The sequence below is a fragment of the Marinisporobacter balticus genome (genome assembly GCF_004345705.1).
Classification (GTDB): domain Bacteria; phylum Bacillota; class Clostridia; order Peptostreptococcales; family Thermotaleaceae; genus Marinisporobacter; species Marinisporobacter balticus.
This window is the reverse complement of sequence record NZ_SLWV01000004.1, coordinates 173014-226185: the sequence shown is the minus strand read 5'-3', so window position 1 is coordinate 226185 and position 53172 is coordinate 173014. Positions and strand designations below refer to the sequence as shown.

At 32.8% G+C, this 53172-nt stretch carries 56 protein-coding genes (1 of these 56 only partly in view); 2 read left to right on the top strand and 54 right to left on the bottom strand.

Annotated elements, in window-relative coordinates:
• On the top strand, positions 1-88 hold an 88-nt coding region (locus EV214_RS19630; RefSeq protein WP_132243472.1), incomplete at its 5' end, for an IS3 family transposase.
• A gap of 20 nt (positions 89-108) precedes the next feature.
• Here EV214_RS19630 and EV214_RS05300 read toward each other — a convergent pair.
• The 22 genes from EV214_RS05300 to mreB all read right to left on the bottom strand — a co-directional run bounded on the left by EV214_RS05300 (position 109) and on the right by mreB (position 25719).
• Positions 109-501, bottom strand: a complete 393-nt coding sequence (locus tag EV214_RS05300) for a transposase (protein WP_132243442.1) — start codon at positions 499-501, stop codon at positions 109-111.
• Positions 502-566: 65 nt separating this feature from the next.
• Entirely contained in the window at positions 567-1133 is a 567-nt protein-coding gene (locus tag EV214_RS05295) for a transposase (protein WP_132243440.1), read from the bottom strand.
• 221 nt (positions 1134-1354) lie between these two features.
• The gene (asnB, locus tag EV214_RS05290) at positions 1355-3220 is read right to left on the bottom strand and encodes an asparagine synthase (glutamine-hydrolyzing) (protein ID WP_132243438.1); all 1866 of its coding nucleotides are present in this window, start codon (positions 3218-3220) and stop codon (positions 1355-1357) included.
• Between the two features lie 128 nt (positions 3221-3348).
• The gene (locus EV214_RS05285) at positions 3349-4611 is read right to left on the bottom strand and encodes a lipopolysaccharide biosynthesis protein (RefSeq protein WP_132243436.1); all 1263 of its coding nucleotides are present in this window, start codon (positions 4609-4611) and stop codon (positions 3349-3351) included.
• Positions 4612-4685: 74 nt separating this feature from the next.
• Complete coding sequence (locus EV214_RS05280; RefSeq protein ID WP_132243434.1) at positions 4686-5918, bottom strand: hypothetical protein; 1233 nt, start codon at positions 5916-5918, stop codon at positions 4686-4688.
• Between the two features lie 274 nt (positions 5919-6192).
• Entirely contained in the window at positions 6193-7377 is a 1185-nt protein-coding gene (locus EV214_RS05275) for a glycosyltransferase (protein ID WP_132243432.1), read from the bottom strand.
• A 42-nt stretch (positions 7378-7419) separates the two neighbouring features.
• Positions 7420-9264 carry an asparagine synthase (glutamine-hydrolyzing) gene (gene asnB / locus EV214_RS05270; protein ID WP_132243430.1) on the bottom strand — a complete coding sequence of 615 codons (1845 nt, stop codon included), beginning with the start codon at positions 9262-9264 and terminating at the stop codon, positions 7420-7422.
• Positions 9265-9296: 32 nt separating this feature from the next.
• Complete coding sequence (locus tag EV214_RS05265; protein WP_132243428.1) at positions 9297-10409, bottom strand: glycosyltransferase; 1113 nt, start codon at positions 10407-10409, stop codon at positions 9297-9299.
• A gap of 19 nt (positions 10410-10428) precedes the next feature.
• A complete protein-coding gene (locus EV214_RS05260; RefSeq protein ID WP_132243426.1) occupies positions 10429-11403 on the bottom strand; it encodes an SDR family oxidoreductase in 975 nt (324 codons plus the stop codon).
• A 2-nt stretch (positions 11404-11405) separates the two neighbouring features.
• On the bottom strand, positions 11406-12716 hold the full coding sequence (locus EV214_RS05255) for a nucleotide sugar dehydrogenase (protein ID WP_132243424.1): 1311 nt from the start codon (positions 12714-12716) through the stop codon (positions 11406-11408).
• 1 nt (position 12717) lies between these two features.
• Positions 12718-13812, bottom strand: a complete 1095-nt coding sequence (locus tag EV214_RS05250) for a glycosyltransferase family 4 protein (RefSeq protein ID WP_243116558.1) — start codon at positions 13810-13812, stop codon at positions 12718-12720.
• A 186-nt stretch (positions 13813-13998) separates the two neighbouring features.
• Positions 13999-14763, bottom strand: coding sequence for a formyltransferase family protein (locus EV214_RS05245; protein WP_207669627.1), 765 nt, complete (start codon positions 14761-14763; stop codon positions 13999-14001).
• On the bottom strand, positions 14764-15432 hold the full coding sequence (locus EV214_RS05240; RefSeq protein ID WP_279233104.1) for a sugar transferase: 669 nt from the start codon (positions 15430-15432) through the stop codon (positions 14764-14766). It abuts the gene before it with no gap.
• 13 nt (positions 15433-15445) lie between these two features.
• Positions 15446-16591: a DegT/DnrJ/EryC1/StrS family aminotransferase gene (locus EV214_RS05235; protein ID WP_132243420.1), complete on the bottom strand. Its 1146-nt coding sequence runs from the start codon at positions 16589-16591 to the stop codon at positions 15446-15448.
• Between the two features lie 59 nt (positions 16592-16650).
• Positions 16651-19575, bottom strand: coding sequence for an O-antigen ligase family protein (locus tag EV214_RS05230; RefSeq protein ID WP_132243418.1), 2925 nt, complete (start codon positions 19573-19575; stop codon positions 16651-16653).
• A gap of 38 nt (positions 19576-19613) precedes the next feature.
• The gene (locus EV214_RS05225) at positions 19614-20912 is read right to left on the bottom strand and encodes a GumC family protein (protein ID WP_132243416.1); all 1299 of its coding nucleotides are present in this window, start codon (positions 20910-20912) and stop codon (positions 19614-19616) included.
• A 40-nt stretch (positions 20913-20952) separates the two neighbouring features.
• A complete protein-coding gene (gene fabZ / locus EV214_RS05220) occupies positions 20953-21384 on the bottom strand; it encodes a 3-hydroxyacyl-ACP dehydratase FabZ (RefSeq protein ID WP_132243414.1) in 432 nt (143 codons plus the stop codon).
• A 191-nt stretch (positions 21385-21575) separates the two neighbouring features.
• Positions 21576-21875 carry a coiled-coil domain-containing protein gene (locus EV214_RS18665; protein ID WP_165916249.1) on the bottom strand — a complete coding sequence of 100 codons (300 nt, stop codon included), beginning with the start codon at positions 21873-21875 and terminating at the stop codon, positions 21576-21578.
• 153 nt (positions 21876-22028) lie between these two features.
• Complete coding sequence (locus tag EV214_RS05210; RefSeq protein ID WP_132243412.1) at positions 22029-22370, bottom strand: rod-binding protein; 342 nt, start codon at positions 22368-22370, stop codon at positions 22029-22031.
• A gap of 226 nt (positions 22371-22596) precedes the next feature.
• Positions 22597-23388, bottom strand: a complete 792-nt coding sequence (flgG, locus tag EV214_RS05205; RefSeq protein WP_132243410.1) for a flagellar basal-body rod protein FlgG — start codon at positions 23386-23388, stop codon at positions 22597-22599.
• A 97-nt stretch (positions 23389-23485) separates the two neighbouring features.
• Positions 23486-24559, bottom strand: a complete 1074-nt coding sequence (locus EV214_RS05200; RefSeq protein WP_132243408.1) for a flagellar hook-basal body protein — start codon at positions 24557-24559, stop codon at positions 23486-23488.
• 128 nt (positions 24560-24687) lie between these two features.
• On the bottom strand, positions 24688-25719 hold the full coding sequence (mreB, locus tag EV214_RS05195) for a rod shape-determining protein (protein ID WP_132243406.1): 1032 nt from the start codon (positions 25717-25719) through the stop codon (positions 24688-24690).
• Between the two features lie 249 nt (positions 25720-25968).
• Here mreB and spoIIID point away from each other — a divergent pair, with 249 nt between their 5' ends.
• On the top strand, positions 25969-26223 hold the full coding sequence (gene spoIIID, locus EV214_RS05190) for a sporulation transcriptional regulator SpoIIID (RefSeq protein ID WP_132243404.1): 255 nt from the start codon (positions 25969-25971) through the stop codon (positions 26221-26223).
• Positions 26224-26261: 38 nt separating this feature from the next.
• On the opposite strand, the gene EV214_RS05185 is transcribed toward spoIIID, so the two are convergent.
• The 32 genes from EV214_RS05185 to rho form a co-directional block, all read right to left on the bottom strand.
• Positions 26262-27041 (bottom strand): M23 family metallopeptidase, encoded by a 780-nt coding sequence (locus EV214_RS05185; protein WP_165916248.1) that lies wholly within the window; start codon positions 27039-27041, stop codon positions 26262-26264.
• A 77-nt stretch (positions 27042-27118) separates the two neighbouring features.
• Positions 27119-28102 (bottom strand): stage II sporulation protein D, encoded by a 984-nt coding sequence (gene spoIID / locus EV214_RS05180; RefSeq protein ID WP_132243400.1) that lies wholly within the window; start codon positions 28100-28102, stop codon positions 27119-27121.
• Between the two features lie 101 nt (positions 28103-28203).
• Positions 28204-29460: a UDP-N-acetylglucosamine 1-carboxyvinyltransferase gene (gene murA, locus EV214_RS05175; RefSeq protein ID WP_207669626.1), complete on the bottom strand. Its 1257-nt coding sequence runs from the start codon at positions 29458-29460 to the stop codon at positions 28204-28206.
• 64 nt (positions 29461-29524) lie between these two features.
• Positions 29525-30256: a YwmB family TATA-box binding protein gene (locus EV214_RS05170; protein WP_165916247.1), complete on the bottom strand. Its 732-nt coding sequence runs from the start codon at positions 30254-30256 to the stop codon at positions 29525-29527.
• 160 nt (positions 30257-30416) lie between these two features.
• Positions 30417-30962 (bottom strand): YueI family protein, encoded by a 546-nt coding sequence (locus tag EV214_RS05165; RefSeq protein ID WP_132243394.1) that lies wholly within the window; start codon positions 30960-30962, stop codon positions 30417-30419.
• A 229-nt stretch (positions 30963-31191) separates the two neighbouring features.
• Complete coding sequence (locus EV214_RS05160; protein ID WP_132243392.1) at positions 31192-31590, bottom strand: F0F1 ATP synthase subunit epsilon; 399 nt, start codon at positions 31588-31590, stop codon at positions 31192-31194.
• Between the two features lie 17 nt (positions 31591-31607).
• Positions 31608-33002 (bottom strand): F0F1 ATP synthase subunit beta, encoded by a 1395-nt coding sequence (gene atpD / locus EV214_RS05155; protein WP_132243390.1) that lies wholly within the window; start codon positions 33000-33002, stop codon positions 31608-31610.
• Positions 33003-33032: 30 nt separating this feature from the next.
• A complete protein-coding gene (atpG, locus tag EV214_RS05150; protein ID WP_132243388.1) occupies positions 33033-33905 on the bottom strand; it encodes an ATP synthase F1 subunit gamma in 873 nt (290 codons plus the stop codon).
• A 24-nt stretch (positions 33906-33929) separates the two neighbouring features.
• Positions 33930-35441, bottom strand: a complete 1512-nt coding sequence (gene atpA, locus EV214_RS05145) for a F0F1 ATP synthase subunit alpha (protein WP_132243386.1) — start codon at positions 35439-35441, stop codon at positions 33930-33932.
• An 18-nt stretch (positions 35442-35459) separates the two neighbouring features.
• The gene (locus EV214_RS05140) at positions 35460-36002 is read right to left on the bottom strand and encodes a F0F1 ATP synthase subunit delta (RefSeq protein WP_132243384.1); all 543 of its coding nucleotides are present in this window, start codon (positions 36000-36002) and stop codon (positions 35460-35462) included.
• Complete coding sequence (gene atpF, locus EV214_RS05135; RefSeq protein WP_132243382.1) at positions 35996-36496, bottom strand: F0F1 ATP synthase subunit B; 501 nt, start codon at positions 36494-36496, stop codon at positions 35996-35998. Before atpF ends, EV214_RS05140 begins: the two co-directional genes overlap by 7 nt.
• Before the next feature lie 51 nt (positions 36497-36547).
• Positions 36548-36814 (bottom strand): ATP synthase F0 subunit C, encoded by a 267-nt coding sequence (atpE, locus tag EV214_RS05130; RefSeq protein ID WP_132243380.1) that lies wholly within the window; start codon positions 36812-36814, stop codon positions 36548-36550.
• Positions 36815-36845: 31 nt separating this feature from the next.
• Complete coding sequence (gene atpE, locus EV214_RS05125) at positions 36846-37400, bottom strand: ATP synthase F0 subunit C (RefSeq protein WP_132243378.1); 555 nt, start codon at positions 37398-37400, stop codon at positions 36846-36848.
• 30 nt (positions 37401-37430) lie between these two features.
• Positions 37431-38132 (bottom strand): F0F1 ATP synthase subunit A, encoded by a 702-nt coding sequence (gene atpB, locus EV214_RS05120; protein ID WP_132243376.1) that lies wholly within the window; start codon positions 38130-38132, stop codon positions 37431-37433.
• Positions 38132-38521, bottom strand: coding sequence for an ATP synthase subunit I (locus EV214_RS05115; RefSeq protein ID WP_243116557.1), 390 nt, complete (start codon positions 38519-38521; stop codon positions 38132-38134). The genes atpB and EV214_RS05115 overlap by 1 nt, the downstream gene beginning before the upstream one ends.
• 134 nt (positions 38522-38655) lie before the next feature.
• Positions 38656-38880 carry an AtpZ/AtpI family protein gene (locus EV214_RS05110; RefSeq protein WP_132243372.1) on the bottom strand — a complete coding sequence of 75 codons (225 nt, stop codon included), beginning with the start codon at positions 38878-38880 and terminating at the stop codon, positions 38656-38658.
• 139 nt (positions 38881-39019) lie between these two features.
• Positions 39020-39670 carry a 3-oxoacid CoA-transferase subunit B gene (locus tag EV214_RS05105; protein WP_132243370.1) on the bottom strand — a complete coding sequence of 217 codons (651 nt, stop codon included), beginning with the start codon at positions 39668-39670 and terminating at the stop codon, positions 39020-39022.
• Positions 39671-39673: 3 nt separating this feature from the next.
• Positions 39674-40321 carry a CoA transferase subunit A gene (locus tag EV214_RS05100; RefSeq protein ID WP_279233103.1) on the bottom strand — a complete coding sequence of 216 codons (648 nt, stop codon included), beginning with the start codon at positions 40319-40321 and terminating at the stop codon, positions 39674-39676.
• Between the two features lie 97 nt (positions 40322-40418).
• Positions 40419-41546 (bottom strand): non-hydrolyzing UDP-N-acetylglucosamine 2-epimerase, encoded by a 1128-nt coding sequence (gene wecB, locus EV214_RS05095; protein WP_132243366.1) that lies wholly within the window; start codon positions 41544-41546, stop codon positions 40419-40421.
• A gap of 84 nt (positions 41547-41630) precedes the next feature.
• Positions 41631-42713, bottom strand: coding sequence for an MraY family glycosyltransferase (locus EV214_RS05090; RefSeq protein ID WP_243116556.1), 1083 nt, complete (start codon positions 42711-42713; stop codon positions 41631-41633).
• Between the two features lie 106 nt (positions 42714-42819).
• Entirely contained in the window at positions 42820-43308 is a 489-nt protein-coding gene (locus EV214_RS05085) for a deoxycytidylate deaminase (RefSeq protein WP_132243364.1), read from the bottom strand.
• Positions 43309-43520: 212 nt separating this feature from the next.
• Positions 43521-44150, bottom strand: a complete 630-nt coding sequence (upp, locus tag EV214_RS05080) for a uracil phosphoribosyltransferase (protein WP_132243362.1) — start codon at positions 44148-44150, stop codon at positions 43521-43523.
• Between the two features lie 78 nt (positions 44151-44228).
• The gene (gene rpiB / locus EV214_RS05075; protein ID WP_132243360.1) at positions 44229-44678 is read right to left on the bottom strand and encodes a ribose 5-phosphate isomerase B; all 450 of its coding nucleotides are present in this window, start codon (positions 44676-44678) and stop codon (positions 44229-44231) included.
• Between the two features lie 92 nt (positions 44679-44770).
• A complete protein-coding gene (locus tag EV214_RS05070; protein WP_132243358.1) occupies positions 44771-45226 on the bottom strand; it encodes a low molecular weight protein arginine phosphatase in 456 nt (151 codons plus the stop codon).
• Between the two features lie 5 nt (positions 45227-45231).
• Positions 45232-46287, bottom strand: coding sequence for an L-threonylcarbamoyladenylate synthase (locus EV214_RS05065; protein WP_132243356.1), 1056 nt, complete (start codon positions 46285-46287; stop codon positions 45232-45234).
• Between the two features lie 153 nt (positions 46288-46440).
• Positions 46441-47157 (bottom strand): ZIP family metal transporter, encoded by a 717-nt coding sequence (locus EV214_RS05060; RefSeq protein ID WP_132243354.1) that lies wholly within the window; start codon positions 47155-47157, stop codon positions 46441-46443.
• A gap of 136 nt (positions 47158-47293) precedes the next feature.
• A complete protein-coding gene (locus EV214_RS05055) occupies positions 47294-48460 on the bottom strand; it encodes a cation:proton antiporter (RefSeq protein WP_243116555.1) in 1167 nt (388 codons plus the stop codon).
• A 174-nt stretch (positions 48461-48634) separates the two neighbouring features.
• Positions 48635-49702: a peptide chain release factor 1 gene (prfA, locus tag EV214_RS05050; RefSeq protein WP_132243352.1), complete on the bottom strand. Its 1068-nt coding sequence runs from the start codon at positions 49700-49702 to the stop codon at positions 48635-48637.
• Positions 49703-49759: 57 nt separating this feature from the next.
• Positions 49760-50626, bottom strand: a complete 867-nt coding sequence (gene prmC, locus EV214_RS05045; RefSeq protein ID WP_132243350.1) for a peptide chain release factor N(5)-glutamine methyltransferase — start codon at positions 50624-50626, stop codon at positions 49760-49762.
• Complete coding sequence (locus EV214_RS05040) at positions 50617-51573, bottom strand: DUF1385 domain-containing protein (RefSeq protein WP_330571261.1); 957 nt, start codon at positions 51571-51573, stop codon at positions 50617-50619. The genes prmC and EV214_RS05040 overlap by 10 nt, the downstream gene beginning before the upstream one ends.
• A 101-nt stretch (positions 51574-51674) precedes the next feature.
• On the bottom strand, positions 51675-51875 hold the full coding sequence (rpmE, locus tag EV214_RS05035; RefSeq protein WP_132243348.1) for a 50S ribosomal protein L31: 201 nt from the start codon (positions 51873-51875) through the stop codon (positions 51675-51677).
• A 106-nt stretch (positions 51876-51981) separates the two neighbouring features.
• Positions 51982-53172: the 3' portion of a transcription termination factor Rho gene (rho, locus tag EV214_RS05030; RefSeq protein WP_132243346.1), read on the bottom strand. It continues 162 nt past the right edge of the window; 1191 of the gene's 1353 nt are visible here — the last part of the coding sequence; its start codon lies beyond the right edge, outside the window — the gene reads right to left on this strand; the stop codon is at positions 51982-51984.

Genomic DNA, 53172 nt, shown 5'->3' with positions numbered 1-53172 from the left:
CTGGTTCAACAATTATAGGATTCATTCATCACTAGGATATTTAACACCGTATCAATATAGGATTACTAACCTTAAAAAAGTTGTTTGATTTACTGGTTCTTTCCATAGTTAGTTGATTCTACGTATTTCTTCCAGCCTTAATACCTTTTTACGTAACATATCAAAGTTATTACGACCATACATTATTCGCTTTATTACTTTTAATTTATTTACACTACCTTCTGCTAAACCGTTACTGTATTCATATGTAATTGCATTTTTCACTGCTGCTATATCTCTGGAAATTCCAGTTATAAAACTATTAAGATCATCTATTCCTAATGATTTTGCCTCAATAATCCATCGATCTAGTAGGGTAGCATTTTTGCTAAGTACAAGTTGTTTAAAAGATTTGATTATATCATAGACGTCTTGAAGCTTTGGATAAATTATTAGTACTTTGTTAAGTTGCTCTGAGGTCAATTTTTTAACTTTCTCAATAGGTTTATATAATAATTTCACTAGATGGTTCTTTCCATACTTAGTTGAAACTGTTGGATTTATAGCATATTTTTGAGTAACAATTACTATTTAAATATAATATAAATTACACTTTTCAACAAACATTGGAAAGAACCTTTAAATGATTGACAATATGCAGCATTACTATATGGAAAAGAAACCGTTAGATTATAGGCTTTCATCCCATTGTTTGAATTATCGTAATACATGAACTCCCCAAAATCAACTTGTGCTTCACCAGGTGGATGTTCCAAAGGCATATATCCTTTCACCTTCTCTTCATAGAGCTGTTTCTTCTTTGCTGCTACATAATACTGTACGGTTCTTAATTTCACTTCTAACTGTTCTGGATACTCTTCCTGCAATCTATCATAAATTCGTCTTACGGTATGACGTTGTTTTCTTGGCGCTTGCAAATCTGTAATGAGCCATTGGTCAATAATTGGCTTCAAAGGATCTAATAATGAGGGGTTATCTTTTGGTTCTTTATAATGCTCATTGAAATCCTCTTTATCAATATATTTTTTTACTGTATCAAAGTGTTTACCAGTGCGTCTTGATATTTCTCTTAAAGAAACATATTCAAATTCATGCATCTTTCTGATATAATTAGCTTCATCCATTGTTAACATCCTTTCATACCTCCTTCAGTCTTCAACAACTAAAGGATACTTTATTTTGAAGGGTGTTACAATGGATATTTTTTTGCATTTACTGCTACACTTTTGCATTGCACTTTGCTACATTTCTATTATGCACTATACATAAGTTAATATGTTAAGTGCCAGGCATTAGGGCTCGGCAAGTTAAAGAACAGCACCCACATTCATTCCTAGCTTGGCGAATTAGGATCTTACATATATTCATCATACCACATCTGAAAAACAATCAAGGTCCACATTAATTTGTCAACATTTGGATTCTGTTTGTTATTAAACTGGTTTACAATTTTATCAATTTCTTGATAATTAAATATACCTTGTTCTTTTATAAAATCTCTATCGAAATAATTTTTACCATATCTCTTAAAATCATCATGAAGCCATTTGTATATTGGTACTCCAAATCCCATTTTGGGTCTATCTACTAATTCTTTAGGGATATATCTATATAAAAGTTCCTTTAAAATATATTTTTTGCAACCATTTTTATATTTCATATTATGTGGCATATTTAATGCATATTCAACGACCCTATAATCTAAAAATGGCGTTCTCGCTTCTAAAGTTGCTGACATAGAAGCACGATCTACTTTTGTTAATATGTCATCAGGCAAGTAGGTTATAAGATCTTGTAACATATGTTTTTGTTGAATGTTATCAGATAAATCTAATATGTTAAAATATTTGCTTTCTAAATTAAAAGGTGACGAAGTAATATTCTTATATTTATCTTTGAAAGTCAAATAATCTGAATTAATAATAGCCTCATCACTGTTTAAGTTAAATAATTTAATATATTTTCTATTAAAATTAGATTTTACTAAAAAATTTTTCAAGGGTAGAACGGTATCTATTCCATTTAAGTATTTGGAAAAAATTTTATATTTCTTAAATTTCAGTATATTATCATATCGACTATATCCACAAAATAGTTCATCTCCTGCATCTCCTGATAAGCTTACAGTAACATTTTGTTTAGCAATTTTACTCACCAACATAGTTGGCAGTTGGGAACTGTCTGCAAATGGTTCATCATAGAAGATAGGTAGTTTCTCAATTAACTCCTTAGCTTTATTCACCGGTAGATAAGTTTCATGATGATTTGTACCAAGATATTTAGCTACTTTTCTTGCATATAATGCTTCGTTATAGTTGTCTTCTTCAAATCCTATTGTAAAACTTTGAACAGGATTGGATGATACCTTCTGCATTAACGTCATTATTAAAGAAGAATCAATACCTCCACTTAAAAAACCTCCAACTGGAACATCACTAATCATTCTAAGTTTTACTGAATCTGTAAGCAAGTCATCTAATTCTTGAATATATTTTTTTTCGCCTTTCCAATCTTTAATTTTTTCATTACCAAATTTATCATTAACACTCCAATATTCAACTTCTGATATCTGTCCATTCTTATATAACAAATAACACCCTGGCTTAAGTTTATAAGTGTTTTTGAAGATTGTGTGAGGCGCAACAATATATTGATGATAAAGAAACATATTTAAAGCATTCATATTAATTTCCTTATGAAAAAAAGGATATTTCATTATGGGTTTTAGTTCGGAAGCAAACACTATATCTTGTTGATTGTAATAATAGTATAGTGGCTTGACTCCCATTCTATCTCGAATTAAATATAGTTCATCTTTTCGCTTATCAAATATTGCTATCGCAAACATACCATTAAATTGATGTATACAGTCTATTCCCCACTCTTGATATGCATAAATTATAACCTCTGTATCCGTATTAGATTTAAAAAAATAACCTTTTTCTAAAAGTATATCCTTTATCCCCTGAAAATTATATATTTCGCCATTATAAACCACTATGATAGTTTCATCTTGACTAAACATCGGTTGGTGCCCTAGTGGAGATAAATCAATTATTGAAAGTCTCTTTTGTGCTAAACCTATTTGAAAATTGTTTTTTAAGCTTTTCATATAATATCCTTCATCATTAGGTCCTCTATAATGTATAGTTTGGTTCATATCATATAGTACTTTATCTTCTATTTGTTTTTTATGAAAAAAACCACATATTCCGCACACTTTAAGTCACCTCTTATTTTAATATTAAGTATGTAAATTAAATTCACATCCAATTATTATTTTAAACAATTTTTTAAGTACTAATTTTTATTCAAATGTAAAACTACTATAATTTCATTAAAATTACTTTACTGAATTTCACATGAATTATTTCTTATTTTTTTTTCACAATAGAGAAATGAAAATAAAAATGAGCTAAGCATTGCTATAGTTGTTGCTATAGCAGGTCCAATCAATCCAAAAAAGTTAATGAATATAACATCTAAACCTAAGTTCACTAATGCTTGTATTATATTAAGCGTTTGTAGTATTTTATATTTATCATTAGTGTTATAGTATAAAACATAAAACACAGATAAATAATTAAACATACTTCCAATCATCAATACATTAAATATTTTCACTGCATCAAGATATCTTACACCGTATATTGTTATAATTATAAGCTTAGAAAAGGCTATAATGAACATATGGACAATTATGCTTAAAGAAAAAATAATAAGTCTTTCTTTATAAAAGAAAATATTAATTTTATTATAATCTCTATTCAAAAAATATGAAGAAACATTTGTTGCATAATAACTTGAAATCAAATAAGCAAATCCCGCTATAGCAGTAAAAAGTTTATATGCTGCATTATAAATTCCTACATCTTCAGTAGTCATAAAATGTTTAATAACTGCCGTATCACCGAAATTTATAAGGTATAATCCTGAAAATCCAAACAACTGCCATAAAGAGAAGTTCAGCACCTCTTTAAACCATAATCGATCAAATTCAAACCTCCCAACATCTTTATTGTCTATTTTAAAAATATAGAAAATTACACTAGCATGACTTATTATATTTATTACTAGTAAAGTTTTAACATCAAATGATATCGTAGAGATTAAAAGCAAATAAATAATTTTAGCTGTTATTGATAACAAGGTTGACAAAACTTGCTTATTAACAGCCAAAAAATATTGGCTTAAGTAATCCTCAGCTACACTCACGTATAACCAGATCAATATTAAAAAAGATACATTTAATCCCACGTACAGATTGATTTGTTTCCCAAATATTAAAAATAGCAATGTAATAATAATTAAACTTAAAAAAATTATTATGCTTCTCGCCCAAAAAGTTTTATTAATACTACCATGCTTAGCTTTTTCTTTACTTCCATAATATAAAATTGAAGAAGAACTCCAGCTAAATCCAAATGTAGTAATTAAGCCGATTAACATAAATATTAATGAAAATATACCATAATCACCAACACTTAATTTTCTGACAATAACCACATTAGTAATTAAACCTAAAATCATTATCAACACTTTAAGTAAGGTGAATATAATAAATCCCTTTCTTTTTATAAGAAATTCTAATATTGTATCACTACTTATCATATAATAGCATATCCTCACATTCTACATAATTTATTCTATAGTATCCAGTTTCTTATACAAATGATGATCTCATTTCAACCTTTCAAAAATGTATTTTTTGATATTTTGGGAATTATTGCTGATATCATAATACAAATTGTCCAGATGCAAATTACTCTTTTAATTAGATTAATCTCATATACTAGGCTATTTCTATGAATATAAAAACTCCAATAGCTCATACTTATCAGTATCAAGGGTTTAATGTTAGAGTCAATATTTTCCATCAATTTAGAACCAATTGATAAGATAATTACATAAAATATAATAAACAAAATTAATAATCCCCATCCTCCTGAAGCCCACATTTCTGCCCAAATATTGCTCCCCATACCATAGTTAACTTTTGGAAACATAGCATTTTGAAACAAACTATTGAACGAAGTACTATCTCCCCCCAGCTTATTAGCAAATAAAATAACCTGATATGCGATTGACTTAAAATGTGATAATCCTACTTTGAAGTCTGTTCTTATTACTTCATTTAATATAACTTGTATTCCAAAGGGTTCTGAGTATCTGATTGAATCTACATAAAACTGTATACTCGAAATTTTTTGTACAACTAAGTCCCACATCCCTAATTTTATAGGAATGTAAATTTGTTTATAACTAAAGAAAAAAATTGCAACTACTATTCCGATAACTAAAGATTTTATATTATTTATAAGTAACCTTTGTTTACCTTTTAAATTTAACCAATGAGTCATTATAGATATTATTGCAATTGCTGCAGTTGATCTAAATCCCATATATATATGGAATGACATCATAATAAAAAAAAGCCAAAACAACTTCTTTTTCTCTGTAATAAAAGCAAAAACTATTCCTAATAATATTGTGTTTTCCCATAGCAAGGACCATCTATTTCCATTTGACAAAACAATTTGTTTATTAGCAGACAATAAGCTACTCCCCATCGTTATAATCATCAATGTTAATCCCAAAAATGAGATTATAGTAATAAAAAATAAAATATTTTGTGAACCTTCAACACTAATTTTTTTTTGTTCCTTCTTATTAATATTAATTATGTCATAAATAATTGCTCCTGTTCCTATTGATACCAATACTAAACACATTACCAAATATGTTTCCTTCAAAATAGAACTTTGAATCCAACCAGGCAAAAAAACATATCCATAAAAACCAGGCAAAAAATATACAATAGCAGATATATAAGCTAAAGTAAAAAAATCAAATTTTCTTTTTTTATTCATGAAAAATATTAATCCCAAAATGGAAATTATCATAAATGCTATTTGCATATATCTTCCTCCTGATATTTAAACTACAATAGTAAATCTTATATCTTTTAAGTTTAATAATTCTTAGGGTTCTAAAATATTATATTAAACTACACAATGTAAAATATCAAAGTTCCTAATAATAGAGTTAACTGAATATATTATTCTCGACCTATTTTTAAAAATATTTCACTTTTTTATTTAGTAAGAATTCGATTATACAAGTTCATATGTAATTTCAATAACTTTAAGTAGCTATTTTATTGTCATAAATTTTTATATAATTTCCATAATTTTATAATTCAATATTTTTTTCCCATTCTTTTATCAGATTTTTTATTCCAAAATCTTCCACTCTACTTTTTCCTGCTTTTTTATATTCTTTCTGTAATTTTTCGTTGTTCAATAGTTCTAGCAATGTATCTGCCATTATATTTTCTTCTTTACTAAGTGGTTCATCATAATTATAATAGTTACCATCACACACTGGGACAAGAGTACCATATGTTGCATATTCTACAGCTTTACATTGATATTGCCAATCGGTATCTGGTGCTAGTATTTCTCTTGGCCCTGATTTACAATCTGATGACACTACCGGAACATCACAAGCTACTGCTTCTACCAATGTATTCGGAAATCCTTCAGAAAGAGATGGTAATATAAATAAATCTGAATTATATATATACTTATATGGATTGTTTTTAAAGCCTAACAAACATATATTTTGTTCCAATTCAAGATTTTTTATTAATTCTCTTAAGTAACTTTCTAATTCACCAGATCCTAATATGATTAATTTAAATTCCTTATTATAGTTATTAATTTTTTTAAAAGCTCTTATCAAATGCCACTGACCTTTAAAATGATTTAATCGCCCTACCGTTATTATTACTTTACTTTTAAAAATATTTTGATACTCTTCTTCCAGGGGCTCTTTGGCTAAGCTACGTATCCTCTCCAAATCATAGAAATTATATATAGTTACTATTTTTTTTTTATTAGTACCATAATTTGAAATTAAATCTTTTTTTATAACATTTGAGACTCCTATAATTTTATCAGATCTATTGTAAATTTTTTTGATTAAATATTTATTTATTGTTCCATAAATCCCCTTGGACTGAATTGAAACATAATTTCTAACCGATACAATAACTCTGCCCTTTTTCCTTGACAAAATGTTTATAATATTGGGACCATCTAAAAAACTAATTGTTGTATCTATTTTTAACTCTTTTTTTAATAACTTTACTTTTCTAAGTCTAAAAAAAGCATTCCATGTTTTGAAAATAAAATTAGATTGAGATTTCATTTTTAAATCTATCAAATTTCCTTCGAACTGATATGCTATATCCTCGGAATCAAAAACAATTAAATATAAGTTGTACTTTTTAAAGAGTTGCTGACTTAATAATGATGCCACACGTTCAGCGCCACCACCTTTAAGACTAGAAATCATTATTGCAACATTTTTCATGTGCTTCCACCCGCTTCTATAAAGAGAATCTTCTCGTTTTGACTATGTGATATCTTCTACAAAATATTTTTTGTACCATTTCTGAAAAATAAATATACACCAAATTTGTTTAGTATTTAATTTGCCATTCATCCTCATTTCATTCAAATTTGAGTAGTGAAATATGTTTTGATTATTAACAAATTGTTTACTAAAGTAATATTCAATTTCATTTTTTAATGAACCATTAACCCATTCATCAATTGGTACAGAAAAACCTTTTTTAGGTCTATTTGTAAACTGTTTAGGTAAATACTTGTATAAAACTTGTTTTAGCAGATATTTTTTTTCTCTTTCTCGCATCTTAAATTCCAATGGAACTTTCAAAGAAAATTCAACAATTTTATGATCTAATAAAGGCACTCTAGCTTCTAATGCGTATTTCATACTTGCTCTGTCCACTTTAGTTAGAATATCATCTACCATGTATGATTTAATATCTGAAATCATTTCCTTATCTAATATAGTATGTTTTTTTAGTTCATCGTAAGGTCTAAAATAATTAATACTTTTGTCTAAATCATCACTATTTAACAAAATGCTCCTGATTTCCTTTTTAGAGAACATACTTTTTAAATTTAGTACCATCTCACTTATCTCCCCAGAATAATCCAATACTTGAGACAACCGTTTGTTATATAATCCTCCTACATAACCAATCCCTTTTCGAATAGAATGAGGTAAATTATGAAATTTTGATAAAGTTTTTATATGATCATAAGTATTATAGCCACAAAAAAGTTCATCTCCTCCATCCCCTGACAGTGCTACTGTAACTTTCTCTTTAGCTAATTTTGATACTAACATTGTTGGAATTGATGACGAATCATAAAAAGGCTCATCATAATAATAAACTAAATCTTCAACCATTGAAAAAAGATCATCATTAGTTATATATAATTCAGTATGATCTGTTCCTAAGTATGCAGCAATTTCTTTAGCATAATTTGCTTCATTGAATTTATCATTATTAAAACCAATAGAAAATGTCTTAACTTTATCTTTACTCATATCCTGCATCAAAGAAACAACTAAACTCGAATCTATTCCCCCACTTAAAAATGCACCGATAGGTACATCACTAACTAATCTACTTTTAATAGATGATTTCAAAAGTTCTTCTAATTGCTCTAAATACTCTTTTTCTGCTAAAACTTCTTTATTTGCACACTTCCTTTTTATATCAATTATATCCCAATAGGTAGATATCTCTATTTTATTATTTTGAAATATTAAATATTTACCTGGCTCTAATTTAAATGTATTTTCATAAATAGTATATGGTGCAGGAATATAACCAAATGTTAAATACAAATTAATTGCTTGATTATTAATATTCTTTAAAAATTTAGGATGTTTTATAATAGGTTTTAGTTCTGATCCGAAAGCAAAATCTTTTCCATTATGATAGTAATATAATGGTTTTATACCAATACGATCTCTTACCAAGGTCAATTTGTTTTTTTTCTGTTCCCAAATTGCTATAGCAAACATTCCATTGAATTTATTGATACATTTTATTCCCCATTGCTTATACGCATAAACAATCACTTCTGTATCAGTATCTGTTTTAAAAGAATATCCTTTTTCTACTAATTCAGCTTTAATTTGTTTATAATTGTATATTTCACCATTGAATGAAATAGTTATAGTACCCGTTTCATCACTCATTGGCTGTCTGCCTAAAGACGATAAATCTAATATACTTAACCGTTTCTGTGCTAGTCCAATTCTTTCATCCAAATAATATCCCTCATCATCAGGACCTCTATGACAAATAGATTGATTCATTTCATATAAGTCTCTTTTATTATATCCATTATTTATAAATCCACATATTCCGCACATAATCCTCGCTCCTATTTAGTATAAGATTATTTTTAATTACTCACAGTTAAGTATAAATTGTCAAATGATTTTACAATAGCTCTTATTGAATATTTCTTTTCAACTCTTTGTCTTGCTAATATTTTTAATTTATCTATTTCTTCATTATTTAGTAACGATATAATTGCTTCGTTAAGTTCAAGATAATTTTTTGTACTCGCTACTTTACCCGTATTTCCCACTATAATTTTTGAATCTCCCGCCTCTGTTACAACACAAGGTAATTCACAAGCCATAGCTTCACCTATTGCATTGGAAAAACTTTCACCTAACGATGAAGAAACATATATATCGGCTGCCGATAATAATGCTGGTATGTCATTTTGTCTACCTAATAAAAGTATATTATCTTTAAGATTATAATCATTTATTAAAATTACTAATTCATCATTAGAATATTCTAAATTAGTTCCAACCATGAGCATTTTAAATTTTACTTTCTGTTTTTTTAACTTATCTAGAGCTTTTAGTAAAGTATAATAATCTTTTTGTATATCCCATCTACCAACAGTGATAATAACTTTTTCTTCTTTATTTAATCTTAATTCTTTTCTAATTCTCAATCTATCATCCAAATTAAACTTGAATTTATCTAATTCAAACCCATTAGGAATAATTATTGAATTTTTATCTACATATCCTGCTTTCATATGATTTTCAAAAGCCTTATTTGAATTATAAGTTATACAGTCAACAAATCTAGATACTAATGAATTGAATTTTACAATTTTTAATGTTTTAGATTTATTTGCTTCTTTATCTAAGTTACTATGTCTAATATTCCAAATAAGTTTCTTCTTTAATAAAACTTTAGATACTATAAATCCAAATATATCTGCATGGTAGAGCCAAGTGTTAACTATATCACACTCTTTACATATGATTCTAGCTTTTATTAAAGAAGCACACAGATTTTTCCTATTTAAATTTAGCGAGTGAATTTTTATTCCCGCCATTTTTATCTTCTCTCCCATCATGCCTTGATCCATCAAGGTAATGACTTCATGATAATACTGCCCTTTATCGGAATACTTTAAAAGTTTATAGAGCATACTTTCAGCACCACCACACCCTAAACCTGTGATTATATGAATAATTTTTTTCATTTATTCTCATCCTCTATTTCTACAAATTCTCCTTATACCATTCTATAGCTGCTACAATTCCTTTCTCGAAACTCCACTCTGGATCATATCCCAGCAATTCTTTTGCTTTACTTATATCAGCATTACTATGCTTAATATCACCTTTACGCTCAACCCCAAAAATTGGTTCAATGTCTTTATCCAATGCCTTACATAATTCATGATAAATATCAATCAAATATTCTCTACCACCATAAGCAATGTTATATGCTTGTCCAGCGGCTTCATCTGATGCGTTACAAGCTTTTAAATTTGCTTCAATAATATTCTCAATATAAGTAAAGTCTCTACTCTGTTTTCCATCACCATTGATAGTTGGTTGTTGATCATTAAGTAATTGCTTTATGAACTTTGGAATAACCGCAGCATATGCACCATTAGGATCTTGTCTTTTACCAAATACATTGAAGTATCTCAATCCATACGTATCTAACCCGTATAACTTTGTATATTGCTTACCGTATTCCTCATCAACCATCTTAGTAAGTGCATAAGGAGATAATAAATTTCCCTCTATTCCTTCTTTCTTTGGTAAATTGGGTTCATCCCCATATACCGATGAGCTAGATGCATAGACAAACTTCTTCACACCGTTTTGTCTAGCCGCTTCCATCATATTCAATGTACCTTTTATATTAATCGCTTCATATAATAAAGGCATCTCAATACTTCTTGGCACACTTCCCCAAGCAGCTTGGTTTAATACATAATCAACATCTTTACAAGCATTCATACAAATATTGAGATTTCGTATATCTCCCTCAATAAATTCAAAGTTAAAATTATCCATAAATAAATCTATATTTTCTCTTTTGCCAGTTGAAAAATCATCTAATCCCCTTACTTTGTAACCTAATTTTAGTATTGCCTCTACAAGATTTGATCCAATAAACCCAGCTGCACCTGTTACTAAAAACTTAGTTCCTTCAGGAAAATTAATATCTTGGTATCCCATTATTACAACCTCCAATATATAAAACCATTGCTTTCTGCTTCTTTTTTATCAAACATACCCTTTACATCTATAAGTAAATGCTTATGATTTTGATAAAGTTTCTTAATATCTTCTATTTTTAATTCCTTAAACTCTTCATGAGGTACTGCAAAAATAATTGCATCCATATCTTGTATATCCTCAATAGAAGACGGATTGATTTTGTACTCTCTCCATAAATCTTCTTTATCTGCTACAGGATCAAGCACTTTAGTTTCTATTCCATACTCTTGTAATTCATTGATTACATCTACAACTTTTGTATTTCTAACATCTGGACAATTTTCTTTAAAAGTCACACCAAAAATAGCTACTTTAGAACCTTTAATTTGTTTATCAGCTTTAATAAGTATTTTTACTGTCTGTTCTGCTACATATTTCCCCATATCATCATTGATTTTTCTACCTGATAATATGATTTGAGAATGATATCCCAACTCTTCCGCTTTATAAGTTAAGTAATATGGATCTACGCCTATACAGTGACCGCCTACTAGCCCAGGAGAAAACTTAAGAAAGTTCCACTTTGTTCCTGAGGCTTCCAGAACAGCATTCGTATCAATTCCCATTTTATTAAAGATAATTGAAAGTTCATTCATGAAAGCAATATTAATATCTCTTTGCGAGTTCTCAATTACTTTAGCCGCTTCAGCAACCTTTATGCTTTCTGCTCTATGCACCCCAGCTTCAATTACCATCTCATAAATTTTAGCAATTGTATCTAATGACTCTTCATCCATACCAGATACAACTTTTACAATGGTTTCTAATCTATGTACTTTATCGCCAGGATTAATTCTTTCAGGAGAGTAACCTACTTTAAAATCGACTCCACATTTTAATCCTGATTCTTCTTCAAGAATAGGAACACAAATGTCTTCAGTAACACCTGGGAAAACAGTTGATTCAAAGACTACGATTGAGCCTTCAGTCAAATTTCTACCAACTGTTCTACTTGCTCCAATAACCGGCCTTAAATCGGGCGTTTTATCTTTGTTAATTGGTGTTGGTACTGCTACAACATGGAATTTACAATCTCTTAAGTGTTTTTCTTCCCATGTTAATAAAGCAGTTGTTTCTTGAATGGCTTGATCTCCAACTTCTTTTGTAACATCGGTACCGTTTAGATATTGCTTAACCTTTGATTCAGATATATCAAAACCAACAACATCAACTTTCTTTGAAAATGCAATTGCCAATGGCATACCTACATATCCCAAACCAACAACTGAAATTTTTTCTTTTTTTGATACAATAGCTTCATATAGACTCATATCAATTCTCCTTTAAACTATTTAATTCTTCTATGTAAGCATTTATTACGATACATCTATCAAATTCTTTTTCCATTTTCTTTCGTCCTGCAATCCCTATAGCCTTCTTTTTATCATCAGGTAGATTTATAAATCTAATGATTGCTTCAACTAAACTATCCACACTCTTAACTTTAAAACCAAAGCCACTTATGCCTTCATCAAAAGTTTCTATACAACCAGTTACTTTTGAAGCTAATACTGGTCGACCTGATGATGCAGATTCTAGTAATACATTAGCAGTTCCTTCATGATAAGACGGAAGTATTGTAGCGTGAGCTTTTCTAATAAATTTATGAACATCATTTTGAGGCCCATGATAATTGACAACCCCATTTTTTTCATACTCTTTTAGTTGTTCAGTGTAATCCTCTTCGATAAATCCAATTAAATCAAACTGTACATTTAAATACTTTTCTTTTACTATTTTTGCAGCTTTGAGTAATTCGTCTATCCCCTTCGCTTTCATAATTCGCCCGATAAATAAAAATTTGATTGTTTCAGTATTATTAGGATACTCCTCTAAAACATGATGCTTTAGGTTTACACCAGAGCCAGGTATTAATCTTGTTCTTCTTTTTACAACCTTTTTTTTAGTAAAAAACTGCTTATTCGGCTCGTTTTGAAAAAAAACACATCGTGATTCTTTTAATCCAATTCGATATAATCCCAACGCAACTTTCTGCATTAAACCTTTATTTTCAATAGAAGTACCTAAGCCTGTAATATTAGTCAAATACGGTGTTTTAGTAATTCTACAAGCTATGCCTCCATAAACATTGGGTTTAATAGTGTATGTTAAAACAACATCAGGTTTGATTCTTCTGATGATTTTTATATAAGTCAGAATCAAGGCCATATCAGTTACAGGATTTGTACCTCGTCTATCAACATTAGATTCTAGATACTCACAACCTAGTGATTTCAATTTAAAGACGTACTCGTCATGAGGAAATGAAATATAAACATCATTACTTTGTTTTATCAACTCTTCTAAAAGCTCTTTTCTAAATTTATATAAGCCCATACCAAAGTTGGCTAATACAAGAATCTTCATTATTTATTCTCTCCTTGCCTGAAACCCTGAATCTTAAAAAGGTTTTTATTTCAGCCTATAACTTCTTGCAAAGATCAGTAATGTTTGTATCATTAATTAACTTTATCTCATAGTAAGTCATCTGTAATTTCAATGTAATAAATTCAAGCGTAATTTATATTCTACTTGCTAATTAGGATATTACGACTAGGCATTCGAAGTACTATCTTTATCCACTAATTGTTTTAAGATAAACTCATTAACTAAAGTATATTTTTCACCTTTGATTTCAATATAGGCTCCATTATAAGGTGGAAACCAAAACGCTTGAATCTTTAAGTCAACATCATCTTTTTCTATATCAATTTGCTTCATTGCTTCCATTTCATTTCTTGAAATATAAGTACCTTCATTTTCAAATTGCTCTAATGAATCTATTTTACCTTTTTCTTTAACATCTAATATGATACTTTTATATAACTCCACCTGTATCTCTTGAGTTTTCTTTTCTAAACTCTGAGCTGTTTCTAATCTGTAGTCAAAATTAAATTTATAAGTTTTGATTATGTTGCCTGTATCAATACTTTTATCAACATAATGAGCTGTAGCGCCCCATTCCGAAAGTTTATTTATGATAGCAACATTATAACCAGCTGTGCCTCTCCAATCTGGTAATATCGCTGGATGAAAATTAATACAACCATACTTTGGTTCACTAATTAATGGCTCCTTAATTTTCCTCCAAAACAAATACGAAACAACCAAATCGATATCATGATTAGGTTGACTTAAGATTTTCTCTACTTCTTCCATACTAATAACAGGTATTTGTAATTCTTTTGCCTTCTTAGCTGTAGGAGAGTTTGAAAAATGTGAATCGGTAACAACAGCTTCTATCTCGATTCCCTGATTTATAGTCCATTCGATTAAATCAGTAGAATATTTTTTTCTTCCCATAAAAATAATCTTCATTTAAAATTCCTCCGAATTCCCAGTAAAATATTGAACTGTTTCTTGCCCTTCTTGACTGATCCCTTCCCTAACAAACACCTTTTTTATAGTCAAAAATATAATCTTCCAATCACCAATAAAACCAACACTATCTACATACTCTACATCAAGATTAAATTTTTCTTCCCAGTTGATTGCATTTCTACCACTGATCTGTGCTAAACCTGACAATCCCGGTCTAACATCATGACGTCTTTTTTGGTGTTCGTTATATAACGGAAGGTACTGAACCAACAAAGGCCTCGGTCCCACTATACTCATATCACCCTTTAATATATTAAACAACTCAGGCAACTCATCCAGACTGGTACTTCTCAAGAACCTCCCAAACTTAGTAAGCCTCACACTATCAGGCAACAACTCACCCTTCTCATCTCTCTCATCCGTCATAGTCCTAAACTTACACAAAGTAAATATTTTCTCATTCAACCCTGGTCTTTTCTGTTTAAATATCACTGGACTACCTAGCTTAGCTCTCACTAATATGGATACTACAAACAAAACAGGTGATAAAACTATAATTGCTAATAGTGATAACATAAAGTCCATAGGACTTTTTATGATTCTTCTATATATCCCCCCCTGATATTGCACAGGCATCTTAATATCTGGTCTAATTTCTGTTTGCATCTATAATCACCACCTACTTAGTACTAGCAACTTCCTTATAGGCTTCTTGTTTCCACAGCCCTTTAATAATTCCAACTATCCTAAATAAATCTTTATCGCTCATCTTCGTATCACTTGGCAAGCAAACACCATTCGCAAATATCTTCTCTGACACCTCTCCACCTACATAGTCATACTCAACAAAGAACGGTTGCATATGCATAGGTTTCCATATAGGTCTTGATTCAATATTTTCTACTTCTAGTGCTTCTATAATATCCAAAGGTCTAACCTTACCATTTAAAGTCATACATGATAACCAGTAGTTCGGCTCGTCCCAATCATTTACCGGCATCATCTCAATACCATCAAGCTCACTAAATTCTCTTTTATAAAATTCAAAAATATACTTCTTCTTCTCAACTCTTTGCTCTAATACTTTAAGCTGCCCTCTACCAATTCCAGCAACAACATTGCTCATTCTGTAGTTGAAACCTAACTCTGAATGCTGATAATGCCTTGCTTTGTCTCTAGACTGTGTGGCCCAAAATCTAGCTTTATTAATCTTTTCTTCATTATTAGAAACTAGCATCCCACCACCAGAAGTAGTAATAATTTTATTTCCATTAAAACTAAAAATTCCATAATCTCCAAAAGTACCAGTGTGTTTACCTTTATAATAAGCCCCTAAACTTTCAGCGGCATCTTCAATTACTACAACATTACGTTTGTTGCAAATCTCCATGATTCTATCCATATCAGCAGGCAAACCATAAAGATGAACAACTAATACAACTTTCACTTCTGGGTATTTCTCAAATGCTTTCTCCAATGCCACAGGACACATATTCCATGTTTCATAGTCACTATCAATAAATACAGGTATAGCATTTTGATAAATGATTGGATTTGCTGTAGCGGAAAAAGTAAGTGATGGACAAAAAACAATATCCCCTTCTCCCACCTCGGCAGCTTTAAGTGCCAAATGAATAGCTGCGGTTCCTGCACTCAACGCAGCAGCTGATTTAACCCCCACTTTTGCAGCAAACTCATTTTCAAATTCATTAACGTTCTTACCAAGAGGTGCAATCCAATTGGTATCAAAAGCTTCCTTTATATATTTCATTTCATAACCTTCATCACTCATATGTGGTGAAGAAAGGTAAATTTTTTCTTCCATTCCCTATGACTTCCTTCCTCGAAAAAATTTTTTGAGATAAATAATCTTCATTTGCCAACCTACTTCTCAATCACATTAATACTTTCAATCTTTATTACTCCATTACTTTTTCCTCTATGCACAATACCTATTCTCTGTTTTTCAGCTACTACACCCTTAGGAACAGTAATTTCTAGTTCTGCTTTTATAAATTTTTTAGAATCTTTTACATTTTCTAATTTTGCTATAACTTTAGAATCATTCGATAAATCATATACATATAAATCAAAATCTTCATCTTTCAAAGTACTACTATACTCAATTTCTAACTTATATTTTTTTTCTTCTTGAAGTGATAAGTTATCAATATAAAACAACCCATAACCATCACCTGTATTTTTAAGTACTATATATTTAGCTTGATTTTGTACTTGTAAATTCCCTTCTTTAGTATTCCATATCCTTGCGCCACCAGGAATTTCATTTTGGTCTATATCTACATCAAATTTATTATACATAGCAATTTTATCTAATTTTTTTAATTGTTCCTTATCATCTTTATAATCCAATAAATAATCCAACTTCTGAAGATTATAATCTAAATCTTTACTATACTTAAAAGGTTGCAATACCTCTTGGCTATTCTTATTTAATACATGTTTTATATTTGATATCCTATCTGTAATCATATCAATACCATCTCTATTATCTGTATCTATAAAATATTTACTAACAGCCAAATACGCTTGTGTTTGATCTGCATAATTATCTGCATTCATTGGCTGAACTTCCACTGCTTTGTCCGTATATGCTAATCCTTTGTCAAATTGCCCTGCTTCCATATATATTTGTGCAGCTTTTTTAAGGATTTTAGCATTATAACCTTCTAATACAACAGCTTTTGAGATTTCTTTTACTGCCTTTTCACTATATTGATTTTGTTTTTTTCCTACTATTGTATACACTGTAGCTAAATCAGTATGATATGTTCCTGTAAAAGGATCTACTTTTGTAGCTTTTTCAAAATATCCAATAGCTTCTTGTATAGCATTATTCTGAGCATACGCTATCGCTTTTTTAGAATACTGCTGCCCAAGATGCAAAAATCCAGAACCTATCACTAATAAAAGACATATACTAATCGAAATATATCTCAAGCTATTACTATTTGTTTCTTTCTTTCCTATTTTAATTTCCATTTGATTCGTTAATCCAAGGAGTGCCCATAATAATATAGACATCGCTCCTAAAGATAAATCAAAATCCATCATGCTGTGTATTAGCAATGTTAACCATCCTACACAGATACTTGTTTGCATCATCTTTGTTTTTACATTTTTACTCTTTCTTATTGCTTTATACACATTAAATAATAACGTCCCAATAAAAGTAATATAGATTAAAAATCCTAGTGTGCCAATTTCTATCCATAGTTGCATAATATAATTATGCGCCTGTGTAGACCAATACATATAAGATTGGTAGGTAAAGTAAATTGTTGCCCAAGCTCCTCCACCTGCACCAAGGATCGGATAGTCTTTGATGATTTTAAAAGCATCTTTATAAAATGAAAACCTTGCCTGTGTACTATTTCCACTAAGATCAAAGCTATTGATCCTTGCCACTAAACTTTCAGGAATATACTTATACTTTAGTTTGATATCCTTGATCTTTTCTTCTGTCTGTGCATCATATAACGTTGCTTGATCGAACGCGACTTCTGTATTTATATAATAATTTATAAAATTGATTCTAATCGCTTCTGTTTCATCTGTTGTTGTAAAATTCAAAACTAAATGTTTACTTTCTGTTATATTTTCATTAAGTAGACTTTCTGATTTTCCTTCATTGTTTACACTATATATATCAATTTCCCCAGCATACGTTTTATTTTCTGGATTTTTTATTGTCTCATTCACTTCTAATCTATACTCTTTGTTTTTAAGCACATCTGATATATTTCTGCTTGTAAATTTCCATGTGTCTTTTTCACTATTCATATTAGACAATATTAATGGCTGCGTTGTATTTAATGCAATACCACCCATTATACCTATAATTACAATTACTATAACGCCCACTTTAAAAACAGATTTATAAGATATCTTATCTAATTTTTCTATTCGTTTTTCACATAAATAAGTAATTCCTATTGTTATAATTATTGAAATAAGTAATACTCCCCACTGCATTAGTCCATTACTACTTCCAATTCCTTTGATAAACAATAATGAAAATACTGCCGCAGGTATGATTGTAACTAACCCATAAATAACCGTTTGTATCTTTTTACTAACTGGTACTAAAATAAAATACATCATAAAAACAACAGGCGCTAATACCCACATCCCCCTTGAAAACGTAGGAATAAAAGTAAATATAAATAAATTTGCAAGCACAGCATAGAAAAACTTTTCTTTTATATTCTCACTATTTTGCAATAACCCAAGTGCTACTATAAACAAAGCAATTAAATAAGAAGCCAATGCATTCGGATACTGAAAAGTAGAATTAATACGCCCACTTACAAAAGCTCCATTATAACTAAATGTCCCAATCGCACTTCCAATGCCAATAATAGAAACGACTACCCCACTTAAAAGCAGTACATTTAATATAATCTTCTTATTTTTTTCATCATCCACTGTATAATCTCTTACCAACAAGTAGATCATATAATAGTTGGCATATTTCAAAAATTCACCGATAGCTAGTCTGATATTTACCCCATAAAATATAGAAATAAAATACATCCCAACAATAGCTAATCCCAAGATATCAGGAATAGAACGAATAACCCTACCCTTAGATTTCATTTTGGTAAAGAGCCATACAGTCCCTAACCCAAAACTAAATATATGCGTAGGCAAAAGCTCTTGATCAAAAAACAGTCCTCTAAAAAAAGGTGGGTAAAACAATAATATGCACAGTAATCCAAATATGAAACCATTTTTACCAGATGTCTCAATATTAAATTTTCTTTTATTTTTCACTTTGGTAGCCATAAGTACCTCCAAACATTATCTAAAATCAATTCTATGCTTTATGCTACCTTTTTATTGGTAACTGCTGAACTTTTCCAATATTCTCTAGCGAATGCTAAAAATACCCCCATCATAATTCCTAACACTCCAGCTATAGCCATATTCAACATTTTTCTAGGTCCTACTGGTTCTAGTGGCTCTACTGCTGCTGAAAGAACACTGATCGTTAAATCTCCAATTGTTGAAGATTTTGCTATTCTTGTTTCTTCAAACTTTTCCACGAAAGCATTGTAGGTATTTTGTGCGATTTCTACTTTTTGTGTAATGGTTTGTTCTTCATGTTGTTTTTCAGCTAAATTTACTTGAAGATTTTCTAATTCTTTTTGCATACTTGAAACTAAATTTTTAAGATTGTTTTTTGCTGAACTCGTTTTTGCTAATTCTATTTTCAACAAATCAATCTGTTTTCTTAATTCTATATATGCTTCATTAGTTTCTTCTGTTGTAACTTGCACCCCATATAATTCTTTTGCATCTTTTCCTGTATCATCCTTAATGACTTGTGCTAAATATGCATCATCTGATAAAGCTTTCTTTAATGTCATTTTATCAGGAGTATTTGTTAGCGCATTCTCTGCTACGCTAAGCGCAGCACTTATTTTTTTTTCTTGTATTTGTGCATCTACTAAATCCGTCTTGTATTTTGTGATAAGTTCTAATTTTGAATCTACTTCTTTTTCTAATTCGTTTTTTCCTCTTGGTTTTGCCATATAATTTTTATACTCTACTAATACTTGATCTAAGTTTTCTTTCTCTAATCCTAACTGACCCTTCATAAAATCTGATGATTTTGTGTATTGTATATTTGCATTGTTTGATACAAATTCAGTAAATTTTTTAGCTATGGTATTTGCAATATCTGTAGCTACTTTTTTGTCTGTATATGTTACATTTATATTAATTAAGTTCGTGTCTTTTATATTTTCTAAACTTACCATATTTTGCAGACTTCTTCTTGTTATTTTTAATTGATCTAGCTTTAATTCATCGATTGTCTGCTGAAGTACATGTGGGTTATTAATCTGTTGTTTATAAGTTTCTATACTCATTTCAGGATATTGTACCATTCCATCTAAGAATCCTTTAACCCCTTCTTCTTGTTGTGTTAATTGTTTACTTATACCCGAAGCGATCAGTGTTGCCTTTGATTCATACACTGGATCTAGTATGAAAAAGCTTACAACAAATGAGGTAAGTAAACATGCTAGTGTGACCCCTATAATTAGTTTTCTTTGTCTTAGTAATGCTTCTATCAGTTCTCTTAAGCTAATTTCATCATATTGATTTTGTTGTTCCATTCTTTTTCCTCCACTCTATTTGTATGTATTAATTTTCATATTATTCCTGCTCTACCACCGCAAACTTAATTGTCGCCTTACAAGCCACTTCATCGCCAACATAAGCTACAGCTTCTCCTTTTCCCATGCCACGTCTTAATGTTACCATCTCGACCTCTAGTTTTAATGTATCTCCAGGTACGACTTGTCTTCTAAATTTCACATTTTCGATTCCTGTTAATACAGCAAGCTTTCCTTTATATTCTTCCATTGAGAGTACTGCCACTGCACCTACCTGTGCCAATGCTTCTATTAGAAGTACCCCTGGCATAATAGGTTTACCTGGAAAATGTCCTTGAAAAAACGGTTCATTGATGGTTACATTTTTTATGCCTACTGCTTTTTTCCCTGGTTCCATTTCAATGATTTTGTCTACTAATAAAAATGGATATCTGTGTGGGATAATTTTTTGAATTTCTATATTATTTAACATATGTTTATTCTCCTTTGTAGTTGATTACAATTTTTTTTTTAATATTTTAGACTCTAACTATTTTATTTTACAGCAACTTACATTATTAATCAACAAATTATAAATTGTTTAATAGAAATGTAAAATATAATTAAAACCCCATACAAAAAAGAGTCGATTTGTATAGCTTATCGACTCTTTTATATTGTTCATTATTCACTTGCAACTTTTCTTAATTTTTGTATAAACTTATGGTCATCTTCAACAGATGTATAGATATATTTTTTTATAGCTTCTTGATCATCTTTTACTTCTTTTACTATTTTCTCTAGATTATCTACTTTTGATTCTAGATTATTTACTTTTGATTCTAGATTATTTACTTTTGATTCTAGATTATCTACTTTTGATTCTAGATTATCTACTTTTGATTCTAGATTATCTACTTTTGATTCTATTTTATCTAGTTTGTTAAACATCATCTCAAGCATTTGTTTCATTTCTTTATCCATATGTTCACCACCATTTTAATTTCTATCTTCATTATCTATATTTTATCATTTTGAAAAATCTTTTACAACATCGAAAATGGTAGTAAAATATTACTACTGTTTTGTAAAATACCATATTTATCAAAGCTACTGACTTTCATCACTGACTTTTGTTTATTTCATATGCTTAGCAAGCTGCTTATACATTTGCTGAGCAAGTCCCATCCCCTCGCCTTTTGATGCTTCATCTGCAATTTTTTCATCTAGCATGCCTTCAAACATTTCTCGTGCATAACTCTTCTCCATAATCCCATCATCATGAATGGTATTTCTCATATTCTTCATGAGCATGTTCATAAACACGGATTCAAATTGTCTACAAGCATCTTTTAGTTTTTCTTCATCTTTTGAATCTTTTGCTTGTTCAAATATTTTTTCAAAAGCATTATCTTCTACCTTGCTTTTTTCGTATTGGGATTTATTGATAGTAGATGCTGAAATCGGATTAATATTCATGGTAGTTCAACTCCTTGTTTTACATTTCATTCTTCAACTATAAAATATAAAAAGATTTGAGAATACCTTTTGATAACTTTTGTAAAAAAACTTGCTGAAATGTAATGGAAAAAACGTTAAGAACCTTCACTGTTTGAGCGTAGCGAGTTTTGAAGGTTTAGTTTTTTTCATGGAATGAAGTTTAGTTTTTTCAAAAGTTATCAGGTATGAACGTTCTTTTTATATTTTATCTTCTTAGATTATTTGCCTGCTCTAACATCTGGTCTGCTGTTTGAATAGATTTAGAATTGATTTCATAGGCTCTTTGCGCAGTGATCAGTTTTACCATTTCCTCTACAACAGATACGTTTGAGCTTTCCAAAAACTTTTGTTTTACACTACCTGCATCTCCTTCTTCGGCTTCAATGGCTTCTCCTGATGCTGTTGTTGCTTTATAAAGGTTTTGTCCTAGCGACTCAAGTCCTGCTGGATTTACGAATCTTACTAGATCCATCTGCCCTAGTTCTTCCCATTCCTCCTCACCTTTCATTTTTATATTGATCATACCATTAGAAGCGACAGCGATTTCCTTTACTTCTCCATCTAATTCTATATCTCCGCCCTCTGCTTGTACATAATATCCTTCTGATGTTACAAGTCTTCCTTCATCACCATCTACGCTTAATTTAAAACTTCCATCCTTTGTATAGAATAGATTGTCATTTTCATCCCGTACTGTGAAAAATCCATCGCCATCTATGGCAAAATCTAGATCCCTATCTGTTTGTTCAAGGTTTCCTTTTCCAAAGGAGCGAAGGGTTGCCATTGGCATTACCCCATAACCGATTTCTAAGTTTACAGGTCTTCCTTGTCCTTCATTTATACTTTTGCTTGTCATTTGTTCATATAAAAGGTCTTTAAATTCAACTCTTTGCTTTTTATATCCCGTAGTGTTTACATTCGCTAAGTTGTTAGATATAGTATCTACATTTAGTTGCTGTGCTTTCATCCCCGATGCAGCCGTCCACAGTGCGCGCATATTGTTTCCTCCTTTTCATCTAATCCTATAATTTTTGTTAACCATTCATAGCGCCTTTCAAGTATTTCTTATGGAAGAGAAGAAGTATTAACAAAAATTATACTCTTCCTATATCATTTACAGCCTTTCCTAGTGTATCATCATAAGCTTTTACAAGTTTTTGTCCTGTTTCATAATTTCTAAAAATACTCATCATCTCTACCATTTCTTTTACGGCATCCACATTGGATTTTTCTAAAAATCCTTGTTGAATAATTCCTGTAAATGGCTTTTCTTTGGCTTCTGTACCTTCTGTCATTCTGTACATATTGCTTGCTTCTTTTCTTAAATCCTTCATATTTTCTAGGTCAACACTTTTTATTGTGTCCCAATATTGTTCATCGACTATGATTTCTCCTAATTCATTAATGGCAATATCTGATCCTTCAATAGTAATGGGGCCGTCTTCTCCCATAACATTATATCCATCTAGCGTAACCAGTTCTTTTTTACTATTTATTTGAAAGCTTCCATCTCTTGTATACTGTATGCCATCTGGTGTTTGTACTTGAAAAAAACCATTACCTTTTATCGCCAAATCTAAATTATTACTTGTTTGATACAGTTGCCCTTGTCCATAATTTACATATACCTGATCAAGTCTTACTCCTGAATTGAGCGTTCCAATTACATTCGGTGGTACGGGCATCACCAAATTATCTACAATATTTCCATCTACAAGAACTTGTCCCCGATCATTCACCTCTAGTGCGCCATCACCTGCTCTTATAGGTCCTCTATTTCCCAGTACCAAATAACCTGCTTTTGTATCAATCTCGCCGTTTATGTGTTTATTGTATGTGCTCAGGTATCCATCTTCATTCACTGTAAATTTTAATCCTTTTTGATAACTGTTTCCATTGGGTGTCTTTACTCTAAAAAAGCCTGCTGTTGTATTGATTTCATATAGCCCATTCTCATTTTTTACTTCAACACCTTTAAAAAGTTCTGTATTTGAAAAATCCATAGGTGCATTGATCTTCTTAATCAAAGTCTCTGGAAAAGACTCAGATACCACTAAATCTTTTTTATAGCCTACTGTATTGATATTTGCAATATTATTGGTAACGACATCTAATTTTCTATTGTTTGTCTGCATGGCAGATGTTGCTGTATAAAGCCCCCTGAGCATATATTGTCACTCCTTCATTTGTGTACAATTAGTCCTTAGTACTGTATCGACATTTATATAGATAAACTTTAAAATAAATTTAAAAATAAGTAGAAAAAAAGCAGGATTCATGTGATCCTGCTTTTTTCCTACCTATTTCTTCTATAGTTTTTACTGCTCATCATACTCTTTTCTAAAATATGAAGTGATTCTAAAGATTTACCCGTTCCTTTTGCAACACATTCAATGGGATCTTCTGCAATATAGGTAGGGATTCCTGTTCTTTCTTCGATAAGCTTATTGAGTCCATCTAGTAGTGAACCACCACCTGTCATAACAATCCCTCTATCACTTATATCTGCTGCAAGTTCTGGAGGCGTTCTCTCAAGTACTGCGTGCACTGCATCAGCAATGGCCATAACTGGCTCTTCTAATGCATAGAGCATCTCATCTGTGGTTACTTTGATGGTTCTTGGAAGTCCTGATACCAAATCGCGTCCTCTGCATTCCATGGTCAATATCTTTGTTCTAGGATAAGCTGTTCCAACATTCATTTTTAAACTTTCTGCAGTTCGCTCTCCTATGAGAAGATTATGTCTTTTTCTCATATACCTCACAATCGCTTGGTCAAACGTATCTCCTGCACATTTGATGGATCTACTTGCAACAACCCCGCCTAATGAAATCACCGCCACATCTGCTGTTCCTCCACCAATGTCTACAATCATGTTTCCATCCGGCTTCGCTATATCGAGTCCTGCACCGATTGCTGCAGCGATTGGTTCTTCAATGAGATAAGTCGTTCCCCCACCCGCTTCTGTTGTCGCATCTATTGCAGCTCTTTTTTCTACTTCTGTTACACCACTCGGTACACAAACAATAATTTTAGGCTTAAAAAATTTTCTTTTTCCACATGTTTTGTGTATAAAATACCGAAGCATTCTTTCTGTAACATCATAATCTGATATAACACCATCTTTTAGCGGTCTTATGGCCACAATATTTCCAGGCGTTCTTCCTAGCATCATTCGCGCCTCTTCCCCTACTGCTAAAAGCTTATTGGTATTTTTATCAATCGCTACTACAGAAGGTTCTTTTAAAACAATTCCCCTGCCCTTAATGTATACCAAAATACTCGCCGTCCCTAAATCGATTCCTACTTCCATCCCAAATCCAAACATTTTGATCTCCTTCCATTCTCTTTACTTACGTATTGATTTTTTCCTATTTCTATATCAAAAGAAGATTTTGTTCTTTTTATAATAAATTTGTCGCATTCAATTTTACTATATTCTATAAATATTTTATAATTCCTCTTTAATTTAAAAGATTTTTCCAGTATCTTTTCAAAGTATTTATTTTCAGTTCTATTGATCACACACATTGCATAGTATTTATCAAGGGGTTGATAGTAAAGGGGGGTTAGGCAAGTGAAAGATTATATAGAAGAAAGAGCAATGGAAATAGCTGAATATATTATAAATGAAAAAGCAACTGTTCGCCAAACCGCAAAAGTTTTTGGTGTCAGCAAAAGTACAGTACATAAGGATGTAACTGAGCGTCTTCCTAAGATAAACCCTCTAGTTGCAAATCAAGTAAAAAACATACTTGATAAAAATAAAGCCGAAAGACATATAAGAGGCGGCAAAGCAACCAGGATGAAATATAGAAGTATTCACGAATAGACAAAAACAGGGGTTTCCCCCTGTTTTATGCTGTGTCTTTACTTATATAAAAATTGATTTGGATCTACATTTTTTCCATCGATTAATACTTCAAAGTGAAGATGTGATTCTTCAAGTATTTCAAACAATGCGCTTTTTCCTATCTCACTGATCTTTTGTCCTTCCGCTACCCAGTCCCCAACCTTCACCAAATCATGTGTACTAAGGTTTGCATATCTGCTGATCATGTTTCCATTATGCGATAAGCTAATGATAATGCCTAACTTAGGGTCATTGCTTACTTCTACAACTTCTCCTGCTAAAACAGCAGTAACCGGTGTGCTTTCTGGGGCAATGATATCTATTCCATAGTGCGTAGTATATTGGTCTAATGTTTTTGAATAGATTAATGTATCCTTCCCATAGTTCATTCCAATATTTCCATTCACAGGCATTTTCATTTCTTTCTTTATATTTTCTTTTTTTTCTTTTACTATATCTTTTATAGGTGTTGCTTTTACTTTTTGCGCCTTCACTTTAGGCGCTTCATTTACTACAATATCCGTAAGCACTTCATTTTCTTTAATATCCTCAACAACAATCACTGGTTGCTCTGTAATGTTTTCCGCTAGAGGAAAAGGATGTATGTTCCTTTTATTTTCTTCTAGGGATGGTATTTTAAAATCCTGTGTAGCAATCTTGTCAATATTTTTTTTAGCAACCCAAGTAGCTGTTATCGCAACAATGCATACGCACAGAAAAAGAATGATATAAAAACCTTCCTTATCAATTAGTTTATAAATGCTTTTATGTTTCGAAACCCATTTTTTCAATCTCATATACTCACCTCCATTTAGTATTTTTACCATTATGATGGATTTCATACATAAGATTGAAATAAAATATTCAAAATCATCTACTCCATTTCATGAATTTCTACCCCTAGATAATAATGTTTTAATATTTCATCAAAAGTGTTTCCTTTTTTAGCCATTCCATTCGCTCCCCACTGGCTCATCCCTACCCCATGACCATATCCATTGGTTATAAATGTTAAATTTTCGCCTGCAATCGCTATCTTAAAATTAGCTGATCGTAAACCTATTAGGTCTCTTATTTCTCTGCCTGTTAGCACTTTGTTTCCTACTTGCATTTTTAAAATTCTTCCACCCTCACTTTTTTCTAAAATCTTTAGATCTGCTTTTATATTTGAACGATTCACATCACAATCATTGTATTTCTTTTTTATTTTTGATATAAAATCCACAACTGAAATTTCTTGCGTATCTTGAAGGTGGGGTGCTTCTTCTTCATATGGACTTTCTACACTCCTAAGATAAGGCACCCATGCAGTAAAAACATCTTCTGAATTTTCCGTTTTTCCTCCACTCGTAGAGTGAAACAATGGTTGATCAATCGGTTTATTTTCATAAGTCATAATCAAGCCCTTTGTATCGTCTACAGCTTTCTCTATTTTAGGCCAATAATCTTTCATCCAATTTTTTGATTTTAACTTTCCTAACTTCTCCTTTGACAGCCAAACTTGACAATGTACAGAATCACATAATTCTGCCCCCGGATGTCCTGGATGTCCATCTTTTTCAAATGCATTGATTCTAGATAATGCATAACTTCTAGCCGCAACAGCTTGTGCTTTCAAAGCTTCCTCTTCAAAACTTGCAGGCATTTCTCCCGATACCACGCCTTTTATATATTCTTCCAAATCCAGTTTTTCGATTTTCCCTGTTTCTTGAATATATACTTTTACAACTCTGTCACTTTCCACAATCGGTTGTTTTTCTATCTTCGGTTTAGCTACGTCACAGCTTTGTATAAGCATGATCGGAATAAAAATTGTTGTAACCAATACAGCCAAAACCAACAGCAATATATTTCTCACATGATTTCCCCCTTATCTCCCTTATACATCTTATGAGACAAACCTCCTAATTATGAGCAATAAAAAAATGTGTCGTCATTCGACACATTTTTCTATTATTTCTACTCTACTCTTGTAATATTTGCCCCTAAACCCTTTAGCTTATTTTCAATGTCTACATAACCACGATCTATATGATGCAAATCTCCAATTTCAGTTTTTCCTTCTGCTACCAGTCCTGCGAGTATCAACGCTGCACCTGCTCTCAAATCTGTTGCTTTCACTTGCGCTCCCTGTAGCTTTTCTACACCCTGTACCACAGCACTTCTTCCTTCAATTTTAATATTTGCACCCATTCTTTTTAGTTCTGCTACATGCATAAATCGGTTTTCAAAAACAGTTTCTATAACTACGCTTGTACCCTTTGCGACACTTAAAAGCGTCATAAATTGCGCCTGCATATCTGTAGGAAATCCAGGATAAGGTAATGTTTTAATATCTGTAGCAATAATACTATTTTTTGCATTCACGCGAATACTCTCTCCTGTTTCTTCTATTAGGACACCGCATTCTCTTAATTTTGCAATGGTAGGTTTTAAATGATCGGATAATACATTATCAATGATTACATCTCCGCCAGTTAATGCTGCGCCAACCATAAAGGTACCTGCTTCAATACGATCGGGGATCACAGCATGTCTTCCTCCTGCTAATTCTTTTACGCCTTCGATCTTTATGGTATCTGTTCCTGCTCCCTTAATTTTCGCACCAATACTATTTAAAAAGTTTGCCAAATCTACAATTTCTGGCTCTTCTGCTACATTTTCTAGAACCGTTAAACCTTCTGCCATGGTCGCCGCCATCATAATATTTTCAGTAGCGCCTACGCTTGGAAAATCGAGATAAATTTTATCTCCTATGAGTTTTTTAGCGGATGCTTCTACATATCCATGTCCTACATCAATTTTCGCACCTAAGGCATGCAAACCTTTTAAATGCAAATCAATCGGTCTTGTCCCTATGGCACACCCTCCCGGAAGAGAAATTCTCGCTTTTCCCATCCTCGCAAGGAGTGGCCCCATTACTAAAAATGATGCTCTCATCTTTCGGACCAATTCATAAGGTGCTTCATAGTTGTTGATACCCGATGCATCAATTTGAATATTTCCGCCATCTATATCTCTGTGAATCTTCGCACCTAAAGATGCTAAAAGTTCACTAATTACATCTACATCTTTCAATGTAGGAATATCTTCTATCACACAATTCCCTTGTGCCAATAAGGATGCAGCAATGATTGGTAATACTGAATTTTTTGCACCACTTACCCGCACTTTTCCTGAAAGTGGCTTACTTTTTTCTACAATTATTTTTGCCAACGCCAAGCCTCCTCTATATGCTTTCCTTGTATTTCATCGTGCTTCTCCTCAGATTATAATGCATTTAATAGCCTATTGCAATAAGTGGTGTTGCCATCCACAAATATGTTTTTCCTTCATAAGCATTATACCGCATAGCAATGTTTATATTTACTTGATTCCCTCCATAGCTAATATAATCCTTTATTTTACTACTAAATCCAACGATACTGATCATATTTTTTTCTCGAAGTCCTTCTATTTCTGTTGCTTCCAAATATTCCATCATATTTTTTACAATTTTCTCTTTTTGTGCATTATTTAATTTTCCATTAAAACTCCCTGTAATACAAGATGTCACTGTAGCTTTTCCGTATTTTTTTAAAATAGCTTTTATATTTTCTCCGACCGTATTTACATCTACAAGCCCTTCATATACCATGTCGATTACTATATTTGTCTCTTTTACCGCTTCATATTCTGACGATTGCACAATCACACAAATAGTTCCTTGCTCTTTTTCTCCATGCAAAATCACTTGGATGTTTCCTTTTTCTGAAGTATCTTCTATTTCTTTACGCTGTATACCTAATTCTTTTGCTAACGATAAACATATTTCTCTTCCTTCAGAAGCATTTTTAAATACATGCGCCATATTTACATATGCATTTATATTGACTTCTTCAGCAACTGCTTTACTTGCATTAAACCCTTCCATAATACCTTCTTCTTTTGCAATGGCCGTCGTATGATTTAAAAACATTAAAAATAAGTTCATAAGAATAAAACCATAAATAAAAATTCTTTTAACTTTCATTTTCTCCACTCCCTCAAAATACAAAGGGAAAGATAAATGTGTAAATATGTTAAAGGGGGACGAAAACATATTTACACCTTATTCTATTCCCTTGTTATTAAAAGTATTGACCGAGAGAATAGGGAATATACATGTTCGCAATAAATTTAAATTATTAAAATTATGATTCCTTCATATGCTCACAAACACCACATTTTATCCCCATCATTTTATCAAGCAGTGTTATTTCTTCAAATTCATCTATGAAAAAATGTGCTTTTTCTTGTAAAATTTCCATATGTTTTTTGCATAATTTTTTGTTTTTTGAATGATAAAACGCTTCTGGCAGCATGGGTATTTCATCCATAACAATCTCTTTCTCATCTACCGCTTCATTACTTACAAGTACCAAAGCAATTTCTCCCTTTTTATTTTGTGTATCTATCATTTTATAATCTTTTTGATATTTGTTCGCTACATCCATAAACTTTTCAGCAATAACATCTTGTACATCTTGTTCTATAATAATTTTTTTAACGCTATGGTCTTTACATTTTTCTTCAACAATCTTTACAGCTTCTTTTCTATTTATTTGTTCATATGTTAGTGCAAAAATAACGCGTTCTCGAAACTCTCCAAGCCAATATCTCTTTTCATCCGCTTTGATCTGAGGGCTTCCGCTTAATCCATATTCTGTATATTTTTCTAGTTCGCTTTTCTGATTCATTCTTCTTTCCTCCGTTTACAACACCCTTTATTTATTTTATTTTCTTATTTTTCGTTACGCATTATTCATTATAATATATATTCTTTTGTATGGGTATAGATAAACAGCTACCAAATTCAAATAAAATATAAAAAGATAGGAGAATACTTCTGACCACTTTTGTAAAAAACTTACTAGATGGAATGAAAAAAACTCCCAAATTCTTATATTTGGGAGTTTTAAAATTAATCTATTTTGCTACTTGTAGTCTCGTTAGCGCTCTCTTAAGGGCCGCTTTTGCTCTTAGCATATCTATGTCTTCCGTAGATTTATGGAGCCTTTCCTCCGCTCTTTTCTTTGCTTCTTCTGCTCTTTTTATATCTATTTCATCAGCCCATTCAGCTGAATCGGTAATAATGGTTGTTTTTTCTTCTTTTACCTGTATAAATCCACCTGCACATGCAGCTTCTTTATATTTACCCTCTTGTTTTATTTTTATTGCACCAATTTGCAAAGGGCTCACTGTAAACATATGATCTTTTAAAATCCCTATATCTCCATTCGTCGTTCTTATAACGATTCTTTCTACAGAACCTTCATAAAACTTCTTATCAGGAGTAACGATTTCAAGTTCAAAAGTAGAAGCCATTTTTTCACCTCGCGTCTCTAACTTTCTCTCTTCGCTTTTTCAACTGCCTCATCAATGTTTCCAATAAAAAGGAATGCCGATTCTGGAAGATCATCATGCTTTCCTTCAAGAATTTCCTTAAATCCTCGAATGGTTTCTTTAAGCGGTACATATTTTCCTTCCATCCCTGTAAATGCCTCTGCCACACTAAATGGCTGAGAGAAAAATCTTTGAATCTTTCTTGCACGAGATACAAGTGTTTTATCTTCATCCGATAATTCATCCATACCAAGGATTGCAATAATATCTTGAAGTTCTTTCAGTCTTTGAAGTACCTCTTGAACCTGACGCGCAACATTGTAGTGTTCCTCTCCAATAATTTCAGGGTCCATAATTCTTGAGTTAGAATCTAACGGATCAACAGCAGGATAGATTCCAAGCTCTGTAATGGCACGAGAAAGTACAGTCGTTGCATCTAAATGCGCAAAGGTTGTTGCAGGAGCCGGGTCTGTCAAGTCATCCGCAGGCACATATACGGCTTGAACCGATGTGATCGAACCTTTCTTTGTTGATGTAATTCTCTCTTGTAGCGCACCCATCTCTGTTGCTAATGTAGGCTGATAACCAACGGCACTTGGCATACGACCAAGTAGTGCGGAAACCTCTGAACCCGCTTGGGTAAATCTAAATATATTATCAATAAATAGAAGTACATCTTGTCCTTCTTGATCTCTAAAGTATTCTGCCATAGTAAGTCCTGTTAAGGCTACACGCATTCTTGCGCCTGGCGGTTCATTCATCTGACCAAATACCATCGCTGTTTTATCAATAACCCCTGATTCAATCATCTCATGGTAAAGATCATTTCCTTCTCTTGTTCTTTCTCCTACACCCGAGAATACAGAAAGCCCACCATGTTCTTTGGCAATATTATTGATAAGTTCCATGATAAGTACAGTCTTTCCAACACCTGCTCCTCCGAAGAGTCCTATTTTACCACCCTTTACATAAGGGGCAATCAAATCTACTACCTTAATCCCTGTTTCAAATATTTGTGAAGAAGTTTCTTGTTCTTCAAAACTAGGTGCTTGTCTATGAATGGGCAATCTTAGTTTCTCATTTGCAGAACCTTTTAAGTCTATCGGTTCTCCTAATACATTGAAAATTCTTCCTAATGTTTCTTTTCCTACAGGAACCGTGATCGGTGCTCCTGCATCTACTGCTTCTGTACCACGTATTAGTCCATCAGTCGATGACATGGCAATGCAACGAACCGTATCATCTCCTAAATGCTGTGCTACTTCGGAAACAATTTTTCGATCTCCCACGTTAATTTCGATTGCATTTAGTAGGTTTGGAAGCTGTTCTGGATTAAATTTTATATCTAAAACCGGACCGATAATTTGAACGATTTTTCCGATATTTTTCGCCATGTTCACTCACATCCTTTCTTTTTGGTCGTGTTACTTCAGTGCCTCTACACCACCAACGATTTCAGCAATTTCTTGTGTGATTGCTGCTTGACGCGCTCTATTGTAATTCAATGTGAATTTATCAATCATTTCTTCTGCATTCTCTGTAGCATTTTCCATCGCGATCCTTCTTGCTCCTTGTTCACTGGCTGAAGATTCTACTAAAGCGCCGTAAATTGTACTCTCAATATATTTGGGTACAATATAATTCAGCAAACTTTCAGGGGAAGGTTCATAAGAAATATATTCAAATTCCTCATTCTCTTTTTTTACAACTTCCTCTTTTTTCTCCATGCTGAGTGGAAGTAATTTAATCATTTCTGGATTTTGGGATACGGCACTAACAAACTGGGTATAAACAAGATATACCTCATCGATCATTTCCTTTTCATAAAGCTTTAAAACAAGATTGCTAATTTTTTTTGCATCCTCATAAGTTGGCTTTTCTGAAATATGTGTAAATTCTCCATCTATTTCATATTTTCTATTTCTAAAATAGTCTCTTGCTTTAGTCCCTACTGTCACAACTGATACATTTTCCTTTTTTTTCATCTCTTCTAAAGGTTTTTTTATGACATTAATATTGTATCCTCCACATAGTCCTCGATCAGCTGTAATCACAACATAACAACTTTTTTTGATTTCTCGCTCGTTCAAAAATTTATGTTTTAAGCCAGTGGCATTTGAAAATATATCCCGTACTGTATCTTGAACGATATGAAAGTAAGGTCGTGATTTCTCAGCTCGTTCTCTTGCACGTCTTAATTTTGCTGATGATACAAGTTCCATCGCCTTTGTAATTTGCTTTGTACTATTTACACTTTTAATTCTGCGTTTTATATCACGCATACCCATTCCTGCCATGTATTCACCTCCATACATCGGGGTCTATTCTATTTTAAATACTCCTTTAAATTCTTCAATGGCAGCTTTTAACTTGTTTACAGTTTCATCCTCTAATTTTCCTGTACCTTTTATCGCTAAGCCAATTTCCGGATGATTGTTATCCATAAAACCAATTAATTCTTTTTCAAATTGTTTTATTTGCGCCACAGGAATATCTGTTAAATATTTATTAATTGCAGCAAATATAATCATTACTTGATGTTCAACCTTTACAGGTGCATACTGAGGTTGTTTTAGAATCTCAAGGATTCTTTCTCCTTGTGCAAGTCTGTCTCTTGTATCTTTATCAAGCTCTGAACCAAATTGCGCAAAAGCTGCAAGTTCTCTATATTGTGCAAGTTCTAGCTTTATTTTACCAGCAACTTTTTTCATCGCTTTAAGCTGGGCATCACCACCAACCCTCGATACGGATATCCCAGGGTTTACAGCAGGTCTCTGTCCAGAAGCAAAGCTTTCTGCCTCTAAGAATATTTGTCCATCTGTAATCGATATTACATTTGTCGGAATATAGGCTGAAACATCTCCAGCCTGTGTTTCAATAATTGGTAGTGCAGTTATGGATCCACCACCTAAATCATCATTTAATTTTGCAGCACGTTCAAGTAGTCTACTATGTAAGTAGAATACATCTCCAGGATAAGCTTCACGTCCTGGTGGACGACGAAGTAGTAATGACAGTGCACGATATGCAACCGCATGTTTTGATAGATCATCATAAATAATAAGTACATCTTTTCCCTGATGCATAAATTCTTCACCCATCGCACAACCTGAATAAGGCGCAATATATTGAATCGGTGCCAACTCACTCGCTGTAGCAGATACAATAATTGTGTAATCCATTGCCCCTCTATCTTCTAATGTTTTTACAATTTGCGCTACGGTTGATTTTTTTTGTCCAATTGCCACATAGATACAAATAACATTTTCTTCCTTTTGATTGATAATTGTATCGATTGCAATGGCTGTTTTTCCTGTTTGTCTATCTCCGATAATTAATTCACGTTGTCCTCTACCAATTGGAATCATTGCATCGATTGCCTTGATCCCAGTTTGTAGTGGTTGATGTACGGACTTTCTTTCAATAACGCCTGGTGCATTTGCCTCAACGTCTCTATATTTTTCTGTTTTTATAGGCCCTTTTCCATCTATAGGTTGTCCTAGCGCATTTACTACACGACCTATCAACGCATCTCCAACAGGAACCTCAACGATTCTACCTGTATGCTTTACAATATCTCCTTCTTTAATGTTTTCATCAGAACCCATAAGCACGCACCCTATATTATCTTCTTCAAGATTTAGCGCCATGCCATATACGCCTCCAGGAAACTCCAACAACTCTCCTGACATACATTTTTCTAATCCATGGATTCTAGCAATACCGTCACCCACCTGAATGACCGTGCCGACATCTGTCACTTGTATTTTATTTTCATATCTTTTAATCTGCTCTTTTATAATCGAACTAATTTCTTCAGGTCTAAGATTCATTTTTCTATCACCGCTCTCCTAAACTATTATTTGTGCAAGGTCTTTTTGTAATTCATTTAGACGGCTTTGTATTGTGCCATCAATCACCTTATCTCCAATTCTTACAAGAATTCCTCCGATAATGGATGGATCTATCTCATTTTTTAGTTGGATCTTTTTACCTGTCATGTTTGAAAGTTTATTTTCAAGATGTTCTTTATTTTTATTTTCTAGCGGAATTACTGTAGTTATTATTCCTTCTACAATATTATTATGATCATTTACAAATTGTACATATTTGTTTACAATTCTCTTTAAATCATGTGTTCTTCTTTTGTCTAAAATAATCTTTAAAAAATTCAAAACCTCGATACTTAGATGTGATTTAAAGAGCTCTTGTAATACTTGTTTTTTCTCTTCTTTACTGATTTGAGGTGTTATATAAAATCTATAGAATTCCGGATGTTTTTCAAACATTTCTAATACAAATGTTAATTCTTCCCTCAATTGATCTAATTGATTATTTTCATTGGCTACTTCAAATAAAGCGCTGGCATAAGTTTTTGATACTAATTCTACCATCTAGCGCCCCCTACCTCATCCATAAATTCTTTAATTAACATCTGATGTTTCTCTTTATCAAGACTCTTACCAATAATTTTACCAGCAGCCATTATCGCAAGGGAAGACATCTCATCTTTTAACTCATTCATAGCTTTTTGATTTTGTCTCTTAATCTCTTCTTCTGCTCTTTCTATCATCTTAGCAGACTCAATTTCCGCCTCTTTTTTCATCTGTGAAGCTCTCGCCTCTGCCTTTTTAGAAGCTTCTTTTACAATTTCTCTGCCTTCTTGTTCTGCAAACTGAAGCTTTGTCTCATATTCTTTTTTTCTTTTCTCTACTTCTTCATTTTTTGATTTCGCTTCCTCTATGGAAGCTGCAATATCATCTTTTCTTGACTTCATAAATTCGCTCACAGGCTTAAACAATAGTTTTTTTAATGCTAAGAACAGTATGATTGTATTCACAATCTGAAATACAATCGTCCAACTAAACTCCACCAATCCTGCCTTCATCGTGTGATACTGCCTCCTTTCTGCTAAGGTACTTCGTCTCCTTTACAATATCTACAAAAGGCCAATCAATGGATTTGCAAATAATAAAATTAACGCAACAATCAACCCATAAATACCTGTTGTCTCCGCTACAGCTGCTCCAAGCAACATCGTTCTAACAATATCTCCTTGCGCTTCTGGTTGTCTTCCAACACCTTCTGCCCCTTTTCCTGCTGCATATCCCTGTCCAATACCAGGTCCTATCCCTGCAATCATTGCAAGTCCTGCTCCAATTGCTGAACATGCTAATATTAACGCTCTTCCTGTAATAGGTTCCATCTGTATATTCCTCCTTCATATTTTTCCATTTTTATAAAAGTTTCAGTAATGGATTTGAAAACATCAAAACCAATGCAACAATCAAAGCATAGATCCCAGTAGTTTGTGCCACTGCCTGTCCTAGCAACATAGTTCTAAGAATTGTTGATTGATATTTAGGTCTCTTTCCAGTACTTTCTGTACCTTTTCCTGCTGCATATCCTTGCCCAATTCCAGGTCCTACCCCTGCAATCATTGATATTCCAGCAGCAATAGCTGATGCAGCAATCACTAATACACTACCACTTTGTCCTACTAATGGATTTCCAAAAAGTAAAATCAAAGCAACAACAAGTGCTAATATACCTGATGTTTCTGCAATACCTGCTCCTATAAGCATAACCATTATAGCTTGCTTTGAAGTCTTAGGATTTATACTTGTAGCTTCAGCCCCTTTTCCTGCTGCATACCCTTGTCCAATCCCAGGTCCTATCCCTGCAATCATTGCAAACCCTGCTCCAATTGCTGATGCTGCAAGAATTAGCGCTTTTCTATCGAAGCTCATAAGCCAATTCAAAAAAATCATAACAAAGTTGGTATTCTCCATCTATTCACCTCCTATTCAAGTTAAGATGGATTAATCCATAGCAATTGAAACAAATACCATTGTCAACATTGCAAATATAAATGATTGTAATACACCTGCAAACACATCAAAATATATATGTAGCGGTGCTGGGATAGCTGCCTGTAGTATAGGTATAGGCAATCCAATACTTCCACTTAGCGCTGCGAGTCCTCCGTATAATAAATTCATTATAATCAGACCCCCCACTATATTTCCAAAAAGACGAAATGATAGTGAAATCGGTGTTGCTAACTCCCCTATAATATTTATAACTAGCAATGCTGGAAACGGATCTAGAAACCCTTTTAAATAAGTTCCCACACCTTTTCTCTTGATAGCAAAGAAATGAATCATGAAAAAAGTAATCAGCGCCAAGCCCATTGTCGTATTTAAATCTGCTGTTGGCGGTCTTATTGCAAATAATCCTGCTAAATTCGCAAATATTAGGTAGATCATCAACGTTCCTATATAAGGAGCGAAAGCAACTTTATCTTCTCCCATGGTTTGCGCTGTAAACTTGTAGATTCCATCTACTAAGAGTTCAACAAAATTTTGCAATCCTTTTGGCTTATGCGCAAACTTTCTGGTTGCTAAAAATGAAAATAAAATCAAAATAGCCATGATAATCCATGTATTTGTGACAGTTTCTGTTACTGGAATATCTGTTCCAGGTATTGTAAAGATAATTTCAGGTCCAAATCCTCCTTCCATTATTTCCCCTCCTTTCTTATAAAGATTCTTTTGAAAAACATTTTGTTATTAAATAGGTTTTGGACAAAAATGATGATTTTAATCATCACTAAACCTATTATTACCCCGATTATATTTAAATAATCAGCTTTCAATGATATAAAAATAACAATACCATTGGTGATAAAACGTATAAAATATCTACTTGATGCATATACTTGCGCCTTACTGGGTGCCATACAAACTGCTTTTTCTAATGTTAATGCAAGCACTCTGAAATTTAGCATACTAATAGCTGTACCAAAGAGCAATCCATAAATCATCGGAAGCGGGTTTTGTGTGAAAATTGCAAGTCCAATCACAATAATAATCACGATCCCTGCTGTGCATTTGAAAATTTTAAGTTGCAAATTCCAAGTATACCCCAAAGATCTACACTTCCTTTCATTTTTAATCGAATTATTATTTTATTGCAATGATTTATTGTTTCTTCTTCCTCTTTCTAATGAATTTAAATATTTTGACAGTTCGCTTTAAATTTTTTTTACTTTTTCTTTTTCATACTCTTTATCATAATTGTATATACATTTCGAAAACCGGCGCCTACTCCTAATAGAATGCATATAATCATAAATACATGATTTGTTCCTAATTTTTGATCTAACAGATTTCCTAAGTATACTGCTCCAAATATAGGTACAATCATCATGATGCCTATGTAACTTAAGAGAGAAAGGTTTTTAAAAATATTCAAATTATTCTTTGTCATAAAAAAATCTCCCCCTTATACCATTATACCACTTCATATAAAATATACAAGTATTCTAACGATTTTTTCAATCCTGTTTGTGTAATATTTAACAAAGTAGCTCTTTTCAATTCAGAGCTACTTTTTGTTATTCAAAAGGTTATATTTCCATTTTCTTTAAATCATCCGCAATAATTAATTCAGCTTCTGTAACTTTCTTTATATCTTCTACACTAAATTCAGGATTCATTTCTGTAAGAACAATCCCAGCATCTGTCACTTCCATAACACCCATTTCTGTAACAATCATATTTACTTGCCCTGCTGCTGTAAGGGGTAGCGTACATTTTTTTAATATTTTAGATTTCCCTTTTGCTGTATGCGTCATAGAAATGATTACTTTTTTTGCACCCACAACCAAGTCCATTGCACCACCCATACCTGGCACCATTTTTCCTGGCACCATCCAATTTGCAAGATTTCCTTTTTCATCTACTTGCAGTGCCCCTAGTACGGTGGCAGATACATGTCCACCTCGGATAATACCAAATGACACAGCACTATCGAAAAAAGCTGCTCCTAGAACTGCTGTCACAGGCTGACCTCCCGCATTGACTAAATCCTTGTCTTCGTGTCCTATCTCTGGTGCTGGTCCTAGTCCAACAAACCCATTTTCTGATTGAAATAAAACATCTATATCTTCTGGTATATAATTCGCCACCATTGTAGGAAGCCCTATTCCTAAATTTATCACATCACCATCTTTTAATTCTTTTGCAACTCTTCTTGCAATAATTTCTTTCGCATTCATCTTCTACACCTCCACAATGTAATCCACAAAAAGTGCTGGAGTCATTACATCATTGCCATCAATTTCTCCAACCTCAACAATTTTTTCTGCTCCTATAATCACCAAATCAGCAGCAGTAGCAATCAATGGATTAAAGTTTCTGGTTGCTTTGTTATAATATAAATTTCCTTTTTTATCAGAAATTGTAGCGCCTACCAAAGCAATATCTGCTCTTAATGGTTTTTCTAGAAGATAAACTTTTCCATCTAATTCAATTTTTTGTTTCCCTTCTTCTACAATTGTGCCTACGCCTGTTGGTGTCAAAATTCCTCCAAGACCATTTCCACCTGCTCTGATTCTTTCTGCAAGCGTTCCTTGAGGTATTAATTCGCAGTCTATTTCTCCTGTATTCATTTGTTTTCCAACTTCAGGATTTAATCCTACATGAGAAGTAACTAACCTTTTTACTTGCTTATTCACAACTAACTTACCAATGCCCCTATCTGGAAATCCAGCATCGTTTGCAATAACCGTCAAGTCTTTTACACCCTTTTCAACCAATGCATCCATAAATTTTTCTGGCGTTCCACAAGCCATAAATCCGCCGATCATGACTGTCATGCCATCTTTGATATGTTCCATAGCCATTTCTAACGTTACGATCTTATTCAAAACAAACACCTCCATTAATACACATACCTAGCCCATACCATTTTATCATATATATATGTATTTTCCTATTTTATTATAAATTTCCTGTAATGATTGATTATTTTTTTGTAACAAAAAAGCTTTTTATATTCTCTACAATCCGCTCTGATGTCTTGCCATCTCCATAAGGATTGATTGCATTTGCCATTCTTTTATATGCTTTTTCATCATTTATTAATGTATGGGTCAGTGAAAATATTTCATCTTTCTCAACCCCTGCCATTTTTACCGTACCTGCCTTTACAGCTTCCGGTCTTTCTGTTTCAGTTCTCAAAACAAGTACAGGTTTTCCAAGGGATGGGGCTTCTTCTTGAATCCCTCCTGAATCTGTTAAAATCAAGTATGCTTTTGCCATCAAGTTTGCAAAAGGTTCATAATCTAGCGGTTCAATCAAATGAATCCTCTCTATATTTCCGAGTATTTCATAAGCTAAATTTCTGACCTTTGGATTTAGATGTACAGGAAAAACGATCTCAACATCTTTATTATTTTGAATAATATCCTTCATGGCATAGAAAATATTTTCCATAGGTGCACCTAAATTTTCACGTCTATGGGCTGTTAGCAAAATCACTTTTTTGTTTTCATAATCAATATGATTCAATTGCTCATTAGAAAATTTATAATCTTTTTTCACCACTTGTAAAAGTGCATCAATCACTGTATTCCCTGTTATAGCAATCTTTTCATCATTGATTCCTTCATTTAAAAGATTTTCTCGATTTCCTTTTGTAGGGCAAAAATGAAGATGACTAAGTTTCCCTGTCAAGGTTCGATTCATTTCTTCCGGATAGGGGGAGTATATATTATGACTCCTAAGCCCTGCTTCTACATGGCCCACTTTCACCTGTTGATAAAATGCAGCCAATGATCCTACAAAGGTAGTGGTTGTATCTCCGTGTACCAATACCATATGCGGCTCTACTTCCTTCATAACCTGCTCAAGTCCCATTAGCGCACGTGATGTAATTTCACTTAATGTCTGTCCTGCTTTCATAATATTTAGATCATAATGCGGCTTTATATCAAATAGCTTTAATACTTGATCTAGCATTTCCCTATGTTGTGCTGTTACACAAACGATTGATTCAATGCTTTGATCTTTTTCTAGTGCTTTTACTACAGGAGCCATTTTTATAGCCTCTGGTCTTGTTCCAAATATGGACATCACTTTTATTTTCCCCATTTTATTTCCCCTTTTCTGTAAAAGTTCTTTCATTTAAAAATGCTTAAACGCATATGATAAAAGCCAGAAATAACTTTTCTGGCTTTATTCTTTATTCCCGCTTTTTTGTTTTCGAACACTTTGCATCCCCATACTAATATACATAAGCGCACTAGCTGCAATAATAACAAATAGTGAATCCCATGTTTTGCTTTTGCTCATAAGGGCTGCACTTATCCCAAATGTACTACTTATCGCATAAAGGATCAATACCGTTCTTTTCTGCCCCATTCCTGTTGAAAGAAGTTTATGATGAAGGTGCCCCTTGTCTGCCTCCATTATAGGTCTTCCATTTAATAATCTTCTTAAAATAGCAAAGGTTGTATCAAATATAGGAAGTCCTAAGGCAAGCACAGGCACTACTGTAGCAATAGCCGTAGCCCCTTTAACCAGACCATGGATAGAAATTGCCGCAAGCATATATCCTAAAAATAAAGAACCTGTATCTCCCATGAAAATTTTTGCGGGATTAAAGTTATAAGGTAAAAACCCTATACAAGCTCCAGCAATCGCTAAAGTCATGATAGCTGTTATCTCTCTTCCATTTACGAACGCTACATAAGAAAGAGAAAAGGCTGCAATGGTTGCAACACCTGCCGCTAATCCGTCTAATCCATCAATAAGATTTAATGTATTTGTAATCCCTACAATCCAAAATATTGTAATCGGTATGCTAAGTAGCTTTAACTCAATGGCTGCTTCCATAAAAGGAATATTGATGCTTTTTATTGTCATACCAAATACAACCAAAACTAAAGCACTAATTATTTGAACAAATAACTTCACTTTTGCAGGTAATGGTTTAATATCATCCACAATTCCCATTAAAACAATCAGGGTTCCCCCTAATAACATGCCCTTTATTTGATGTACAATCACTTGTTGTTCTGAAATAGATTTTTCTACAACAGAAGCGATTCCAAATATTTTAAATCCCAACAAAATGCTCCCAACAACGCCTAAATAAATCGCCAATCCACCCATTCTTGGGATAGGCTTTTTATGTACACGTCTCTCATCCTTTGGCACATCTATCGCACCAACTTGATGTGCTAATTTTTTCGCTAGTGGCGTCATTACAAAGGATAAGATTACGCCTATGAAAAAAACAAACAAGTATTTATTCACATAAAACACTCCTTATTTTATACACATATTCATAATCATTTTACATCAAAAGACATAAAAACTCAATGACAAAACAAGATATTTTGATTATCTTATCTCAAAATCTTTAATATCCTACCTTTTCAGTTAATGAATCATCGCTTTGAATCCATTCTTCTACATGGATAATTCTATATGCATCCGCACTATCCCTAATAATTACCCTCTCAATTCCCGCATTTATAATAATTCTTTTACACATAGCACAAGAATTTGCATCTTCAATGCGTGCTTTTGTTTTCATATCTCTTCCAACTAAATACAATGTAGCACCTAGCATATCTTTTCTTGATGCAGATAGACAAGCATTCATCTCTGCATGAACCGATCTGCACTTTTCATACATTTGTCCTCTTGGAATATTTAGTTGTTCTCTCATACAATAGCCTAAATCAATACAATTTTTTCTCCCTCTAGGCGCTCCTGAATACCCTGTTGAAATAATCTCATCATGTTTTACGATAATAGCCCCATAGTTTCTTCTAAGACAGGTTCCTCTTTTGAGTACAGTTTCTGCAATATCTAGATAGTAATTAATTTTATCTCGTCTTTCCATCCTATTTTATTCCTCCATAAAAAATTCGCATGCCGCTATTGCAGCTACTCATTTCGACAACGAAATTTTAAAGAAATCCTTTGAAATTTCTGTTGCTCAAATTTCTTAAAAGCTATTACATAGTGTTCATCGTTCTTCTATATATCATAACATAATCTAAAAAAAAAAAGAATAGATTTCGATTTCTCTACTCTCTATTCTTTAAAATATTATTATTTTGTTCCAAATAATCTGTCTCCTGCATCCCCTAGTCCTGGGATAATATAGGCATGCTCATTTAATCTTTCATCTATAGCAGCTACATAGATTTCTACATCTGGGTGTGCTTCACAAACAGCTTTTACCCCTTCAGGTGCAGCGATTAAGCACATTAATTTAATACTTGTAGCACCTCTATCTTTGATAAATTGAATGGCTGCATTTGCTGATCCTCCCGTAGCAAGCATTGGATCTACTACGATCAAATCTCTTTCTTCTACATCCGCTGGAAGCTTGCAATAATATTCCACAGGTTCTAATGTTTCTGGATCTCTATAAAGTCCTACATGTCCTACCTTTGCAGCAGGGATAAGGTTTAACATTCCATCTACCATACCAAGGCCTGCTCTTAAAATAGGAATAATTCCTAATTTTCTTCCAGATAATACTTTTGCTTTTGTCTTACATACAGGTGTTTCAATTTCTACTTCTTCTAAAGAAAGATTTCTTGTTACCTCATAACCCATTAGCATAGAAATCTCTTTTACAACTTCTCTAAATTCTTTTGAACCCGTATTTTTATTTCTTATTAACGTAAGCTTATGTTGGATCAACGGGTGGTCCATAACAAATACCTTTTCCATTTTAAACATCTCCTCTCATTCGTTAAAGTTCATCGTACACTATAAAACATTTTTATATTTATAAAAATCTTTTTTATCTTACTTTCTATATTTCTTCTCAATATCTAAAATTTTATTTACTCTTTTTTCGTGTCTTCCTCCAGCAAATTCTGTACTGAGCCAAACTTCTACTATTTTTAGCGCAAGACCTTGTCCGACTACGCGCTCTCCTAAAGACAATATGTTCGCATTGTTATGCTCTCTAGACATTTGTGCTGAAAAAGTATCTGAAACAACAGCACATCTAACGCCAGGTACTTTATTAGCTGATATGGATATGCCGATTCCTGTTCCGCAACAAATAATCCCTTTTTCATAATTTCCAGCTGTTACCGCTTCTGCTACCTTCATACCAAACTCAGGATAGTCTACAGATTCAGTAGAATGAGTTCCAAAATCTTCATATGCGATTTGTTTTTCCTCTAGATACTTCTTTATGACTTCTTTTAATTTATATCCACCATGGTCACTACCTAAGGCAATTTTCATATAAAATCCTCCTCATTCTTTTTTAATCGTTCTGATTGTATGCTACAACAAATATATTGTCAAGTATTTTATAAGAATTGTTTACTTTAATTTTATTCTATAACTTTTTCCACCAATATTTTCAAGTTTTCTTCCATCTCTTTTGCACATGCGCGATATACATCTACCGATTGTCCAAAAGGATCTATTATATCCCCAAATAAACCTATATATTCTTTTAAAGTATCTATTTTTTCTTTCGCTTCAGGTACAATTTGTAACAATTGTCTTTTATGGTTATTTGTCATGGTTAAAATCAAATCTACTTGATCAATCAATTCTTTTGTTACAACTTTTGCCGTATGTTTTTTTATATCAATGCTTTTTTCATCCATTACCTGTATTGCATTTTTAGCAGCACTTTGTCCCTGTATGGCAGATGTTCCAGCAGAAAACACTTGTACCCCCTTTGTCTTTTCTCCAGCTTCTTCAAGCATTTTTCTAAAGATCCCTTCTGCCATACTGCTTCTACAAGTATTTCCTGTACATACAAACAATATACGCATCATGCTTCTCACCTTCCAGTCTTTATGATATGATATCCTGCTGCTTTGATCATTCTGTTCATGACTGCATGTCCTAAAGATTTTTTCTCTATGCTTTCTGCAAATATAATGTCTACGCCTTCTTCATCAAACATACGAAGAACATCAAAAAGATGATTTGCAATAGATGCTACATTTTCTCGACTTCCCATTGATAAGACTACGCCTTCTTTATATAAAGTTTTCGTTTCATCCGTACACATAATCCCAACGTTAAGTCCTCTTTTTTCATTTTCTTGTTTGAGGCTATGGATTTTCTCAACTATTTTTTCTACTGCTCCTGACACAATGATTACTTCTCCTTGAGGAGAATAATGGGTATACTTCATTCCTGGAGATTTGGGTATAAGATTTACATTTCCTTCTTCTATGGCAAGGTCTACTTCAATATTTCCTAGTACCGCTTCTAATTCTTCCTTTGTTACACCCCCAGGTCTTAGAATCATAGGTTTTCCTGTCACATCTACTACTGTAGATTCAAGTCCCACCTCACAACTTCCTCCGCTTATAATCACATTTACTTTTCCTTCTAAATCATTTATTACATGTTCAGCCTTCGTAGGACTAGGCTTTCCAGATAGATTTGCACTAGGCGCTGCGATAGGTAGCCCCGCCATTTCAATTAAAAGATTCGCTATTGGATGAGAGGGCATTCTAATCGCCACTGTGTCTAGTCCACCCGTGATCACATCTGGTATTTTATCCCCTCTTTCAAATATAATGGTTAAAGGTCCTGGCCAAAATTTTTCCATAAGGATTTTTGCGTTCTCTGGTATTACTTTTACCAAATCATCCAAATCTTCTACTTTTGCAATATGTACAATCAGCGGATTATCAGAAGGTCTTCCCTTCGCCTTAAATATTTTTTTTACAGCCTTTTCATCAAGGGCATTTCCGCCTAGTCCATAAACTGTTTCGGTAGGGAAAGCAACGGTTCCACCTTCCCTTAAAGTTTTTGCAGCAAATTTTAGACGCTCTTTTTCAATGGACTTAGGATCTATTTCATAAATCTTTGTGTCTATCATTTTTATCACCTCGTAGAATTTCAATCAAATATCTTTCATTATTATACACTAATTTCAACGTTCATAAAACCATATGGTTAAACAAGTTCTCTAAATTCACCCAAATATAAACATGATTGCTCTTTTTTTCTATCTAAATTTATGATCTACTTTTTACAATTTTTGTGATAGAATAATCCCCACAATAAATCCGAATACAAATCCAAAGCTTGATACTCTTTTAAATTGAAAGCGAAGAGAGTTTGGAATTAATTCTTCGCACGTTATATAAAGCATCGTTCCAGCTGCATAGGCTAAACAAAACGCCACAAAACCTTTAGATATTTCTCCTAAAAATGCCCCAATAAAAGCGCCTAATCCTATAGGCATCCCTGCAAAGATTGTATACAAAAAAACTTTTAACCTACCCATTCCTCCTACCCTAAGCGGTGTGGCCATGGCGATCCCCTCAGGCATATTATGTAACCCAATAACAATAGATATACCTATACCCAACTCTTTCGTTGCCATAAACCCCGCTCCAATTGCTAATCCTTCTGGAAAATTATGAAGAGCAATGCCTATTCCTAATAAGATTCCTGTCTTTGTAAAATCCTCATTCTTTTCTGCTAACCCTGTCTCTAAAATCATAATCGTAAATACACCCATTATAATTCCGCTTATCGCTACATACAATTGCCCAAGTTCAAATGCTTCAGGCAATAAATCAAAACATACAATCGATAGCATGAGTCCGCTTGTAGCACCTAAAATGAAGCTTAAGCATCTATTGCTAGGGTTTTTCATAAAAAAAGCTATAATTCCTCCTAAACCCGTTCCTATTATACCTATACTTAATCCAATTAGGCTAATAACAAATATGCTCTTCATCTTCCCCCTCCATTCTCACATTCATTTCTCATTCTTTTATCTTTAAAAGTGAATGACTTACACATATCTATCTATATTCTTTTTCTCTCACATATATACAAAAGCCTGTGAACAATTGTTCACAGGCTTTTGTTATCTATTCAATCGTATCTTTAATACTTTTCCTTTCTCCTTTAAAAGACCATTTTAATAATAAAGGGGTTATGAGCGTTGTCGCAATCACAAGGACAATAGCAGACGCAAATTCCTTATGTCCAATAAGTGCCATTTTCAAGCCCAGATTTGCAATAATAATAGATACTTCTGCCCGTGGTACCATACCTATACCAACTTGTAGCGCATGTTTTCCACTAAAACCTGTTATTTTCGCTCCAAATCCACATCCCGCAATTTTACCAATAATGCCTAGTCCCAATAACAATATGCTAAATCCCAATCCATCGCCAATAGAACTTAACTCTACACCTAACCCAATCCCAACAAAAAAGATGGGCGTAAATATCGTATCCGCAATCACCCCTACATCATGAGAAACTTTGTGCCTATAAGGGGTCATAGAAAAAATAACTCCCGCAAAATATGCTCCTGTAACAGCTGCAACGCCAAGTTCTTCAGATATAAACGCTAATATTAAACAAGATATGATTGCATAGGGTACAATTCTTCTTCTTACATTGACTCTATCAGAAATTTTTACCAATATTCGTACCAAGATATATCCTACTACCATTGTAATGACAAAGAATAAAAATATTTTTAAAATAACAATAAATACATTTCCTCCAGTCCCTGGCCGTGCCATCCCTACAACAATTGTCAAAAGGACAATCCCTATAATATCATCTATAATCGCCGCTCCTAAAATACCCACCCCTTGCCTTGTTCTTAAATGGCCTAATTCTTTAAGGGTTTGAACAGATATGCTAACACTTGTTGCAACTGAAATAAGTCCTAAAATAATACTACTAATAAAATTTCCACTGATTAAATAAGCTGCTCCGCTCACCATAACTATTGGCACTATTACTCCAGCCACAGCTATTGCTGCAGAAGATTTCCCAGATGCTCTTAATTCATTTACATCTGTTTCTAATCCTGCAATAAACATAAGTAATACTACACCTATTTCAGATAGATAATGAATGAGTTCTGTCTTTTCCAATATACCCATTCCAAGAAATATACCTACTAAAATTTGTCCCAATACAGCAGGCTGCTTTAGTTTTGTACTAATGAACCCTCCTATGTTTGCTCCTAATAAAAGAATGCCAATATGCATTAAAAAGACCGCTTTTGAATCCACTGTTTTCACACTTCTTTCTTAGAAAATATTCTATTGTTAATTTGCATAAAATATATTATTCATATACCTTTCTGAAAATATAATTTATAGTCTATCACTCATACTCCTTTTTTTCAAGTAATAACTACATGTATAACAAAAAACTGAGGAACGATACGTTCCTCAGCATAAAAGCTATACGACTTGCTGTAATTTTTTTGCTTGATCTGTTGTAATCAATGCATCTAATATTTCATCAATCTCTCCGTCTAATAAATAATCTAGCTTATATAATGTTAGATTGATTCTATGATCTGTAACACGTCCTTGTGGGAAATTATAGGTTCTAATTCTTTCACTTCTATCTCCAGTACCTACTTGACTCTTTCTCTCTTCAGCAATTTCTGCATGTTGTTCTGCACACATCTTATCATACAATCTTGCTTTCAAAATTTTAAATGCTTTATCTTTATTCTTAAGCTGTGATTTTTCATCTTGACAAGAAATAACAATTCCTGTAGGCATATGGGTAACCCTTACAGCAGAATCTGTTGTATTAACACTCTGTCCACCATTTCCAGAAGAACGGAAAACATCTACGCGCACATCATTTGGATTGATTTCAACTTCAACATCATCTGCTTCTGGCAATACCGCTACAGTAGCTGTAGACGTATGGATTCTTCCTCCTGATTCTGTAGTAGGAATTCTCTGTACTCTATGGACACCACTTTCATACTTCAGTCTTGAATAAGCACCTTTTCCTTTAAGCATAAAGATAACTTCCTTAATCCCACCGACACCTGTTTCATTTAAACTCATCATTTCTACTTTCCATCGATTTCTTTCTGCATATCTTGTATACATTCTCAATAAATTTCCTGCAAACAAACCTGCCTCGTCACCACCGGCACCCGCTCGAATCTCTACAATAACATTCTTTTCATCATTCGGATCCTTAGGGATTAACAATAGTTTTAATTGATTTTCTACATCCTCTATTTTATCTTCTAACTCATTTAATTCCATCTTTGCCATTTCTCTTAATTCTTCATCATTACTTTCTTCTAAAATAGATTTTGCTTCTTCTATCCCATCTTTGGTTTCCTTATATTCTTTGTACCCATTTACAATAGGTTCGATGTCCGCAAGCTCTTTTATATATTTTTGCCATTCTGTTTGCTTATTAATAACCTCTGGGTCTGACACTTTTCGGCTCAAGTCAGCATATTTATCATGTATAAAATCTAATTTTTCAAACATCTATTTCACCTCACAAATTTTATATCAACAGTTTATTATATCATCTTTGCGCTATTTTCACAACGTAGCGGTGACGACCCTTTCAATTCCCGCCAAATCTTTTATCTTCTTTATATCTCTATAGCACCCTTTTTCCATCATCATTACCTTTACCCTGTCTCCTTGATCATGTCCTACTTCAAGGGCAATACAACCTCCTTTTTTTACAAAAAACATTGCTTCATCAATTATTCTTCTATAGTAATCTAATCCATCTATCCCACCATCTAATGCAAGCTTTGGTTCATGTTTTGCAACTTCTATCTGAAGCTTTTCAATTTCATCCCTCGGTATATAAGGTGGATTAGAAACCAATAGATCGATCTTTCCTTCTATCTTTTCTTTTCTTAAAGGTTCAAATAGATCTCCCTCTAAAAAAGTAATATTGTTGGTCTCATTATATTGAGCATTTCTTTTTGCAATCGCTAAGGCTACTGGGGATATATCTACAGAATATACGTAGCTTTTTTTTATATATTTTGCAAGGCTTATCGTGATGGCACCACTTCCCGCTCCTAGGTCCGCGACCCTTATAGGTTCATTATTCCTTTTCTTTGCCCATTCTATTACACTTTCTACTAATATTTCTGTATCCGCCCTAGGAATAAGTACCCCTTCTTTTACATAGAAGTCTAGTCCCATGAACTCTTGAGTATTTGTAATATATTGTACAGGCATACCGTTAATTCTTTTTTCAATAAGGGTTAAAAAAAGAGAAACTTGTTCATCTGTCAAGCAATCGTTTCGATGGGTATATAAAAAATATCGTTCTTTCTTTAAAACATGACACAAAAGCACCTCTGCATCTAACAGAGGTGTTTGTATGCTCATTTTTTCCATTCTACTTACAACTTCTTTTAAAGCTTCTTGTATCTTTACTGCCAAAGGTCTGCCTCCTTGTCCTCCACCAAAACATTTTTCATTGCAGCAATTGCTACTTCTAATTGACTATCGTCCGGTTCTCTTGTCGTTAATTTTTGTAGCAATAATCCTGGATAACTAATCATTTGTACAAATTTAGATTGGCTTTTTCCTGCCCATTTTAAAACTTCATAAGAAATCCCTGCAACGATTGGTAGCAATACAAATCTCGACAAAATCCGCATCAAAGGATTTGGCCAACCTACCATGGAAAATAGAATAAGACTTACAATCATCACAAACACAAGAAAACTTGTCCCACATCTTGGGTGAAGGGTTGGAAAAGTTTTTGCATTTTCTACCGTTAAAGGAAGCCCACTCTCATAACAATGAATGGTTTTATGTTCTGCCCCATGGTATTGAAAGACTCTTTGTATATCCTTCATTCTTGAGATCAAAAGAATATATCCTACAAATAACAGAATTCTTACTATGCCTTCTACAGCATTTAAAGCCCACGCATTTGTTATTTTTCCCTTCAGAAAATTCATTGCTACCGTTGGAGAAATAATAAAAAGAATGATCCCTACAGCTAGCGCCATAAATACAGAAAAATAAATGAGCATATCATTCGCCTTATCTCCAAAATTCTTCTCAATCCATAGCTCAAACTTTCCTTTTTCTTCTGTATCCTCTTCTTCTTCAAAAAACTCAGCAGAGTATGTGAGTGACTTTACACCCATAACCATCGCATCAATCAGCGCAATGCTTCCTCGAATAATAGGAATTTTCGTAAAGATACTCTTTGTCATTCCCTTTATCGCTTCTTTTTTTATAACAATCTCTTGGTCTTGCTTTCTAACTGCAATAGCAATATCTTTTGGACCTCTCATCATAATACCCTCTATTACTGCTTGCCCCCCAATACTTGTTGGTCTTGCCTGCTTCCTAAAAATCTTTTCGTAATCCAAATGAATCCTCCTTTCAGAAAGGTATATTTTTTCTCCATATACAACAAAGGTTAGAGATCATCATCTCTAACCTAAAATTATCTAAAATCTCTATCCTATTATTACTTCATGCCATATTTTTGCTTAAACTTATCCACACGTCCACCTTGACTTGCAAACTTTTGTTTACCCGTATAGAATGGATGACATTCTGAACAAACTTCCACTTTGATTTCTTCTTTTACAGAACCTGTTTCAAATGTATTGCCACAAGCACATTTTATAACTGATTTTTTGTAATCTGGATGGATTGCTGCTTTCATGTTATTCACCTCTTTCTTTTGTATTTCTCTATATCAAAACATAATTCTTCATTTTCAACTATTACATTATAGCATAGGCGATATTTAAGTTCAAGCGTTTTTTCGTTTAAATTTTATTGCGCATCTTTTCTACAAACTCTAGATTTGTTTTCGTTTCTGTAAGCTTATTAATAATGGTTCCTGTCATTTCTTGGGTTTGGTTGTTAGACATGGCACGCCTGATATTCCATATAGCCTCTAATTCTTTTTGGTTCATCAATAGATCTTCTCTTCTTGTTCCTGATTTATTCACATTAATTGCAGGGAATATTCTTTTTTCTGATAGTTTTCTATCTAAGTGTAGTTCCATATTTCCTGTACCTTTGAATTCTTCAAAAATCACATCATCCATACGGCTTCCTGTATCGATCAAAGCAGTCGCTAAAATTGTTAAGCTACCACCTTCTTCAATATTTCTAGCTGCACCAAAAAATCTTTTTGGTTTGTGCAGTGCGCCAGGGTCTAGTCCTCCTGATAATGTTCTTCCAGTAGATGGGATTGTCAAGTTGTATGCACGGGCAAGCCTTGTAATACTATCTAATAAGATTACCACATCTTTTCCATGCTCTATAAGCCTTTTAGCTCTATTTAAAACCATTTCAGCTACCTTTATATGGTGACTTGGCAATTCATCAAACGTAGAGTAGATTACCTCTCCATTAATAGACCTTTGCATATCTGTAACTTCCTCTGGTCTTTCATCTATTAAAAGGACTATAATCTCAATCTCTTTATGCTTTTGTGCAATACTATTTGCAATTTTTTTAAGCAATATGGTTTTTCCAGCCTTCGGTGGGGCTACAATCAAGCCTCTTTGCCCTTTTCCTATAGGCGCAATTAAGTCAATGAGTCTTGTTGAAAGATCTGTAGGATCATATTCAAGGGTTAGCCTTTCATTGGGGTAAATAGGTGTGAGATTATCAAAGTTAGGTCTTTTCGAAGCGATTTCAGGATTGTCATTGTTAACCTTTTGTACATATAGAAGAGCTCTAAATTTTTCACCACTTTTCGGTGGTCGCGTAATACCTAAAACTTTATCACCTGTTTTTAAATTAAACCTTCTGATTTGTGAGGGTGATACATATACATCCTCATCGCTGGTAAGAAAATTATAAAATCTTAAAAATCCAAATCCGCCTTCAGTAAGTTCAAGTACACCTTCTACGGTATCTACATTTCGACTGTTATCTATTTCATTATTGATCTTTTCCGGCAGTTTCTCTCGGTTCATCTGAATTTTCTTTTCTTCTACTGCTTC

Bases quoted from the DNA above. Each gene is read 5' to 3' on its own strand.
- EV214_RS05295 (WP_132243440.1), bottom strand. From the start codon at position 1,133: ATGTTAACAATGGATGAAGCTAATTATATCAGAAAGATGCATGAATTT.
- EV214_RS05285 (WP_132243436.1), bottom strand. From the start codon at position 4,611: ATGATAAGTAGTGATACAATATTAGAATTTCTTATAAAAAGAAAGGGA.
- EV214_RS05280 (WP_132243434.1), bottom strand. From the start codon at position 5,918: ATGCAAATAGCATTTATGATAATTTCCATTTTGGGATTAATATTTTTC.
- EV214_RS05275 (WP_132243432.1), bottom strand. From the start codon at position 7,377: ATGAAAAATGTTGCAATAATGATTTCTAGTCTTAAAGGTGGTGGCGCT.
- asnB (WP_132243430.1), bottom strand. From the start codon at position 9,264: ATGTGCGGAATATGTGGATTTATAAATAATGGATATAATAAAAGAGAC.
- EV214_RS05265 (WP_132243428.1), bottom strand. From the start codon at position 10,409: ATGAAAAAAATTATTCATATAATCACAGGTTTAGGGTGTGGTGGTGCT.
- EV214_RS05260 (WP_132243426.1), bottom strand. From the start codon at position 11,403: ATGGGATACCAAGATATTAATTTTCCTGAAGGAACTAAGTTTTTAGTA.
- EV214_RS05255 (WP_132243424.1), bottom strand. From the start codon at position 12,716: ATGAGTCTATATGAAGCTATTGTATCAAAAAAAGAAAAAATTTCAGTT.
- EV214_RS05250 (WP_243116558.1), bottom strand. From the start codon at position 13,812: ATGAAGATTCTTGTATTAGCCAACTTTGGTATGGGCTTATATAAATTT.
- EV214_RS05245 (WP_207669627.1), bottom strand. From the start codon at position 14,763: ATGAAGATTATTTTTATGGGAAGAAAAAAATATTCTACTGATTTAATC.
- EV214_RS05240 (WP_279233104.1), bottom strand. From the start codon at position 15,432: ATGCAAACAGAAATTAGACCAGATATTAAGATGCCTGTGCAATATCAG.
- EV214_RS05235 (WP_132243420.1), bottom strand. From the start codon at position 16,591: ATGGAAGAAAAAATTTACCTTTCTTCACCACATATGAGTGATGAAGGT.
- EV214_RS05230 (WP_132243418.1), bottom strand. From the start codon at position 19,575: ATGGCTACCAAAGTGAAAAATAAAAGAAAATTTAATATTGAGACATCT.
- EV214_RS05225 (WP_132243416.1), bottom strand. From the start codon at position 20,912: ATGGAACAACAAAATCAATATGATGAAATTAGCTTAAGAGAACTGATA.
- fabZ (WP_132243414.1), bottom strand. From the start codon at position 21,384: ATGTTAAATAATATAGAAATTCAAAAAATTATCCCACACAGATATCCA.
- EV214_RS18665 (WP_165916249.1), bottom strand. From the start codon at position 21,875: ATGGATAAAGAAATGAAACAAATGCTTGAGATGATGTTTAACAAACTA.
- EV214_RS05210 (WP_132243412.1), bottom strand. From the start codon at position 22,370: ATGAATATTAATCCGATTTCAGCATCTACTATCAATAAATCCCAATAC.
- flgG (WP_132243410.1), bottom strand. From the start codon at position 23,388: ATGCGCGCACTGTGGACGGCTGCATCGGGGATGAAAGCACAGCAACTA.
- EV214_RS05200 (WP_132243408.1), bottom strand. From the start codon at position 24,559: ATGCTCAGGGGGCTTTATACAGCAACATCTGCCATGCAGACAAACAAT.
- mreB (WP_132243406.1), bottom strand. From the start codon at position 25,719: ATGTTTGGATTTGGGATGGAAGTAGGAATCGATTTAGGGACGGCGAGT.
- EV214_RS05185 (WP_165916248.1), bottom strand. From the start codon at position 27,041: ATGAGATTGAAAAAATGGGTTTCGAAACATAAAAGCATTTATAAACTA.
- EV214_RS05170 (WP_165916247.1), bottom strand. From the start codon at position 30,256: ATGAAAGTTAAAAGAATTTTTATTTATGGTTTTATTCTTATGAACTTA.
- EV214_RS05165 (WP_132243394.1), bottom strand. From the start codon at position 30,962: ATGAATCAGAAAAGCGAACTAGAAAAATATACAGAATATGGATTAAGC.
- EV214_RS05160 (WP_132243392.1), bottom strand. From the start codon at position 31,590: ATGGCTTCTACTTTTGAACTTGAAATCGTTACTCCTGATAAGAAGTTT.
- atpD (WP_132243390.1), bottom strand. From the start codon at position 33,002: ATGGCGAAAAATATCGGAAAAATCGTTCAAATTATCGGTCCGGTTTTA.
- atpG (WP_132243388.1), bottom strand. From the start codon at position 33,905: ATGGCAGGAATGGGTATGCGTGATATAAAACGCAGAATTAAAAGTGTA.
- atpA (WP_132243386.1), bottom strand. From the start codon at position 35,441: ATGAATCTTAGACCTGAAGAAATTAGTTCGATTATAAAAGAGCAGATT.
- EV214_RS05140 (WP_132243384.1), bottom strand. From the start codon at position 36,002: ATGGTAGAATTAGTATCAAAAACTTATGCCAGCGCTTTATTTGAAGTA.
- atpF (WP_132243382.1), bottom strand. From the start codon at position 36,496: ATGAAGGCAGGATTGGTGGAGTTTAGTTGGACGATTGTATTTCAGATT.
- atpE (WP_132243380.1), bottom strand. From the start codon at position 36,814: ATGGAACCTATTACAGGAAGAGCGTTAATATTAGCATGTTCAGCAATT.
- atpE (WP_132243378.1), bottom strand. From the start codon at position 37,400: ATGGAGAATACCAACTTTGTTATGATTTTTTTGAATTGGCTTATGAGC.
- atpB (WP_132243376.1), bottom strand. From the start codon at position 38,132: ATGGAAGGAGGATTTGGACCTGAAATTATCTTTACAATACCTGGAACA.
- EV214_RS05110 (WP_132243372.1), bottom strand. From the start codon at position 38,880: ATGACAAAGAATAATTTGAATATTTTTAAAAACCTTTCTCTCTTAAGT.
- EV214_RS05105 (WP_132243370.1), bottom strand. From the start codon at position 39,670: ATGAATGCGAAAGAAATTATTGCAAGAAGAGTTGCAAAAGAATTAAAA.
- wecB (WP_132243366.1), bottom strand. From the start codon at position 41,546: ATGGGGAAAATAAAAGTGATGTCCATATTTGGAACAAGACCAGAGGCT.
- EV214_RS05085 (WP_132243364.1), bottom strand. From the start codon at position 43,308: ATGGAAAGACGAGATAAAATTAATTACTATCTAGATATTGCAGAAACT.
- upp (WP_132243362.1), bottom strand. From the start codon at position 44,150: ATGGAAAAGGTATTTGTTATGGACCACCCGTTGATCCAACATAAGCTT.
- rpiB (WP_132243360.1), bottom strand. From the start codon at position 44,678: ATGAAAATTGCCTTAGGTAGTGACCATGGTGGATATAAATTAAAAGAA.
- EV214_RS05070 (WP_132243358.1), bottom strand. From the start codon at position 45,226: ATGATGCGTATATTGTTTGTATGTACAGGAAATACTTGTAGAAGCAGT.
- EV214_RS05065 (WP_132243356.1), bottom strand. From the start codon at position 46,287: ATGATAGACACAAAGATTTATGAAATAGATCCTAAGTCCATTGAAAAA.
- EV214_RS05060 (WP_132243354.1), bottom strand. From the start codon at position 47,157: ATGAAGAGCATATTTGTTATTAGCCTAATTGGATTAAGTATAGGTATA.
- prfA (WP_132243352.1), bottom strand. From the start codon at position 49,702: ATGTTTGAAAAATTAGATTTTATACATGATAAATATGCTGACTTGAGC.
- rpmE (WP_132243348.1), bottom strand. From the start codon at position 51,875: ATGAAAGCAGCAATCCATCCAGATTACAAAAAATCAGTTATAAAATGT.